Origin of the sequence: Rhodoferax sp. (assembly GCF_034519335.1) — a bacterium.
GTDB lineage: Bacteria > Pseudomonadota > Gammaproteobacteria > Burkholderiales > Burkholderiaceae_C > Allorhodoferax.
Genome location: NZ_JAXHOL010000018.1, coordinates 1 through 56,169, shown reverse-complemented (window position 1 = coordinate 56,169; position 56,169 = coordinate 1). Strand labels below are relative to the sequence as shown.

45 protein-coding genes, 1 tRNA gene and 8 pseudogenes (1 of these 54 only partly in view) are annotated in these 56,169 nt (G+C 62.2%); 33 read left to right on the top strand and 21 right to left on the bottom strand.

Annotation, left to right across the window (positions count from 1 at the left end; translation table 11 throughout):
* A protein-coding gene (locus tag U5O12_RS07680) for an SMP-30/gluconolactonase/LRE family protein (RefSeq protein WP_322578061.1) crosses the window boundary here: on the bottom strand, positions 1–855 show its 5' portion. 48 nt of this gene lie to the left of the window's left edge; 855 of the gene's 903 nt are visible here — the first part of the coding sequence; it begins with the start codon at positions 853–855; the stop codon falls past the left edge of the window.
* Between the two features lie 7 nt (positions 856–862).
* Complete coding sequence (locus tag U5O12_RS07675; RefSeq protein WP_322578060.1) at positions 863–1,690, bottom strand: NAD(P)-dependent oxidoreductase; 828 nt, start codon at positions 1,688–1,690, stop codon at positions 863–865.
* 84 nt (positions 1,691–1,774) lie between these two features.
* Here U5O12_RS07675 and U5O12_RS07670 point away from each other — a divergent pair, with 84 nt between their 5' ends.
* The 3 genes from U5O12_RS07670 (at position 1,775) to gudD (ending at position 5,709) form a co-directional block, all read left to right on the top strand.
* On the top strand, positions 1,775–2,578 hold the full coding sequence (locus tag U5O12_RS07670) for a FadR/GntR family transcriptional regulator (RefSeq protein ID WP_322578059.1): 804 nt from the start codon (positions 1,775–1,777) through the stop codon (positions 2,576–2,578).
* An 87-nt stretch (positions 2,579–2,665) separates the two neighbouring features.
* On the top strand, positions 2,666–4,261 hold the full coding sequence (locus tag U5O12_RS07665) for a methyl-accepting chemotaxis protein (RefSeq protein WP_322578058.1): 1,596 nt from the start codon (positions 2,666–2,668) through the stop codon (positions 4,259–4,261).
* A gap of 101 nt (positions 4,262–4,362) precedes the next feature.
* Positions 4,363–5,709 (top strand): glucarate dehydratase, encoded by a 1,347-nt coding sequence (gene gudD / locus U5O12_RS07660; RefSeq protein ID WP_322578057.1) that lies wholly within the window; start codon positions 4,363–4,365, stop codon positions 5,707–5,709.
* A gap of 115 nt (positions 5,710–5,824) precedes the next feature.
* On the opposite strand, the gene U5O12_RS07655 is transcribed toward gudD, so the two are convergent.
* On the bottom strand, positions 5,825–7,276 hold the full coding sequence (locus tag U5O12_RS07655; protein WP_322578056.1) for an 8-oxoguanine deaminase: 1,452 nt from the start codon (positions 7,274–7,276) through the stop codon (positions 5,825–5,827).
* A gap of 62 nt (positions 7,277–7,338) precedes the next feature.
* On the opposite strand from U5O12_RS07655, the gene U5O12_RS07650 reads away from it, so the two are divergent.
* A complete protein-coding gene (locus U5O12_RS07650; RefSeq protein ID WP_322578055.1) occupies positions 7,339–8,685 on the top strand; it encodes a glycerate kinase in 1,347 nt (448 codons plus the stop codon).
* 32 nt (positions 8,686–8,717) lie between these two features.
* Positions 8,718–9,206 (top strand): acyl-CoA thioesterase, encoded by a 489-nt coding sequence (locus tag U5O12_RS07645; protein ID WP_322578054.1) that lies wholly within the window; start codon positions 8,718–8,720, stop codon positions 9,204–9,206.
* Positions 9,207–9,298: 92 nt separating this feature from the next.
* On the opposite strand, the gene U5O12_RS07640 is transcribed toward U5O12_RS07645, so the two are convergent.
* Positions 9,299–9,424, bottom strand: a complete 126-nt coding sequence (locus U5O12_RS07640; RefSeq protein ID WP_416221463.1) for a hypothetical protein — start codon at positions 9,422–9,424, stop codon at positions 9,299–9,301.
* Positions 9,425–9,476: 52 nt separating this feature from the next.
* On the opposite strand from U5O12_RS07640, the gene U5O12_RS07635 reads away from it, so the two are divergent.
* Together U5O12_RS07635 and U5O12_RS07630 are read left to right on the top strand one after the other, a co-directional pair.
* On the top strand, positions 9,477–10,130 hold the full coding sequence (locus U5O12_RS07635; protein ID WP_322578053.1) for a Crp/Fnr family transcriptional regulator: 654 nt from the start codon (positions 9,477–9,479) through the stop codon (positions 10,128–10,130).
* 88 nt (positions 10,131–10,218) lie between these two features.
* Positions 10,219–10,953, top strand: a complete 735-nt coding sequence (locus tag U5O12_RS07630; protein WP_322578052.1) for a flagellar brake protein — start codon at positions 10,219–10,221, stop codon at positions 10,951–10,953.
* A 52-nt stretch (positions 10,954–11,005) separates the two neighbouring features.
* Here the strand turns inward: U5O12_RS07630 and U5O12_RS07625 are convergent, their stop codons facing one another.
* Positions 11,006–11,296, bottom strand: coding sequence for a helix-turn-helix transcriptional regulator (locus U5O12_RS07625; protein ID WP_322578051.1), 291 nt, complete (start codon positions 11,294–11,296; stop codon positions 11,006–11,008).
* Between the two features lie 177 nt (positions 11,297–11,473).
* Between U5O12_RS07625 and U5O12_RS07620 the strand changes: the two genes are divergently transcribed.
* The 9 genes from U5O12_RS07620 (at position 11,474) to U5O12_RS07580 (ending at position 19,370) form a co-directional block, all read left to right on the top strand.
* Entirely contained in the window at positions 11,474–12,808 is a 1,335-nt protein-coding gene (locus tag U5O12_RS07620) for a hypothetical protein (RefSeq protein ID WP_322578050.1), read from the top strand.
* Positions 12,696–13,085 carry a GGDEF domain-containing protein gene (locus U5O12_RS07615; RefSeq protein ID WP_322578087.1) on the top strand — a complete coding sequence of 130 codons (390 nt, stop codon included), beginning with the start codon at positions 12,696–12,698 and terminating at the stop codon, positions 13,083–13,085. The genes U5O12_RS07620 and U5O12_RS07615 overlap by 113 nt, the downstream gene beginning before the upstream one ends.
* A gap of 60 nt (positions 13,086–13,145) precedes the next feature.
* Positions 13,146–14,651: a sensor histidine kinase gene (locus tag U5O12_RS07610; protein ID WP_322578049.1), complete on the top strand. Its 1,506-nt coding sequence runs from the start codon at positions 13,146–13,148 to the stop codon at positions 14,649–14,651.
* Positions 14,648–15,280: a response regulator transcription factor gene (locus tag U5O12_RS07605; RefSeq protein ID WP_322578048.1), complete on the top strand. Its 633-nt coding sequence runs from the start codon at positions 14,648–14,650 to the stop codon at positions 15,278–15,280. Before U5O12_RS07610 ends, U5O12_RS07605 begins: the two co-directional genes overlap by 4 nt.
* Before the next feature lie 116 nt (positions 15,281–15,396).
* Positions 15,397–16,431 carry an IS630 family transposase gene (locus U5O12_RS07600; RefSeq protein ID WP_322578047.1) on the top strand — a complete coding sequence of 345 codons (1,035 nt, stop codon included), beginning with the start codon at positions 15,397–15,399 and terminating at the stop codon, positions 16,429–16,431.
* Between the two features lie 16 nt (positions 16,432–16,447).
* Positions 16,448–17,107 (top strand): DUF4145 domain-containing protein, encoded by a 660-nt coding sequence (locus U5O12_RS07595; protein WP_322578046.1) that lies wholly within the window; start codon positions 16,448–16,450, stop codon positions 17,105–17,107.
* Between the two features lie 139 nt (positions 17,108–17,246).
* Complete coding sequence (locus U5O12_RS07590; RefSeq protein WP_322578045.1) at positions 17,247–17,657, top strand: hypothetical protein; 411 nt, start codon at positions 17,247–17,249, stop codon at positions 17,655–17,657.
* 354 nt (positions 17,658–18,011) lie between these two features.
* Positions 18,012–18,509: a heme-binding protein gene (locus U5O12_RS07585; RefSeq protein WP_322578044.1), complete on the top strand. Its 498-nt coding sequence runs from the start codon at positions 18,012–18,014 to the stop codon at positions 18,507–18,509.
* Between the two features lie 9 nt (positions 18,510–18,518).
* On the top strand, positions 18,519–19,370 hold the full coding sequence (locus U5O12_RS07580) for an ankyrin repeat domain-containing protein (protein ID WP_416221462.1): 852 nt from the start codon (positions 18,519–18,521) through the stop codon (positions 19,368–19,370).
* Here U5O12_RS07580 and xdhB read toward each other — a convergent pair.
* Positions 19,353–21,744: pseudogene (gene xdhB / locus U5O12_RS07575) on the bottom strand (xanthine dehydrogenase molybdopterin binding subunit). The gene U5O12_RS07580 and the pseudogene xdhB sit on opposite strands and share 18 nt — an antisense overlap.
* Positions 21,741–23,223, bottom strand: a pseudogene (gene xdhA, locus U5O12_RS07570) (xanthine dehydrogenase small subunit). The pseudogenes xdhB and xdhA overlap by 4 nt, the downstream one beginning before the upstream one ends.
* A gap of 86 nt (positions 23,224–23,309) precedes the next feature.
* Between xdhA and U5O12_RS07565 the strand changes: the two are divergent.
* From U5O12_RS07565 to U5O12_RS07535, 7 genes and pseudogenes are all read left to right on the top strand, one after another.
* Positions 23,310–24,242 (top strand): LysR family transcriptional regulator, encoded by a 933-nt coding sequence (locus U5O12_RS07565; RefSeq protein WP_322578043.1) that lies wholly within the window; start codon positions 23,310–23,312, stop codon positions 24,240–24,242.
* 42 nt (positions 24,243–24,284) lie between these two features.
* Positions 24,285–25,836 (top strand): annotated as a pseudogene (locus tag U5O12_RS07560) (ABC transporter ATP-binding protein).
* A complete protein-coding gene (locus U5O12_RS07555) occupies positions 25,829–26,920 on the top strand; it encodes an ABC transporter permease (protein WP_322578042.1) in 1,092 nt (363 codons plus the stop codon). Before U5O12_RS07560 ends, U5O12_RS07555 begins: the two are co-directional and overlap by 8 nt.
* On the top strand, positions 26,920–27,840 hold the full coding sequence (locus tag U5O12_RS07550) for an ABC transporter permease (protein ID WP_322578041.1): 921 nt from the start codon (positions 26,920–26,922) through the stop codon (positions 27,838–27,840). The genes U5O12_RS07555 and U5O12_RS07550 overlap by 1 nt, the downstream gene beginning before the upstream one ends.
* 47 nt (positions 27,841–27,887) lie before the next feature.
* Complete coding sequence (locus U5O12_RS07545; RefSeq protein ID WP_322578040.1) at positions 27,888–29,045, top strand: BMP family ABC transporter substrate-binding protein; 1,158 nt, start codon at positions 27,888–27,890, stop codon at positions 29,043–29,045.
* Between the two features lie 87 nt (positions 29,046–29,132).
* Positions 29,133–30,156 (top strand): annotated as a pseudogene (locus tag U5O12_RS07540) (Rieske 2Fe-2S domain-containing protein).
* Positions 30,156–31,204: pseudogene (locus tag U5O12_RS07535) on the top strand (adenosine deaminase). The pseudogenes U5O12_RS07540 and U5O12_RS07535 overlap by 1 nt, the downstream one beginning before the upstream one ends.
* Here the strand turns inward: U5O12_RS07535 and U5O12_RS07530 are convergent.
* Positions 31,201–31,596: a hypothetical protein gene (locus tag U5O12_RS07530; protein ID WP_322578039.1), complete on the bottom strand. Its 396-nt coding sequence runs from the start codon at positions 31,594–31,596 to the stop codon at positions 31,201–31,203. The pseudogene U5O12_RS07535 and the gene U5O12_RS07530 overlap by 4 nt on opposite strands.
* 81 nt (positions 31,597–31,677) lie before the next feature.
* Here U5O12_RS07530 and U5O12_RS07525 point away from each other — a divergent pair, with 81 nt between their 5' ends.
* The gene (locus U5O12_RS07525) at positions 31,678–32,589 is read left to right on the top strand and encodes a LysR family transcriptional regulator (RefSeq protein ID WP_322578038.1); all 912 of its coding nucleotides are present in this window, start codon (positions 31,678–31,680) and stop codon (positions 32,587–32,589) included.
* A 12-nt stretch (positions 32,590–32,601) separates the two neighbouring features.
* On the opposite strand, the gene U5O12_RS07520 is transcribed toward U5O12_RS07525, so the two are convergent.
* Positions 32,602–33,381, bottom strand: a complete 780-nt coding sequence (locus U5O12_RS07520; protein ID WP_322578037.1) for a tetratricopeptide repeat protein — start codon at positions 33,379–33,381, stop codon at positions 32,602–32,604.
* A 123-nt stretch (positions 33,382–33,504) separates the two neighbouring features.
* Between U5O12_RS07520 and U5O12_RS07515 the strand changes: the two genes are divergently transcribed.
* Positions 33,505–34,608: a BMP family ABC transporter substrate-binding protein gene (locus tag U5O12_RS07515; protein ID WP_322578036.1), complete on the top strand. Its 1,104-nt coding sequence runs from the start codon at positions 33,505–33,507 to the stop codon at positions 34,606–34,608.
* A gap of 94 nt (positions 34,609–34,702) precedes the next feature.
* Positions 34,703–36,034, top strand: coding sequence for a guanine deaminase (gene guaD / locus U5O12_RS07510; protein ID WP_322578086.1), 1,332 nt, complete (start codon positions 34,703–34,705; stop codon positions 36,032–36,034).
* 88 nt (positions 36,035–36,122) lie between these two features.
* Here guaD and U5O12_RS07505 read toward each other — a convergent pair whose 3' ends face one another.
* The gene (locus tag U5O12_RS07505; protein WP_322578035.1) at positions 36,123–36,986 is read right to left on the bottom strand and encodes an NAD(P)-dependent oxidoreductase; all 864 of its coding nucleotides are present in this window, start codon (positions 36,984–36,986) and stop codon (positions 36,123–36,125) included.
* 8 nt (positions 36,987–36,994) lie between these two features.
* The gene (locus tag U5O12_RS07500) at positions 36,995–37,576 is read right to left on the bottom strand and encodes a carboxymuconolactone decarboxylase family protein (protein ID WP_322578034.1); all 582 of its coding nucleotides are present in this window, start codon (positions 37,574–37,576) and stop codon (positions 36,995–36,997) included.
* Between the two features lie 146 nt (positions 37,577–37,722).
* Here U5O12_RS07500 and U5O12_RS07495 point away from each other — a divergent pair, with 146 nt between their 5' ends.
* From U5O12_RS07495 to U5O12_RS07480, 4 genes and pseudogenes are all read left to right on the top strand, one after another.
* Positions 37,723–38,661, top strand: a complete 939-nt coding sequence (locus U5O12_RS07495) for a LysR family transcriptional regulator (RefSeq protein ID WP_322578033.1) — start codon at positions 37,723–37,725, stop codon at positions 38,659–38,661.
* A gap of 23 nt (positions 38,662–38,684) precedes the next feature.
* Positions 38,685–39,221: a dCMP deaminase family protein gene (locus U5O12_RS07490; protein ID WP_322578032.1), complete on the top strand. Its 537-nt coding sequence runs from the start codon at positions 38,685–38,687 to the stop codon at positions 39,219–39,221.
* Positions 39,218–40,121 (top strand): annotated as a pseudogene (locus U5O12_RS07485) (neutral zinc metallopeptidase). The gene U5O12_RS07490 and the pseudogene U5O12_RS07485 overlap by 4 nt, the downstream one beginning before the upstream one ends.
* A 241-nt stretch (positions 40,122–40,362) precedes the next feature.
* Positions 40,363–41,865 carry a DEAD/DEAH box helicase gene (locus U5O12_RS07480; RefSeq protein ID WP_322578031.1) on the top strand — a complete coding sequence of 501 codons (1,503 nt, stop codon included), beginning with the start codon at positions 40,363–40,365 and terminating at the stop codon, positions 41,863–41,865.
* Positions 41,866–41,867: 2 nt separating this feature from the next.
* Here the strand turns inward: U5O12_RS07480 and U5O12_RS07475 are convergent, their stop codons facing one another.
* Complete coding sequence (locus tag U5O12_RS07475; protein WP_322578030.1) at positions 41,868–42,734, bottom strand: symmetrical bis(5'-nucleosyl)-tetraphosphatase; 867 nt, start codon at positions 42,732–42,734, stop codon at positions 41,868–41,870.
* A 24-nt stretch (positions 42,735–42,758) separates the two neighbouring features.
* On the opposite strand from U5O12_RS07475, the gene U5O12_RS07470 reads away from it, so the two are divergent.
* Positions 42,759–44,060: a hemolysin family protein gene (locus U5O12_RS07470; protein ID WP_322578029.1), complete on the top strand. Its 1,302-nt coding sequence runs from the start codon at positions 42,759–42,761 to the stop codon at positions 44,058–44,060.
* A gap of 31 nt (positions 44,061–44,091) precedes the next feature.
* Here U5O12_RS07470 and U5O12_RS07465 read toward each other — a convergent pair whose 3' ends face one another.
* The 4 genes from U5O12_RS07465 to U5O12_RS07450 all read right to left on the bottom strand — a co-directional run bounded on the left by U5O12_RS07465 (position 44,092) and on the right by U5O12_RS07450 (position 47,560).
* Positions 44,092–44,862 (bottom strand): YdcF family protein, encoded by a 771-nt coding sequence (locus U5O12_RS07465; RefSeq protein ID WP_322578028.1) that lies wholly within the window; start codon positions 44,860–44,862, stop codon positions 44,092–44,094.
* Between the two features lie 9 nt (positions 44,863–44,871).
* Positions 44,872–45,087: a hypothetical protein gene (locus tag U5O12_RS07460; RefSeq protein ID WP_322578027.1), complete on the bottom strand. Its 216-nt coding sequence runs from the start codon at positions 45,085–45,087 to the stop codon at positions 44,872–44,874.
* A 58-nt stretch (positions 45,088–45,145) separates the two neighbouring features.
* Positions 45,146–45,221, bottom strand: a tRNA-Thr gene (locus U5O12_RS07455).
* A gap of 68 nt (positions 45,222–45,289) precedes the next feature.
* Positions 45,290–47,560: a PAS domain S-box protein gene (locus U5O12_RS07450; protein ID WP_322578026.1), complete on the bottom strand. Its 2,271-nt coding sequence runs from the start codon at positions 47,558–47,560 to the stop codon at positions 45,290–45,292.
* Positions 47,561–47,652: 92 nt separating this feature from the next.
* Here U5O12_RS07450 and U5O12_RS07445 point away from each other — a divergent pair, with 92 nt between their 5' ends.
* Together U5O12_RS07445 and U5O12_RS07440 are read left to right on the top strand one after the other, a co-directional pair.
* A complete protein-coding gene (locus U5O12_RS07445) occupies positions 47,653–48,999 on the top strand; it encodes a sigma 54-interacting transcriptional regulator (protein WP_322578025.1) in 1,347 nt (448 codons plus the stop codon).
* 224 nt (positions 49,000–49,223) lie between these two features.
* Positions 49,224–49,679: a globin family protein gene (locus U5O12_RS07440; RefSeq protein WP_322578024.1), complete on the top strand. Its 456-nt coding sequence runs from the start codon at positions 49,224–49,226 to the stop codon at positions 49,677–49,679.
* 42 nt (positions 49,680–49,721) lie between these two features.
* Here the strand turns inward: U5O12_RS07440 and U5O12_RS07435 are convergent, their stop codons facing one another.
* The 5 genes and pseudogenes from U5O12_RS07435 to U5O12_RS07415 all read right to left on the bottom strand — a co-directional run.
* Entirely contained in the window at positions 49,722–50,750 is a 1,029-nt protein-coding gene (locus U5O12_RS07435) for a class 1 fructose-bisphosphatase (RefSeq protein ID WP_322578023.1), read from the bottom strand.
* A 53-nt stretch (positions 50,751–50,803) separates the two neighbouring features.
* Positions 50,804–53,512 (bottom strand): aminopeptidase N, encoded by a 2,709-nt coding sequence (pepN, locus tag U5O12_RS07430; RefSeq protein ID WP_322578022.1) that lies wholly within the window; start codon positions 53,510–53,512, stop codon positions 50,804–50,806.
* On the bottom strand, positions 53,496–54,146 hold the full coding sequence (locus U5O12_RS07425; protein WP_322578021.1) for an HAD family phosphatase: 651 nt from the start codon (positions 54,144–54,146) through the stop codon (positions 53,496–53,498). The genes pepN and U5O12_RS07425 overlap by 17 nt, the downstream gene beginning before the upstream one ends.
* 586 nt (positions 54,147–54,732) lie before the next feature.
* Positions 54,733–55,828 (bottom strand): annotated as a pseudogene (prfB, locus tag U5O12_RS07420) (peptide chain release factor 2); the annotation flags it as partial.
* Between the two features lie 75 nt (positions 55,829–55,903).
* A pseudogene (locus tag U5O12_RS07415) lies at positions 55,904–56,169 on the bottom strand (hypothetical protein); the annotation flags it as partial.

Genomic DNA, 56,169 nt, shown 5'->3' with positions numbered 1-56,169 from the left:
GCCGGGCTCCAGCACCAGAACGGCACCGTCCAGCGCGGCATCAAAGCCGGGGGCGGGCATAGCGGGCTGGATGGATGTCACAAACAGGTGGCGCAGATCGGGGCCGCCAAAGGCACACATGGCGGGTTTGCTCACGGGTACCGCGATGGACTGCAACAGCGCACCGGCGGGGCTGAAGCGGAGCACCTGGCCGGCATCGTTGCCGCAAATCCAGTAGCAGCCCTCAGAGTCCACAGCCGCACCATCGGGGCGGCCAGGCAGGGGTGTCATGTCGACCCAAGCGGCTTGAGGGCCCCAGGTGCCGGTGGTACCGTCAAATGTGTGCTGCCAGATTTTTTGCACGCTGGGGTGCGAGTCCGACAGGTAGGCGGTCGTGCCATCGGGGCTGAAGGCCATGCCGTTGGGGGTGATGTAGCCCTCCAGCACCGGGCCACGCAGGCCTTGGGTGTCCAGGCAGTAAATTCCGCCGGCCGCATTGCCTAGGCCCATGTCGCGCACCATGGTGCCGGCCCACAGGCGGCCCTGGGCGTCACAGCGGCCATCGTTGAAGCGCATGCTGGCGTGCGGGTGGCTGATGGTGGCCAGGCATTTCACCTGGGCCATGGGCGGGTCTTGCAGCGTCACCTCAAAAATGCCACTCTCCATGGCAGCAATTACGGTGCCACGGGTGCTCAGCGCAATGCAGCCCACGCGCTCGGCCAGTGTCCAGCTGTGTTGCGTGCGGCTGGCCCAATCCAGGCGGTGGATGCGCTGGCCTTCAATGTCCACCCAGTAGAGGGCCTGGGCAGCGACCGACCAGACCGGCGATTCGCCGACCCGGTCGCGGGCACTGGAAATGGCAGAAGTGGTGGGCATGGCGGTTTTACTTGCCTGCCTTGTGGGCAGTCATGGGTTCGCCCTGGAACAAGAAACCACCGCCCTGGTAAATCGCGGCGGGGTCGGTGATGTCGGGCTGCGGCGTGCGGGCATAGACGGCTTCGCGGAATGGGTCGGCGCTGTCCTGCGGCACATAACCCACGTGGCGCGCTGCGCTGTTGTCGTACCAGACCACGGCGTTGTCGGACATGCCAAAGATGGCGGTGTGGCCCAGGATGGGGGTGGTCAGGCAGGCGGTCACCAGGCGGTGCAGGTCATCAAAGCTCAACCAGCTGGCGAGCATGCGGCGGTCCCGGGGTTCGGCAAACGAAGAGCCGATCCGCAGGCAGGCGGTCTCAATGCCGTAGCGATCAAAGTACATGCGCGAGAGGTCTTCGCCAAAGGCCTTGCTCACGCCATACAGGCTGTCGGGGCGGGCGGGGTGGTCCAAGGTGATGGTTTCGCTTTGTTTGTAAAAACCGGTCACGTGGTTGGAGCTGGCAAACACTACGCGTTTGACGCCAAACTTGCGTGCGGCCTCATAGAGGTTGTAGACACCCAGAATGTTGGCCTGCAGGATGGGCTCGAAGGCGGCTTCCACGGAGATGCCACCAAAGTGCACGATCGCCTGCACACCCTGCACCATGGCATCCACGGCTGCCGCGTCGGCCAGGTCGGCCAATGCCACTTCTTCGCCATCCCGGGCGGGGCCGAAAGCGTTGCGGTCGGAGAGGCGCAGCACCTCACAATTGGCCTTGAGCCGGTCACGCATGGCAGTTCCCAAGCCGCCTGCGGCACCGGTCATCAACAAAGTGTGGTGTACTTTGATCGTCATGAGATGTATGCTGTCTTTTTAGTTGTATGTTGTCTGATGTGTTAAATTGTCAGCAGTCACTCCCATCGAGTCAAGGGCTTTTTCATGGACCTAGTACAAACCCCTACGGGCGTCCTTTCTCCTTCCGTTGCGGGATCGGATGCGAACGTGGCACGTCCCAAGCGCTCGCGAGGATTGGTTCAAGAGGTCGTAGACAGTTTGTCTGGCAGCATTCGCAACGGAGCCATCAAACCGGGTGAGAAGTTGCCGACCGAGTCAGAAATCATGGCGCGGTATGAAGTAAGTCGCACCGTGGTGCGCGAGGCTATTTCCAATCTCCAAGCCAGCCAGTTGGTCGAGACGCGACATGGCGTCGGCACTTTCGCATTGGAGGCTCGGGCGCAAGGTACTTTTCAGGTCGGCGCGGTGGACCTGGCACTCATTTCCGATGTGATTGCCTTGTTGGAATTGCGTACCAGTTTGGAGACGGAGGCCGCAGGGCTTGCGGCCCTTCGCCGGACTGATGCGCATTTGCACAGCATGCGCAGTTTGCTCGATGCCTTCGGGGCTGCGGTCTCTGCCGATTCAGACGCAGTGCCATCTGACTTCCAGTTCCATTTGGAAATTGCAAACGCAACGGGCAATCGCCATTTTGCGGACCTCATGGCATATTTGGGCTCCATGGTCATTCCTCGCGCGCGCATCAATACGGCCAATGCTGCTCCAGAGGGGCGTCAGGGCTACTTGGTCCGGGTCCAGATCGAGCATGAAAGCATTTACATGGCGATTTCCAATCAGGATGCGGAGGCGGCCCGGGCCGCTATGCGTACCCACCTAACCAACAGCTTGAATCGCTTACGCATGGCGCAGGCGGGTCAGGTGCCCGTGGTCTTGCAAAATAACAACTGACCATCGGGTGAGCGGGTAGTATTCGACAGTCCGAGAACTGCCTTTGTGCCACTTGGGCAACCAAGTGTGAATATCGAGGAGACAAATATGAAAAATATCGCAGGATTTGGTATCGCATGGCGCCTCACTTTGGGTTTTGGTGGTGTGCTGGCGCTAGTTGTTCTGATTGCGCTGCTGTCATTATTTCGCATGGGTGCCCTGACCTCGGCGCTGGAGGAAATCACGGTGCGTAGTGCAACTCGCACCACAACTATCAACGAAATGCGTAGTGCTGCCACCAGTCATATCCAGGCGATTGGGGAATTTGGTAGTACGGATTTGGCGGCTATGGAGCCACTGCTGGATCGGGTCGTGGCGCATTTGGATACGTTTGATGCTACCTTGGGGCGCTTGCAGGTTTCGCTTTCTGAGGACCCCTCTGTAGCGGACTTGATCAAAGCTTCTGCGTCGGCCTCCAACGACGTGAGGCAGCTCATTGTTTTGAGCGAAAAGCTCTCAGAGGGACGTGGAAAACCGGCGCAGGCGTACAGCCTGCGTTTGGAGTATGCGAAAGACAAAGCAGTCTGGGCTGCCAAACACCAGGCGTGGAGCAAGTCGGTGGATGCACTTTCAGGGTGGCAAACCCGTAAAAATGAAGAGCTGTCGGCTGATGCGGTAGCCCAAGCTTCGACCGCCCGCAATGCCATTTGGGGCGGTATGGGCGTTGCACTTTTGGTAGGCGCTGCGGTGGCGTTGTGGGTTATTCGAGATATTTCTGGATCTATTGGAGTCGCTGTCTCTGCGACGCAACGCATGGCCAGACACGATTTGTCCCTGCCGATTGTGACCAATCGGCAGGATGAGGTGGGTGGTTTGCTGCTGGCCCTGGAATCCATGCGGCAGAACTTGTTCCAGTTGGCCCTGGGGGTTCGAGGTGCCTCTGAAGACATCGGCAATGCAAGTACCGAAATCGCGCAGGGCAGCCAGAACCTGAGTGACCGTGCGGAGGACACTGCGGCGGCTGTCCAGAACACGTTGGAGGCCATTGGGCATCTTGGGGCCTCTGTGAATGAAACCAGTGAGTCGGCACGTTCCGCACAAGCCCTTTCTGGCGAGGCGTGTACCGTCGCGGAGCGCAGCGGCGAGGTGATGGCCCAGGTGGTGACCACCATGAATGAAATCGACGATGCCTCCCGCAAGATCGCCGACATCACAGCCATCATTGACGGAATCGCGTTCCAAACCAACATCCTGGCCCTGAACGCCGCAGTCGAGGCTGCGCGGGCGGGTGAGCAGGGGCGCGGCTTTGCCGTGGTGGCCAGCGAGGTGCGTGCCTTGGCGGGCCGAAGTGCAGAGGCCGCCAAAGAAATCAAGGTGCTGATTGGCGCGTCCCTGGAGAAGGTGAGCTCCGGCTCGGTCCAAGTCAATCGTGCGGGCGGAACTGCCATCGAAGTGACGGGGTCAGTGAAGCAAGTCTCCAGCATGATCTCTGGCATTGCGTCGGAGGCTGTGCTGCAGGTGGAGCGTATTGCACAGGCCAATCAGTTTGTCAGTCAATTGGACATGGTCGCCCAACAAAATGCGGCCTTGTCGGAGCAGTCGGCCGCCGCCGCAGCAGGGTTGAGGCAGCGCGCCGCGCAGCTGACGGCGCTGGTGCAACAGTTCGACCTGGGCGAGGCGGAGTTACTCGCCCTGAGCCGCTAGGCGCCTTGCGGCGGTATGCGTGATAACCCTTATCCGAGGCTGCAATGGTTGTTGTATGATGTCTTACAACTTGCGATTTAAAATCTAAAAGCTAGAGCCCTATGGAACCCCTCAATTCCCCCGTCCGCGCGCCCACCATCACCGCCCTGCGTGTCATCCCCGTCGCGGGCCATGACGGCATGTTGATGAACCTGAGCGGCGCCCATGCGCCGTTTTTTACGCGCAACATCGTCATCCTGACCGACAGCAGCGGCAACACCGGCGTGGGCGAAGTGCCCGGCGGCGAGAAGATCCGCCAGACGCTGGAAGACGCCGCCGCCCTGGTTGTAGGCCAATCCATCGGTAACTACAACGCCATCCTCAACCGCATGCGCGAAGCCTTTGCCGCGCGTGACAGCGGCGGCCGTGGCCTGCAGACATTCGATTTGCGCATCGCCATCCACGCCGTCACCGCCGTGGAAAGCGCCTTGCTCGATTTGCTGGGCAAGTTTTTGGGCGTGCCCGTGGCAGCGCTCTTGGGCGATGGCCAGCAACGTAGCAGCGTGGCCGTTCTGGGCTACCTGTTTTATGTGGGTGACCGCAACGCCACCGACTTGCCCTATCTCAGCGAGCCCGACCAGGCCGATGACTGGAAGCGCCTGCGCCACGAAAAAGCCATGGACGCCGAGGGTGTGGTGCGCCTGGCCGAGGCCGCCTTTGCGCGTTATGGATTTCAAGATTTCAAGCTCAAGGGCGGTGTGCTGCGCGGCGAGGAAGAAGTGGAAGCGATTCGTGCGCTGCACGCACGCTTCCCGCAGGCCCGTATCACGCTGGACCCGAACAGCGGCTGGCTGCTCAAAGACGCTATTCGCCTGACCCGCGACCTACATGGCGTGATGGCCTATGCCGAAGACCCCTGCGGTGCCGAAGGCGTGTTCTCGGGCCGCGAGGTGGTGGCCGAATTCCGCCGCGCCACCGGCCTGCCCACCGCCACCAACATGATCGCCACCGACTGGCGCGAGCTGGCGCATTCGCTGGCGCTGCAGTCGGTGGATATTCCGCTTGCCGACCCGCACTTCTGGACCATGCAGGGCTCCGTGCGCGTGGCGCAGGTGTGTGAGACCTGGGGCTTGACCTGGGGTTCGCATTCCAACAACCACTTTGATGTGTCGCTGGCCATGTTCACCCATGTGGCGGCCGCAGCGCCCGGCAAGGTCACCGCCATTGACACCCACTGGATCTGGCAAGACGGCCAGCGCCTGACCAAGGCCCCGCTGCAAATTGTCGGCGGGCAAATTGCTGTGCCCACTACGCCCGGACTCGGCGTGGAGCTGGACATGGTGGAAGTGGAGAAAGCCCACCAGTTGTACCTGCTGCACGGCTTGGGTGCACGCAACGACGCTATGGCCATGCAGTACCTGATTCCGGGCTGGAGCTTCAACCCCAAGAGCCCCGCCCTGGTGCGCTGACCGCAACGAGGCTCCTGCCGTGGAGTTTCAAGTCAAATATGCCTCTAGCCCCCGTGGATATTGCGCAAGCAGCTCCTGTTTTAGGAGCGATTGCGGCGCAAATGCTGCCGTAAAGTTAGCGCGCACCCTCGGCCAGCTGCAGTGCCAGTCGGTTGTGGCGCTCCATCAGCGGGCCAAGGTCCACCGTCTCCAGATGCCCTTCGCGTACCACCACCCGGCCATTCACCACGGTGTAGTCGGCCTGCGGGCTGGCGCACAGCAGCAGGCTGCCCACGGGGTCGTGCACCGCGCCGCCGGCAAAGCCCAGCGTGTCCAGGTCCCACAGCACCAGGTCGGCGCACATGCCCACGGCCAGGTGGCCCACATCGCTGCGGCCCAGCACCTGCGCGCCGCCGCGTGTGGCCACGCTGAGCGCATCGCGCACCGTCATCTCGGCCGGGCCCAGGTCGCAGCCAAAGAAGGTGCGGCGCTCGCCGCTTGCCAACACACGTTCTTCGGGCGGCTGCATGGCGCGGCCCACGCGCGCCAGCAGCAGCGCCTGGCGCGCCTCGTTGAGCATGTGCGCGGCGTCGTTGCTGGCGCTGCCGTCCACGCCCAGGCCCACGGGCACCCCGGCGTTGAGCATCTTGCGCACGGGCGCAATGCCGCTGGCCAGCCGCATATTGCTGCAGGGGCAGTGCGCCACGCCGGTGCGGCTGGCGGCAAACAGGCTGATGCCCTCGTCATCCAGCTTCACGCAGTGGGCGTGCCACACATCGTGGCCCAGCCAGCCCAGGTCTTGCGCGTACTGCGTGGGCGTGCAGCCAAACTTCTCGCGGCTGTAGGCCAGGTCGTGGTCGTTCTCGGCCAGATGGGTGTGCAGGCGCGCGCCGTAGGTTCGTGCCAGCAAAGCCGATTCACGCATCAGGTCGCGGCTTACGCTGAAAGGCGAGCAGGGCGCCACGGCCACATTGAGCATGGAGCCAAACGACGCGTCGTGGTACTGCTCGATCAGGCGTTGTGTGTCCTTCAAAATGAAGTCTTCGCGTTCCACCACGCGGTCGGGCGGCAAGCCGCCTTGGCTTTGGCCCACACTCATGCTGCCGCGCGTGGCCACAAAACGCATGCCAATCTCGGCTGCTGCGCCAATGCTGTCGTCCAGCCGCACGCCATTGGGGTAGATGTAGAGATGGTCGCTGCTGGTGGTGCAGCCGCTGAGCAGCAATTCGGCCATGGCAATCTGCGTGCTCACCTGCACCATCTCGGGCGTAAGTCCGGCCCAGATGGGGTAGAGCCCGCGCAGCCAGCCAAACAGCTCGGCGTTCTGCACCTCGGGTATCGCCCGCGTGAGCGACTGGTACATATGGTGGTGCGTGTTCACCAAGCCCGGCGTCACCAGGTGGTGGCAGGCGTCGATCACCTCGTCGGCCTGCAGCGCATGCGGTGGCAGGTCGGCCGTGGCGCCTATGAAGGCAATGCGGTTGCCTTCGATGTAGATAGACGCATCGCGCAGCTCGGTGGATTGCGTTGGGTCGGTGTGGTCGAACGTCGCGATAGCGCGCGCGTTGTGGATCAGCAGGGTACGCATGGAATACTCTTTCTATCAATAACGCCAACCAATTTTGCCTGAAGCACAATGGAAAAAAAGCTATGACCCATCCGACCTACGCCAGCCTCGCGCCGCGCGACGTGCTGACCCAACTCTACTGGGCCGCCGTGCACCAGGCACTGCCCAACCACACGCTGCACGCCTATCTGCCCGAAGTGCCCAAGGGCCGCACGCTGGTGCTGGGCGCTGGCAAAGCCGGCGGCGCCATGGCCCACGCGCTGGATGCCCTGTGGCCGCAGGACGCGCCCATGACCGGGCTGGTGGTCACGCGTTATGACCACACGCCACCACGCCCAGCGGATGCATTGCCCACCCGCATTGAGGTGGTGGAAGCGGCGCACCCGGTGCCGGATGCGGCTGGGCTGGCTGCGGCGCAGCGCATCCTCGCGCTGACCAAAGGGCTGACCCAAGACGATTTGGTGATCTGCCTGATCTCGGGCGGAGGCTCCTCCTTGCTCACGCTGCCTGCGCCGGGTATTAGTCTGGAAGACAAGCAGCGTATCAACAAGCTCTTGCTAGAGAGTGGCGCGAGTATTCAAGAGATGAACTGCGTGCGCAAACACCTGTCCGCCATCAAGGGTGGCCGCCTGGCTGCGGCCTGTGCGCCGGCCCGGGTGGTAACGCTGTTGATCAGCGATGTGCCGGGTGACGACCCCAGTGTGATTGCCAGCGGCCCGACCGTGCCAGACCCCACCACCTGTGCTGATGCGCTATCAATACTGAAGCGACTCGCGCAATCTACACAAGGGCTAGAGGCCGATTTCATCTATAAATTGCTAGAGAACGGTGCATTGGAGACGCCCAAGCCGAACGACCCGGTATTTGCCCACAACGAGGTGCACATGATCGCCACGCCCCAGCAGTCGCTAGAGGCTGCGGCTGGCGCGGCCCGCGCCATGGGGCTCATGGCGTACATCCTCAGTGACGAGATGGAAGGCGAATCACGCGAGGTGGGCAAGGTGCACGCCGCGCTGGCCCGCGCCGTGGCGCACCGCGCGCACTCGGAGTTTCAGCCGTTTGCCAAACCCTGCGTGATCCTGAGCGGTGGCGAAACCACCGTCACCATCCGCCCGCGCCGCGAAGGTGCGATCAAAGGCCGGGGCGGCCGTGCGGGCGAGTTCTGCATGGGCCTGGCCCAAGCGCTGCAAGGCCAGGCCGGCGTGTGGGCGCTGGCCGCCGACACCGATGGCATCGACGGCGTGGAAGACAACGCCGGCGCCTTGGTCACGCCTGACACTCTGGCACGCGCCAGCGCAGCGGGCGTTTCGTTGGCCGATTGCCTGGACCGCAATGACGCAGTGGGTTTCTTTGATCCGCTGGGCGACTTGTTCACCACCGGCCCCACGCACACCAACGTGAACGACTTCCGCGCGATATTGGTGCTGTAATTCGCCAGCTCCACTTTCGCTTTCCAATCGCTATGAACCTCCCCACCCACCAACTCAGCATGACCGTGCTGATGTCGCCCGACATGGCCAACTTCTCCGGCAAGGTGCACGGCGGCGCAATTTTGAAACTGCTCGACCAAGTGGCCTATGCTTGCGCCAGCCGCTATGCCTCGCGCTACGTGGTCACGCTCAGCGTGGACCGGGTGCTGTTTCTGCAGGCCATTCAGGTGGGGGAGCTGGTGACTTTTCTGGCCAGCGTGAACTTTGCTGGCAAGTCGTCGATGGAAATAGGCATCAAGGTGATTGCGGAAAACATCCGCACGCAAGAAGTCCGGCACGTGAACAGTTGCTTCTTCACCATGGTGGCGGTGGACGACCACGGCAAGGCCGTTGCCGTGCCGCCGCTGCAGCCCGAGACTGAAGATGAAAAGCGCCGCTTTGAAGCAGCCCAGCTGCGCAAGCAATTGCGCCAAGAGCTGGAGCACAAATTTCGGCAAACGCGCCAAGGCGCGACCACCTAAGTCGCGGCTTACCAAACAGGGCGGATGCGTTGCTGGCGGGGCCCAGCTCGGCCGTTGCAGCCAGCAAGGCTGGTGCCAAGGCGTGCATGCGCTCACTGTTGCGATTTGGCGACCCAAGTCAGCCGGTCTTCGTCGACGATCGACAGGCGCACCAGTTCGCCCGAGGTATTGGCCAGTCGCTCCATTTCGGCGAAGCTATCGCCTCGGTGGCTGCACAAAGTTTGATATTGCTCAAGGTCGGTCGGCGCGTGGGGCGGCACAGTCCGCCCTATGGAGTCAGCCTTCCTTCCCTTTGTTAGCGCCCAGTTGGATAGCAGTCCGGTGCTGCGCGTGGCTGCAGGCACCGTGCTGTGGCGACGTGGAACGTACCAGCACGAGGTGAGTTATTTACAAACCGGGCGTGTGGCATTCGGGCTGCTGGAGTCCAATCCGGCCCAACTCCCCGCGTTGGAGCACTATTTGGGCATGCAGGCCGAACCGGGTTGGATGGACGCTGCGTCTGCGGTGTTGAGTCTGGTCGCAGCCACGGATGCGCTAGCGGAAACCGACGTTCTGTTGCGTACGGTGCCACTGCCCCAGTTTGTGAATGCTTTGGCCCAGGCCGATCCCGCGTTTACCCAAGTGCTCAGAGACGTGGCGCAGACCAGTCGCCAACAAACTGAGTGGGCTGTGAGCCGTCTGGCCAAAGATGCCGAGGCGCGTTGCGCCGAGTGGCTATTGCGCCGCGCTGCGCCCTCCAGTATGGGCGGAGCAACGGTACAACTTGCGCAGCGCAAACGCACCATTGCCGCCGAGTTGGGCATGGCGCCCGAAACGCTCTCGCGCGTGCTTCGCCAGTTGCGCGAACGCAAGCTGATTAGCGGCACTGGTCGCAATGTGCAGTTGGTCGATACACGGGGGCTTGGGGCTCTGGCCAACGGCTGAGCGCACCGTGCATTCATAGTCCTCTGGATTGGCGCAAACTGGCTTGCGCATACGGTAGTATCAGTTGGCTATAACCCTCCTGTAGACCATGCGCACTGCCGAACTAGAGCCCCCCAAAGCGGACGAAGACTCCGGACCCCGCACCAGCTTCCCATTCGATGCGATGAACCTCAAAGTGGGGGACCGCCTTCAAATCCAGCCTCCGGCCAGCTTGTCAACAGAGCGCTGCAATGTGCGGGTGATTGGCTTCGTGCCGCAACAATCGTTGCTGCTCACCGCGCCGCTGAATGCCAATGGCGCGCGCCTGGAACTCATCGAACGTGACCAACTGGTGGTGCGCGTCTTCGCTAGCCAAAATGCATTTGCCTTTGCCTGCGATGTGCTGCGGGCCGCCAAGTTGCCATACCCTTACCTGCACGTGTCGTTTCCACCCGAGGTGCAAGGTACCGTGGTGCGCAAGGCGCCCCGGGTGAAAACCAAAATCATTGCCCAGATACAGTCCGAGCGGCCGGGCGTTACGGCCGTGCCGGCGGTGATCTCCAACCTGAGCGCCAATGGGGCCTTGCTGGACGGGCGCCGCAACATCGCGGATGTGGGCGATACGGTGCAGATGAAATTTCAGATCAAGCTCCACAACGTGGACATTCCACTGTCGTTGCGGGCCGTGGTCCGCGCGGTGTTTGGTGAGGAAACTGCTGTGGCGGGCGCGGTTCCCTTGGCCCACTTTGGCTTGGAGTTTTCCGAGCTGCAACCGCAGGACCAAATGGTGCTGCAAAGCATGGTCTACCAGCAAATGATTGAACGCCCCCAGTCCTTGGTCTAACCCTCGGCGCCCAGCGCCACTTAAACCACCACGGGCGCTGCGCCTTGCAGCGTTAAGTCCGAGGTGTCAGCGCGTAGTCTGGATGCTGGCCGGTGAGCAGCAAAAACATCGCGAACACTGGGCCTTGCATGCAGCGCGTGTCGGTGGGGCTTTCCAGCGCCTGCCAAGTTCTGGACTGCAGGCCACCGCGGCTGCCGGTTTGCAAGGAATAGCCCAGTAGCTCGGCGGCCTGGGCTTGGTTCAGGCCGGCCGCTAGGCGCGCCGCTTTGAGCGTGTCGCCGGTGGGCGAAGGCATATCCACTGCGATGGGGGTGCTGGGGAGGGACAGAGGGGCTTGCGTCATGCCGCAGACTGTAACGCGTACCACCTGCTTTTTGACTCGCCGCAATGGGCCCGGCTCGCGTATAGTGGGCCGCAGCCTTGGTGCCAGCGCCCTCAAACACGGGGGCGGTCTGCCAGGGCGGGGAGTGCAAACTGACCCGAAATTCCATTCCTTCACGCAGCGCAGTCCATGGCCGCCGTGTCTGATCTCCCAGCCCCGGTGTGGGCCCCGCTGCGGCGCGGGCGGCTGTTTGCCGTAGTTTGGGTGTACGTGGGCGTAGTAGTGGGTTTGTTTTTTCTCACCTGTTTCAGCGTCTTTTTTTTTTTGCTCTCCGCTGTGCGGGCCTATGTTGGGGGCGAGGGGCTGTGGTCCAAGGGCCAAAAAGACGCGCTCTACGCCCTGACCCGCTACACGCTATACACCCATGAGGCCGACTACACCGCCTACCAGCGCGCCTTGGCCGTCAACGACGGTGACAAGCAGGCCCGTACCGAACTGGAAAAACCCGATCCCGATTTCGCGCTGGTCGAAGCTGGCTTTCTGCAGGGCCGCAACCACCCGGACGATGTAGCCGGTATGGTGTTTTTGTTTCGCTGGTTTCGGTCACTGCCTGAGATCAACCGGGCCATCACGATTTGGACTGAGGCCGATCTTCATATCGAAAAAATGGTTCAGGTGGGCGACCAGATTCGTGCGGCGGCACAGGCGGGCCCGATTGCCAGCGCGCAAGCCGCGCAGTTTTTGCAGCAGCTGCAAACGGTCAATGAAGCACTCACCCCATTGGAAGATGACTTTTCTTACACCTTGGGCGTGGCGGCCCGCAAGTACACCCAGCTGATATTGCTCACCATGCTGGTGGCGGTATTGCTCATGCTGTCACTGGCCTATCTGTTTTCACGCCGCTTGCTGCTGCGGTTCGAGATGGCCCAGCAGTTGCTGAGTGCCAGTGAAGCCCAGCTGCAAAGTGTGCTGCAGCTGGCGCCCTTGCCCATCGTGATCGTGCGCCAGTCCGACGAGCAGGTGCAGTATGTGAATGATCACGGGCGCCAGCAGTTCCAGTTGGGCGACTTAACTTTGTCTGCGATCCGCCCACGGGACTTCTATGTCAACAGTGCAGACCGGGATCTGCTGGTGGCCGCATTGCAAACTACAGACCGCGTGACCGATCTGGAACTGCAGCTCAAGGACGGTCATGGCAAGCCGTTCTGGGGTTTGTGTTCATCCCAACGCATTCGCTACGAAGGCCATGACTGTGTGTTGACGGCGCTGCTCAACGTGGACGAACGCAAGCGCGCCCATGATGAGCTGCAGTACCGCGCCTACCACGACGCGCTCACCGGCCTGCCGAACCGGGCCATGTTTATGGACGCCTTCAAGCGCAGCCTGGCATCGCCTGGAACGCAGCGGTGGCTCCGGCTCGCTGCTGTTTGTCGATCTGGACCGCTTCAAGGCGGTGAACGACGGCATGGGCCACGACATCGGCGACTTGCTGCTGCAACAGGTGGCCCAGCGCATTGCCTCGTGTGTGCGTGAGGGCGACTTGGTGGCCCGCTTGGGTGGGGACGAGTTTGTCGTGCTGGTGGAAGGGCCAGACGACAGCCACCGCATGGCGGACAAGGTGTTGGCAGTGCTGCGCCCGGATTACGTGCTCGGTGCGCACGTGGTGAGCGTGACTGCCAGCATCGGCGTGAGCCGCTACCCGCAAGACGGCAGCGAACTCAGCGAACTACTCAGCGCGGCCGACTCCGCCATGTACCGAGCCAAGACCGCAGGGCGGGATGGCGTGCAGTTTTACGCTCGCCCACAATAAGCAGGTTCGGTCTTTTTCGAGCTTGCCGGCCATCCTGTGCCAAAATTTTCCATGCGCACCATGCCACTCCCCACGTCCCTGACCCGATTGTCTCAACGGCCGGGGCGTTCCGTTTGGGCCATCATGTGGTTGCTGGGCCTGTTGACTGGCGGGGCCGGGTTGCTGGTGCAGTCCATGGACCGCAGCCAGGCCAACTTTGAAACCGATGCCCGCATCGCCCACCGCATCTTGTCGCAGCGCGCGCTGCAGCACGAAGCCGTGCTGGCCACGCTCAGCCTCATGCAGCCCGCGCTGGACAGCCGCCTGCCCGCCATCTACCCTCAGTTCTTGAACATGTGGCGGCGTATGCCCGGGCAGGCCTGGCCTGCAAACGCAGCACTGGCCACCGTACTGAACGCAGCCGAAGGCCAGAAGGGCGCCCCCCAACTGGCGAGCACAGATTTCGCGGCAGGCCGTTTCTGGATTGCCATGGCACCGGCCAGCGGCGCGCCGGATGCTGCGGCGTATGCGCTGGAGGTTTCGCTACCGCTCATGGTGCCCTGGGCCGACTGGCCCTTTGGCGATGGGCCCGAGTCGGCGGCTGCCAAGCACACCCAGGTCTGGCTGGAGCATGGCAATGCACGTTGGCAGATTCACGCGGGCGATGACACCGCACTGCGCCGCTTTGTGTTCCGCAAACACTTGGCCGCCACCAGCCAGCCCTTTGACATGGTGGCCGAGCGCAGCTACGGCCTGGCCGACCTGCCCTGGGGCGCGTGGCTGGCCTGGCTGCTGGGCTGGAGCCTGGCGCTAGCCGCGCTGGCCAGTGCGCTGCGCCAGCGCCGTGCGCGCCAGCGCGCCGAAGAGCTGCTGCGCCTGGGCCAAGTCTCGCGCCTCAACGCGCTGGGCGAGTTGGCCGCTGGCTTGGCCCACGAGCTGAACCAACCACTGACCGCCGTGCTGGCAAGCACCCAAGCCACCACCCGCCTGCTGGCCGAAGACCCGCCCGATCTGGAGCAGGCGCGCAGCGCCATGGGCAGCACCGTGGTGCAAGCCCGCCGCGCGGCCGAGGTGGTGGCCCGCCTGCGCCGCGCCATCGAGCGGCCCAACACCAGCACCGCCGTGCCGCTGGACCTGGGCCAGGCCGCCAGCGACGTGCTGCAACTGCTGGAGCCCGAATGCCACAAGCGCCAGGTGGCCGTGCAACTGCAAGCGCCCGCAGGCTTGCTGGCGCTGGGCGACCCCGTGGCGCTGGAGCAAATCCTGCACAACCTTGTTACCAATGCGCTGCATGCGCTGGAGCAAGTGCAAGGCCGCCCGCGCAGCCTGCTGCTGCAGGTGGAGCCCGCCGCTGCCGGCCGCCTGCGCCTGGTGGTGCAAGACAACGGCCCCGGCGTGCCCCCGGCTGTGGCCGAGCGTTTGTTTGAACCCTTTGTGAGCGCGCGCCCCGGCGGCCTGGGGCTGGGCCTGAGCCTGTGCGAAACCCTGGCCCAGGCCATGGGCGGCCACATCCGCCACGAGCCCGCACAGCCCGGCACCCGCTTTGTGCTGGAGCTGCCCGCCGCCCCCGCAGGAGCCAGCGCATGAGTACGCCCGATTCCCTCTCCCCATTGATCCACCTCGTGGACGACGACGAAGCCGTGCGCGACGCGCTGGGCTTGTTGATCAGCACCGTGGGCCTGCGCGTGGCACCCTGGGCCAACCCCGAGCGATTTCTGGCCGAGTTCGACCGCGCCAGCCTGGGCGCCGTGGTGCTGGACATGCGTATGCCCGGCCTGTCGGGCCTGGCCGTGCTGGAGCAACTGCAGACCGCAGGTGTAGACCACCCCGTCATCATGCTCACCGGCCACGGCACGGTAGACCTGTGCCGCCGCGCCTTCAAGGCCGGTGCGGCCGAGTTTCTGGAAAAACCGGTGGACGACGAGCTGCTGCTCGACACCCTGCAGCAAGCCGTGCGCCGCCACGTCAAATCCCGCCAACGCCACGCCGCCGACCAGGCGGCCCGCCAACGCTACGCGGGCCTCACCGAGCGTGAGCGCGAAGTGCTGGGCCTGATCGTCGAAGGCCTCACCAACAAGGAAATCGGCCGCGCCATGGCCGTATCACCCCGCACGGTGGAGACGCACCGCGCCAACCTGTTCGAGAAACTGGAAGCGCCATCGCTGGCGCATTTGATTCGGCACTATGCGGCGTTGGTGGAGGAGGGGGATGCTTGATAACGGGATGCAGATTTTCGGGGATTTTTACAAATTGCATGGGGCATTTACTCACCAGTCAGTAATTAAGCGTACAAATTATTGAACTCTTCCATCCAAACTCTATCCTATTTGGCATGAAACGAGATGGACGTAAATTGGCTCACAACACGCTGGAAGAAATGCGGGTTCTTGCGGTGCAACGGATGAGCGAAGGTGAGCACCCTGGCGAGGTTGCTGCGTCACTGGGGATGCATCGCTCGTGGGGCTACAAGTGCCGGGCAATGGCCAAGGGGCGCGGCAATGGGCTGCGGGCTCTGCGCTCCACAAAGGGAACGGGGCGTCCACGCAAACTCACGTTGGAACAAGAGCGTCAGGTCTTTCGCTGGGTCAACGGCAAGCGCCCCGACCAGTACGGATTTGACTTTGGATTGTGGACCCGTCAAATCGTAAAAGAACTGCTACTGGAGCGCTTTGACGTATCGCTCTCGTTGGCCAGTATTGGGGCGCTACTGGCCCGTTTAGGGTTGACGGCACAAAAGCCCTTGGAGCGCGCCTACCAGCGCGACCCCGAAGCGGTAGCCCGCTGGAAGAACGAAACATTCCCAGCCATTGCCATTGAAGCCCAAGGCAGTGGGGCCGAAATCCTGTTCTGGGATGAGTCGGGTTTTCGTGCGGACGCCGTGCATGGTAAGACCTGGGCACCGCGTGGACAGACCCCGGTGGTTGAACGCCCGGGACAACGCCAGGGAGTCAGTGCGGCATCTGCCGTCAGTTCTTCTGGAGCCTTCTGGTTTGCCACCTACAAAGGCGGTTTGACGGGCGAGTTGTTCGTCGAGTTGCTCAAAAAACTGATGTGCCGGCGCAAAAAGCCAGTGCGCCTGGTAGTTGATGGACTGCCCGCACACAAGTCTGCTTGCGTCAAACAATACGTGGCAAGCACCAACGGGAAATTGACGCTTCACTTCTTGCCCGGATATGCACCGGACCTCAATCCAGATGAATTGGTCTGGAGCCACGCCAAGCGCACAGGGGTGGCACGCTCACCATTGAAGGCGGGTGAGAATTTACAATGTCGAGTGGATGCGCAGCTGCAAAGTATTGCCGATGACCCAGCCTTGGTGAGGGCATTTTTTCGCCATCCATCAGTCTCCTATATTACTGACTGGTGAGTAAAGGGAGTGGTTCATGACTCAACTATTTCAAAAACGTTTCACCGAGCTTGCGGAGCAACTCGCGCTGGTCGAAGCGACAAAAAGCAAAAAGCACAGCGAGTTTTCTGGCAGCTACGAAACTGTGGACGATGAGCTCTTGCTCAATTGGTGCGCAAAAGCTCGCAACCTTCTTTCTGGTGCTTGCGGCAAAGAGTCAGAGCATTTTCTGGCTTTCGTTGAAGAGGAGAAGCCGAAGGCCTACCTCCACAATGACTACACGACAAAACGAGTTAAGGCGGTATTTCTAGCAGCCAAGGAAGATTTTGAAGGTGGGTACCTAGCATCGGTTCGCCAACTCGTACAGGCCGAGTTGTTTAGTAGCGAACTTGAGCAGGCGAAAGAGCTGCAGACTTCTGGCTTCTATATGGCTGCTGCTGTTGTGGCAGGCGTAGTCCTGGAGACAACGCTCAGGGACTTGTGCAGTCAAATGGGGCTTCCAATTGCAAAGCTGGACAAAATGAACGCAGACCTCGCTAAAGCTGGCAGGTATAACCTTCTTGTTCAAAAGCGGATTACCGCTCTTGCGGGTCTACGAAATAGTGCAGCACATGGCAATGCAAGCGAGTTCACCAAAGATGATGTTTCCTCGATGATTAGTGAGGTAGAACGTTTCGTCGCAGATGTGTTGTCATAATTGTTAATGTCTAACCAAGTCAACCAACAGATGTTCGAGGTGGGCTGCGCTGCTTTAATAGGACTTTCTGCCTAGGCCAATTAACTTGCGCCGGAATGCGCCAGTCAATCCAAACGATAGACCTCAAATGCGGTATTTGTTGAAACTGAAATTGATTCTCAATGCGCTGCTGGGACTATCCCCTCAAGCTACGCCGGCAGACGATTCGCACTATGTCTGCGTTATTAAAAAAAAGCAGCACTATTGCGCTGACGACCCGACGTTGATAGATGGGCCAAACGACACATTGCCGGGTATGCCTGGAACTCAGTTCACCGTAAACCGGAGAACAGGCGAGATCGCTGGCTCTAAGAGTCCTTTTGGCACCTTCTCAAAGCCGACTTTTATGGAAACAGCCAGCAGCGACAAGATCTACTTTGTCTACTATGCGGAGCCTATTGACGGTATCGTCCCAGTTCTGCACGTCAACATTTTTCCGAACGTTTCGACCTCCACGAAGCCATTGACAGTTCTGCTCGGTCGATTTGTTTTTGAGGGTGAATGCGAATGATCAAATGGTCTAACCTCGCATTCGTACGGGGCGGTTTCGCCACCCCACGACTTCAACGCTGTGACTCAATCCTTCCGCAGGCTTGTCGACCTCTTTTCATTTTTAGTCAAGCCAGTCTTTGTAGCATTTCAGCTCCGTTGAATGTCCGCTGGCGGGCATGGGTGTCGATGCGCAAGAGGCTGACCTCGGGTCGCGCCTCGTTTTCTGGATGGCCTAGCTTGGTCACCTCCTCTCCGTATTTCTACGGACCCCCACACGTAAGCCTACGAATACCCCGCAGCGCCGCCTTTTTCTACAGTTCTCCCAACGGCAAACAACTGTCTGCCGTAACCCTAAACCCTCTAGGAGAACCGTATGAACAAGTCCCTGTCTGCCCTCGCCATTGCTTCCATCACCCTGCTGGCCGCCACCGGCGCACAAGCCGAGGCTGTGCGCACCGAGCGCAATATGTCGCTGGAGCTGGCCAACCGCATTGCCACCGCCGCCGTGGCCGCATGCCAGGACAAGGGCTATGCCGTGACCACCACCGTGGTGGACCGCGCGGGCACCGTGCGCGCCGTGCAGCGCGCCGACAATGCCGGCCCCCACACCGTGGACGCCAGCCGTGCCAAGGCCTACACCTCGGCCTCCGCCAAGAACACCACGCTGGCCATGATGGAAAACGCGCAGAAGAACCCTGCCGCCGCCACGCTGGTCTACCTGCCCGGCATGTTGCTGGTGGGTGGCGGTGTGCCGGTGAAGGTGGGCAATGAGGTGATTGGTGCCGTGGGCATTGGCGGCGCGCCCGGCGGCCACCTGGACGAGCAGTGCGCTGTGGCGGCCATTGCCACCGTGGCTGACCTGCTGAAGTAAGGAGCTGCCATGCGCCTGCGTCTTACCTCCATTGCTATTGCGTGGGCTGCGCTGGGGCTGGCCCCTGCCCAAGCCCAGATTGCGCCCAACGCCGCGCAGGCGGCGCAGTACACCGGCCTGCTGGGCGCTGCCCACCGTGGCGACCTGGCCAAGCTGCGCACGCTGCTAGCCGCCAAGCCCAATCTGGAAGTGCGTGACGCGCAGCAGCGCACGCCGCTGCATGTGGCCACCTATGCCAGCCAGCGCGAAGCGATTCGCCTGCTGGCGGCCGCCGGTGCGGACCTGAACGCCATGGAATACCAGCAGTACGACCCGGTGACGATTGCGGCGGTGGCCAATGACGAAGAGACGCTGGCCCTGCTGCTGCAGCTGGGCGCCAGTGCCAAGAACACCACCAGCCCGTATGAAGGCACCGCACTCATTGCCGCCGCCCACCTGGGCCATGCGGGTGTGGTGCGCCAGCTCATTGCGGCCGGGGCGCCGCTGGACCATGTGAACAACCTGCACTGGACGGCGCTGATCGAGGCCGTGGTGCTGGGCGATGGCGGCGCGCGCCACACCGATGTGGTGCGCCAGCTGCTGGCGGCCGGGGCCAACCCCAAGCTGACCGACCGCAGCGGCCACACCGCGCTGCAGCTGGCCCAGGCCCGGGGCTACCAGGCCATGGTGCAGCTGCTGCAGGCTAGGGCTTCAAAGCCTTTTTTTCAAACGCGGGGCTCCCCCCCGGGGGCCAGCCCCCCCCGTCCCCCCCCCCCCTCCGCTCCCCCCCCCCCCCCCGAGCTTAGCTCTCGCCGGGGGTGGGGAATGTCAATGGGATGGGGGGGGGTGGGGCGGTGTCTGGCGTCATGCCCCGGACTGTAACGCGCGCAGCACGTTTTCGGCCGTGGCCGGTGCCGTCAGGCGCACCAGTTTGCCGTCGCCGCGCGCTTGGCCCACGGCATCGCGCAGCGCCTCGTACACGCTGATGGCCAGCATGAACGGGGGCTCGCCCACCGCCTTGCTGCCAAACACGTTGTCCTCGCGGTTGGGCTCGGGCCACAGGTCCACCTTGAAGTGCTCGGGGATGTCGCCCGCGGTGGGAATCTTGTAGGTGCTGGGCGCGTGCGTGGCCAGGTAGCCCTTGTCGTTCCACACCAGCTGCTCGGTGGTGAGCCAGCCCATGCCTTGCACAAAGCCGCCTTCAATCTGCCCCACGTCAATGGCCGGGTTGATGCTGCGGCCCACGTCGTGCAGGATGTCCACTTTGAGCACCTTGCTCTCGCCGGTCAGCGTGTCAATCACCACCTCGGTGCAGGCCGCGCCGTAGGCAAAGTAGTAGAAGGGGCGGCCGCTGAGCGTGGTCTTGTCGTAGTGGATTTTGGGCGTGCGGTAGAAGCCGTCGCTCCAGAGCTGGATGCGGTTGGCGTAGGCCAGCTTCACCACCTCGTCAAAGCTGCGCGTGGCCACGGGTGAGAACACCTCGCCGCCCTTGAACTTGATGGCACCGGCGCCGCAGCCGTCCAGCCCGCACACAAACGCGGCCAGGTTGTCGCGCACATGGCGCGCGGCAAACTGGGCGGCGCGGCCGTTCAGGTCGGTGCCGGCGCTGGCGGCGGTGGCCGATGCGTTGGGCACCTTGCTGGTGTCGCTGGCGGTGCACAGCACGCGCGCAAACGGAATGCCCAGCTCGTCCGCCACGATCTGCGCCACCTTGGTGTGCAGGCCCTGGCCCATCTCGGTGCCGCCGTGGTTCACCTGCACGCTGCCATCGGTGTAGACATGCACCAGCGCGCCGGCCTGGTTGAACAGCGTGGCGGTGAAGCTGATGCCGAACTTGACCGGCGTGAGCGCAATGCCGCGCTTGAGCACGGGGCTGCTCGCATTCCATGCCGAAATGGCCTCTACGCGCCGCCGATACTGCGCGGACAGCTCCAGTTTTGATAGCAGTGGCTGGAGGATGTTGTCCTCCACCTTCATCTGGTAGTGGGTGGTGTCGCGCCGTACTGGGTTATGAGGGTCGGTGCCCGCAACGGCCTCGTCGCTGTAGAGGTTGCGCAGGCGCACGTCCAGCGGGTCCAGCTTCAGGGCGCGGGCAATGTCGCCCATGATGGCCTCGATCAGGATCACGCCCTGCGGGCCGCCAAAGCCGCGAAACGCGGTGTGGCTTTGCGTGTTCGTCTTGCAGCGGTAGGAGGTGATGTCCACGTCCTGCAGGTAGTAGGCGTTGTCGCTGTGGAAGATGGCGCGGTCGGCCACGGGGCCGGACAGATCGGCGCTGAAGCCGCAGTTGGCGGCCATCTGCAGCTGCAGTGCGGTCAGGCGGCCGGTGTCGTCAAAGCCCACGGTGTATTCGTAGGCAAAGGGGTGGCGCTTGCCGGTGACCATGAAGTCGTCGTCGCGGTCCATGCGCAGCTTGACGGCCTGTTTGGTTTTGGTGGCCGCCACGGCGGCCCACACGGCCAGGTGGCCGGCCTGCGTTTCCTTGCCGCCAAAGCCGCCGCCCATGCGCCGGCACTCCACCTTCACCGCGTGGTTGTCGATGCCCAGGGCGTGGCTCACCCAGTGCTGCACCTCGCCCGGGTGCTGGGTGCTGCTGTAGATCCACCACTGGTTTTGCTCCAGCGGCATGGCGTAGGCAATCTGCCCTTCGAGGTAAAAGTGCTCCTGGCCGCCCACCTCCAGCGTGCCGTGCAGGGAATACTGCGACTTTGGCGAGTGCGGTGGCTGCATCACCCCGGCGCACCGTTACCGGCGGCAGCACAAAGCTCTTGGCCTCCAGCGCCTGCTGCACGGTCAGCACGGCGGGCAGGGCTTCGATGTTCAGCTTCACCTTGCGTGCCGCGTGGCGTGCCTGCATGGCCGTCTTGGCCACCACCACGCCCACCACCTGGCCGACAAACTGCACGGTGTCCATGGCAAACACGGGCTCGTCACCCGCAAAGGCGGCCAGCATGGGGTCGCCGGGAATGTCTTCGCTCAGCACCACGCTCACCACGCCGGGCATGGCGAGTGCGGCGCTGCTGTCCACACCCAGCAGCTTGCCGTGCGCCACGTTGGACAGGATGGGCGCCGCATGCAGCGTGCCGCGCACCTCGGGCAGGTCGTCGATGTAGTGCACGGCGCCGGCCACCTGGGCGACGGCGCTTTCGTGGAACTGGTTGACCCCGGCGGCCGGGCCGCGCGGCGTAGGCGCAGCCTCCAGCACAGTGGGCGACAGGCTGGGCTGGGCGGAAGCGGTGAGGGGCGCGGCGCTCATGCGGTTTCTCCTTCCAGCGCAAAGCTCTCAAGGTTGATGGCATGCAGGCCCTGGCTCTCCAGCCAGTAGCGCTGCAGCAGGTTGCCCAGCACCTCGGTGCGGTAGGCGCTGCTGGCGCGCATGTCGCTGATGGGCGAAAACTCGGCACGCAGCGTGGCCATCGCGGCCATCACGGTGTCGGCCGTCCAGGGCTGGCCGGTCAGCGCAGCTTGCGTCTTGACGGCACGCACGGGTGTGGCGGCTACACCGCCTACGCCAATGCTGGCATGCTGCACCACGCCGTCTGCGATATGCAGGTTCAGCGCCAGGCAGACGGCGGAGATGTCGTCTTCGAATCGCTTGGAAATTTTGTAGACACGCGAGCGTTCAACCGGCAGGCACCGCCTTGGGCACCTTGATCCAGGCCAGCACTTCGTCCTTGGCCATCACGTTTTGGCGGTAGCCGGTGTACAGGTCTTCCAGGCGCAGCTCGCGGTGGACGATCTTGCCTTTGCGCAGGGCCATCAGCACCACGTTGGCCCCCAGCGCAATCAAGAGCGGCATGGAGTCGCCAATCGGCGAGCCGTTGGCCACGTTGCCGCCCAGCGTGCCGGCGTTGCGCACCGGCAGGCCGGCAAAGCGGCTGGCAAAGGCGCCCAGCTGCGGCCGGTCGGCCACCAGGGCGGCAAAGGCGTCGGTCAGCGTCACCGCGGCGCCAATGGCGATGTGGTGCGGGTAGTCTTCCACGCGCTTCAGCTCGGCCACCTGGGTCACGTCCAGCACCTGCGCAAAGTCCATGTGCATCTTGTTGACCCACAGGCCCACGTCGGTACAGCCGGCCACGATTTGCGCCTGCGGGTACTTGGCGCGGGCGGCCAGCAGCGCAGGCAGCGTGGAGGGCGATTTATAAGCCAAATCGGCCTCTAGCCCCCGTGGTTGCTGCGCGAGCAGCTTCAGTTTTGATAGCGTTTTGGCCTCGTCCACCGGCACGGCGGGCAGGCCCAGCATGGTTTGGGCGGCGTCCAGAATCGGGCGGTAGCCGGTGCAGCGGCACAGGTTGCCGCTGAGCGCGTGCTGGGCGTCGGCGCGGGTGATGGGCTGGCCCGCGTGGGCGTGCTGCTGGTACAGGCCAAACAGGCTCATCACAAAACCGGGGGTGCAGAAGCCGCACTGGCTGCCGTGGCACTGCACCATGGCTTCTTGTGCGGGGTGCAGGCAGCCGTCGTCGCTGCCAATGTCTTCCACGGTCCACAGCGCTTTGCCGTCCAGGCTGTGCGCCATCTTGATACAGCTGTTGACCGCCTTGGTGTGCAGCTGGCCGTTGACCTCTTCGCCCACCACCACGGTGCAGGCGCCGCAGTCGCCTTCGTTGCAGCCCTCCTTGGTGCCGGTGCAGTGCAGGTCTTCGCGCAGCACCTCCAGCAGGGTGCGGGTGGGGGGTACATCGGCCAGGGTGACGATCTCGCCGCGGCGTACGAATCTCAAAACTTGGGTTGTCATGGAATGGGTTCCTCGTGCGGGAGGGTAAGTCGGGAGGGGCAGGGCTCCCATACGCATTAGCATATGGCACCAATTTACACGCCTGTATGAGAGACCAATCCCTTTTCGACAAGATAGACCTTCATCTGATCAGGGTCCTTCATACCGTGTTAACCGAGCGCAGCGTTTCCAAAGCCGCCATCCGTCTGGGCATGCACCAGCCGGCGGTGAGCGCGTCGCTCAAACGCCTGCGGGATTTTGCCGGGGACCCACTTTTGGTGCGCTCCGGCTCGGGCATGGTGCCTACCGATACGGCGCTGCGCATGTTGGAGCCCAGTGCCAGCATATTGCGTGCCGCCGAGATGCTGTTCTCGGACGCCCGCGGGTTTGAGCCCGCCACCGCGCGCAACACCTTCCGCCTGGCCGCCAGCGACTACCTGGACCCGCTGTTTCTGCCCCGGCTGGTGGCGCAGATCAAGTCGCATGCGCCGCTGGCCGAGATTGAGATTCACCCCCTGTCGGGCGCCAGCGACTACCGCACCCTGCTGGCCCAGGGCGATATTGACGTGGTGATTGGCAACTGGCCGCAGCCGCCCGACGACCTGCACCTGGGCCGCCTGTTTGGCGACGAGGTGGTGTGTCTGGTGTCCAAAAAGCACCCGGCGGTGCGACGCGGCTGGGACCAGGCCTCGTGGCTGGAGGCCGAGCATATTGCTCCTGGCGCCACCCACCCGGGCGCCAAGGGCGTGATTGACGACCACCTGAGCGGCTTGGGCCTGCAGCGCCATATCGTGGCGCGCTGCCCGCATTTCGGGCTGATTCCGGGCATGGTGGCATCAACCTTGCTGGTGCTCACCACCGGCAGGCAGTACTGCGAACGGTTTGTGGACACACTGCCGGTCAAAATACTGCCTTGCCCCGTGGAGTTCCCCCGCATGATGTACTACCAGCTCTGGCATGCCCGTACGCACACTAGCGCGTCCAACAAGTGGCTGCGCGAGCGCATCAAGTCGGTGGCTGCCGAACTCCGAAAAGAATAAGAGACACGCACCCATGGCCCCACCTGTACCAAATTCCCCGCACTGCCGCCGTTGCCGCGCCTGCAGCTCACCGGTATCACCAAGGCCTACCCCGGCGTGATCGCCAACAGCGATGTCTCGCTGACTGTGCTGCCCGGCCAGACCCATGCGGTGCTGGGCGAAAACGGCGCCGGCAAGTCCACCTTGATGAAGATCATTTACGGCTCCATCAAGCCCGATGCCGGCCAGGTGCTGTTCAACGGCAAGCCGGTCAACATCCGCAACCCCAAAGAGGCGCGCGCGCTGGGCATCAGCATGGTGTTCCAGCACTTCAACCTGTTTGACACCATCACCGTGGCCGAAAACGTGTGGCTGGGCCTGGACAAGGCGCAAAGCCTGGAGCAGGTGACCGCCAGCATCACCGCCAAGGCGGCCGAATACGGCCTGGACATTGACCCCAGCCGACCGGTGCACACGCTGAGCGTGGGCGAGATGCAGCGGGTGGAAATCATCCGCGCGCTGCTGACTAGCCCGCAACTGCTGATCCTGGACGAGCCCACCTCGGTGCTGACGCCGCAGGCGGTGGAAAAGCTGTTTGTGGTGCTGAAAAAGCTGGCCTCGCAGGGCTGCAGCATTTTGTACATCAGCGCACAAATTGCACGAGATCCGCGAGCTGTGCAATGCCTGCACCGTGCTGCGCGGCGGCAAGGTCACCGGCGTGTGCAACCCGGCCGAAGAGTCCAACGCATCCCTCTCGCGCCTGATGATTGGCGCCGAGCCGCCGCAGCTGGAACACCGCCCGCAGCAAGCAGGCTCGCCAGTGCTCACGGTCAGCCAGCTGAGCCTGGCCCGCGAGGACCAGTTCGGGGTGGACCTGGACGGCATCTCGCTCACCGTGCACGGTGGCGAGGTGGTGGGCATTGCCGGTGTGTCGGGCAATGGCCAGAAGGAATTGTTGTACGCCTTGTCGGGCGAAGACTGCCGTGCGGCCAAGGGCAGCGTGCGCATGGGCCAGGCCGATGTGTCGGCCCTGCACCCGGGCGGGCGCCGCAAGCTGGGTCTGCACTTTGTGCCCGAGGAACGCCTGGGCCGGGGCGCCGTGCCCACACTGAGCCTGGCGCACAACCTGCTGCTCACACGCACCGAGTCCATCACCGCGCCCAAGTTTGCCGGTGGCTGGATCAAGGTGCGCCAGCTGGAGGCCCACGCCGCCCGCATCATCAGCGCCTTCAACGTGAAGGCCAATGGCCCCACGGCGGCGGCGCGTTCGCTGTCGGGCGGCAACCTGCAGAAGTTCATTGTCGGCCGCGAGATTGACGCGGCGCCCAAGCTGTTCATCGTGTCCCAGCCCACCTGGGGTGTGGACGTCGGGGCGGCCGCGCAAATCCGTGGTGCCATCCTGGCGCTGCGCGACGCGGGCTGCGCCGTGCTGGTGGTGAGCGAAGAGCTGGACGAATTGTTTGAGGTGAGTGACCGCCTGCACGTGATTGCGCGCGGCAAGTTGTCGCCCTCGGTGCCGGTGGGCGAGGCCACGGTGGAAAAGATTGGAGAGTGGATGAGTGGTTTGTGGGAGGGCGCAACGCCCGCCGCGCGTGCGGAGGTGGCCCATGGCTAAGTCGGGTTTGAAACTGGAGGCCCGGCCTCAGCCCTCCAAGGCCTGGAGCTATGGCTCGCCCCTGCTGGCGTTGGTGGTGACCGTCATCATCGGCGTCATTCTGTTTGCGGCGCTGGGCAAAGACCCGGTGCGCGGCCTGCTGGTGTTCTTTTGGGAGCCTATCAAGAGCGGGTATGCGCTGGGCGAGTTGGTGGTCAAGGCCACGCCGCTGTTGGTGATTGCGCTGGGCCTGGCGGTGTGTTTCCGCTCCAACGTGTGGAACATTGGTGCCGAAGGGCAGTACATCATTGGTGCTATTGCGGCCAGCGGTGTGGCCCTGCTGGCCGAGAAGACCACTGGCGGCTGGATTGTGGTGCCTGTGGTGCTGGCGGGGATTGCCGGCGGCATGGTGTGGGCGGGGCTCACCGCGTTTTTGCGCGACAAGTTCAACGCCAATGAAATTTTGGTCAGCCTGATGCTGGTCTACGTGGCGGTGCAGGTGCTGGGCTATCTGGTCTATGGCCCCTGGAAAGACCCGCTGGGCTACAACTTCCCGCAGACCAAAACTTTTGAAGCAGCCACCCGCATTCCGCGTCTGTTTGATGGCTCGCGCATGAGCATTGGCGTGCTGTTCGCGCTGGTGGGGGTGGCGGGCGTGTGGATCTTTTTGTTCCGCACCCGTGCGGGCTTTGCCCAGCAGGTGGGTGGCTTGGCACCTGCTGCGTCCCGGTATGCCGGTTTTTCGTCACGCCGCGCTTTGTGGACGGCGCTGCTGGTGTCCGGCGGCATGGCCGGCCTGGCCGGTGCGCTGGAGGTAGCCGGCCCCATTGGCCAGCTCACGCCCTATGTGCCTGCGGGCTACGGGTTTGCGGCCATCATCGTGGCCTACGTGGGGCGCCTGCACCCGGTGGGCATGGTGTTCTCGGCCCTGCTGATGAGCATGTTCTACATCGGTGGCGAGCTGGCGCAGTCGCGCCTTGGCCTGCCCAAGTCGCTCACCGGCGTGTTCCAGGGCCTGCTGCTGTTTAGCCTGTTGGCCTGCGACACCTTGGTGAACTACCGCCTCAAGTGGGTCAAGTCCGCCGCTGCGGGAGGTAAAAAATAATGGATTCCTACGCTCTGCTCATTGCAGCCACCCTGAACGCGGGCACCGTGCTGGCCATTGCCTCGCTGGGCCTTTTGATCAACGAGAAAGCCGGCATCGTGAACCTGGGCGCCGAGGGCATGATGCTCTGCGCCGCCATCGCCGGCTTTGCCGCCGTGGTGCACACCGGCAGCGACATGGCCGGCTTTGCCGCCGGTATGGCCGCTGGCGCCGTGATGGCCGCCATCTTTGGCGTACTGGTGATCTGGCTCAACACCAACCAGTACGCCACCGGTCTGGCGCTCAGTTTGTTTGGTGGCGGCTTTTCGGCTTTTGCGGGTATTTCGTACGTGCAGGAAAAAATGCCCGACCGCCCCAGCTTTGCCATTCCCGGGCTGGCTGACATTCCTTTTGTGGGCCCCGCCCTGTTCCGCCACCACCCCATGGTCTACCTGACCGTGCTGTTTGCGCTGGCGTTGATCTGGTTTTTGTACCGCACGCGCGCCGGCCTGATTCTGCGCAGTGTGGGTGAAAGTCCCGAGTCGGCCCACGCCTTGGGCTACCCGGTGCGCGGCATCCGCTTGGCTGCCGTGGTGGTGGGCGGGGCGCTGTGCGGGCTGGCAGGTGCCTACATTTCCATCATCTACACCCCGCTGTGGGTGGAGGGCATGGTGGCCGGCAAGGGCTGGATCGCGCTGGCGCTGACGACCTTTGCCACCTGGCGCCCGGCGCGGGTCTTGCTTGGGGCCTACCTGTTTGGTGGCGTGACCATGTTGCAGTTCCACCTGCAGGGTATTGGGGTGGAGGTGCCCAGCCAGTTCTTGACCATGCTGCCCTATGTGGCAACCATCGTGGTGCTGGCGCTGATCTCTCGCAATCCCCGCTGGATTCGGATTAATATGCCGGCTTCCATTGGCAAGCCGTTCTATCCGGGTTCCTGACTGTTTCGATCGTTTCGGTTTTCTCTCGTTTTTTTAAAGGAAGTGACATGACAGATTTGCAAAAACGTTCACTGCTCAAAATCGCGGCCCTGACCGCGGTGGCGAGCGCAGCCCTGGTGGGTTGCGGCAAGAAGGAAGAGCCGGCTCCTGCGCCAGCGCCTGCACCCGCAGCGTCTGCCCCTGCACCCAAGCCAGAGCCCCTGAAAATCGCATTCGCCTACGTCGGCCCGGTGGGTGACGGCGGCTGGACCTTCGCCCACGACAACGGTCGCAAGGCGCTGGAAAAAGAATTCGGTGACAAGATCGTCACGTCCTTCGTGGAAAACGTGCCTGAGTCGGCTGACGCTGAGCGCGTGATCCGCGAAATGGCCAGCAGCGGCAACAAGCTGGTGTTCGGCACCACCTTTGGTTACATGGAGCCCATGCTCAAGTTGGCGCCTGAATTCAAGGACGTGAAATTCGAGCACGCGACCGGCTACAAACAAGCCGACAACATGCGCACCTACGACAGCCGCACCTACGAAGGCGCGTACATGGCGGGTGTGATTGCCGGCAAGATGACCAAGACCAACACACTGGGCGTGGTGGCTTCCATCCCAATTCCTGAAGTGATCCGCAACATCAACAGCTTCACCCTGGGCGCCCAAAGCAGCAACCCCAAGGTCAAGACCAAAGTGGTGTGGGTGAACGGCTGGTTCGATCCCCCAAAAGAAACCGAAGCCGCAACGTCCCTGATCAACGGTGGCGCTGACGTTCTGTTCCAAAACACCGACTCTCCGGCTGTCTTGAAGACAGCAGAAGCCAAGGGCAAGCGCGCCTTCGGTTGGGATTCCGACATGACCGCCTATGGCCCCAAGGCCCACCTGGCTTCTGCCGTGATCAACTGGGGTCCTTACTACATCAAGGCCACCAAGGACGCACTGGAAGGCACTTGGACGGGTAACAGCGCCGTGTGGTGGGGTGTGAAGGAAGGCGCGATTGACATCGTGTCTGTGGCCGAAGACGTGCCTGCCGAAACCAAAGCCAAGGTGGAAGAAGTGAAGAAGGGCTTGGCGGAAGGTACCTTCGCCATCTGGAAGGGCCCCCTGAAAGACAACACCGGCAAGGACATCTTGAAAGAAGGCGAAACCGCTGACGACAAGTTCCTGTCGGGCGTGAACTTCTACGTCAAGGGCGTGGAAGGCAAGGTTCCTGGCGCCAAGTAACTGGCGGTGGAGTGAACGAAGGGCCGCCCACGAGCGGCCCTTTGTTTGATGCGTTGGCAAAGTTTTTTTAGCAAGGGCTCAGGACAGATGCAAGACAACGTTAAAGCCAATACGCCGGACACAGCCGCAGTGGAGTTTGGGCTGTGGCACCCCGTGGCATTGCGCGCGCGACGTGGCAGCTGCGCCCCTGGGCGTGCATCTGCTGGACCAGGCCGTGGTGCTGTGGCGCGACAGCGCGCACCAGATCCACGCCTGGGCCGACCAGTGCCCGCACCGCGGTGCCCAGCTCTCGCTGGGTCGGGTGTGTGGCGACCGGCTGGAGTGCCCCTACCACGGCTGGCAGTTCGATGGCAGTGGCCAATGCGTGCATGTGCCGGCCCTGCCCAGCTTTGTGCCGCCGCCTACCCACACCGCGCGCCGTTACGCCGCCTGCGAGCGGTATGGCCTGGTCTGGGTCAGTCTGCAGGCCAATGCCGATACGGCTTTGATTCCCGTATTCGCCGCAGAGACCGACGCGCAACTGCGCACGGTTAACTGTGGCCCCTACGATGTGGCGACCAGTGCTCCGCGCATCATCGAGAATTTTCTGGACATGGCCCACTTTGGCTTTGTCCACGACGGCTGGCTGGGCATGCGTGAAGCCACCGCCATTGACGACTACACGGTGGAGAGCACGCCCAACGGTTTGCGCGCCACCCAGTGCAAGGCCTGGCAACCGCAGAGCAATGTGCATTCCACCGCTCCTGCGCAGGTGGAGTACACCTACGAGGTGCTGGCGCCCTACACCGCGGTGCTGACCAAAGTGCCTGACGCTGCCAGCGTGGCGCTACAAGGCTTTCGTGAATCGATTGGGTTGTTTATCTGCCCGATGACCCCCGAGAGCAGCCGTGTCTGGTTCCGCCTGGCCATGGCGGACTTTGAGTCGCCAGACACCAAGCTGCAGGATTTTCAGCACACCATCTTCATGCAGGACAAGCCGGTGCTGGAGTCCCAACGGCCGCAGCGTCTGCCGCTGGATGTGCGCGCCGAAGTGCACACGGCGGCGGACAAGGCGTCGTCGGCCTACCGCCGCTTTTTGAAACAACAGAACATTACTTTCGGAGTCTGCTGATGACCAACTACCCCACCGTGAAACCCGTGGCCGCAGACCGCATGCCAGCCCTGTTGCGTGCCATGCCCAAGGCCGAGCTGCACATGCACATTGAAGGCTCGCTGGAGCCCGAGTTGATGTTCGCGCTGGCCAAGCGCAATGGCGTGCCGCTGCGCTTTCCCAGTGAGCAGGCGCTGCGCGATGCCTATGTGTTCAACAACCTGCAGGAGTTTTTGGACATCTACCACGAGGGCACCATGGTGCTCAAGACCGAGCAGGACTTCTACGACATGACCTGCGCCTACCTGGCGCGCGCGCAGGCCGACAACGTGTTGCACACCGAGATTTTCTTTGACACCCAAACGCACACCGGCCACGGCCTGAGTGCGGATGTCGTCATCAACGGCCTGTACCGGGCCTGCGCCGATGCGCCGGCCAAGTTCGGCATGACGGCCTCGTTGATCCTGTGTTTCTTGCGCCACCTGAGCGAGGAAGAGGCCTTTGAATGCTTGGAGCAGGCGCTGCCGCTGCGCGACAAGATTGTGGGCATTGGCCTGGCATCCAGCGAAGTGGGGCACCCGCCGGAGAAATTTGCGAAGGTCTACGCCCGCGCCAAACAGCTGGGCTTCCGCCTGGTGGCCCATGCTGGCGAAGAAGCGCCCCCGGCCTACATCTGGAGCGCGCTGGATGTGCTCAAGGTGGAGCGCATTGACCACGGCGTGCAGGCCATCCACGATGCTGCGCTGATGCAGCGCTTGGCCACGACCGCATTCCGCTGACCGTCTGTCCGCTGTCCAACCTCAAGCTGCGCGTATTCCCCACGCTGGCCGAACACAACTTGGGCCGCATGCTGGACGCCGGCATCATGGCCACCGTCAACTCGGACGACCCGGCTTACTTCGGTGGCTACCTCAACGAGAACTTCACCCAGACCTTTGCTGCGCTGGGCTTGGGCGCGCAGCAGGCTTACCTCTTGGCGCGCAATAGTTTTGAGGCGAGCTTTATCGACGCTACGTTGCGCAACCAGTACCTGCACCGCTTGGACGAGGCGTTCGAAACCTTTGTCTAGCTTCTTGCCTCGCCTTGGGGCCTGACGAGGTACGCGGCGTATACCAAGGCCCACAGGCCGTCTAGCAAGACCGCGATGCCCACTTGCTGCGGCAAAAACAAGCGGCCGTGGCTCAAAACCAAAGCCACGAAAACCAGCTTGCTGCTGCCCGCGACTGCTAAGACCAGGGGCCGGAGCTCAGGGCGTTGGGCGGCGTACAGTAGCATGGCCCCGACCAGCCCAATCAGCGCACCCCAGCTGCGCACCACCACATCGGCCACCGGGCCCTCCAGGCCGTTACCAAAATAGTGGACCAGCGCCGCTTGTGGCGCCAGCGCCGCGAACACCATGCTGCAGGTGAGCAGGCCAGAGACCTGCATGATTCTTCCGATATGACGTTCTACCCAGTTCATGGCACTGCTCCTAAGATGCTGCGACTGTATTGCGTCCATTTTTTCTTGTATAGATGGTATTTCGCATAACATTTGTTCCCTATGAGAAAGAATGCATTGGGGCCGAATCTGCAATCCCTCCAGGTGTTCCGCCGGGTGGTGGAGTTGCGGTCGTTCCAGGCTGCGGCTCAAAGCATGGGTTTGAGTGGTGGCACCGTGAGCAAGCTGGTGGCCCAGTTGGAAGCCGACGTGGGCGTGCGCCTGTTGCACCGCACGACCCGCAGCATGGCCGTCACCGAAGCGGGACAGGGCCTGTACCAAACCGCAGTGCGCATCCAAGACGAACTGGCCAACGGTCTGGACCTGGCGCGCCAAGCCCAGAGCGCCGTAGAGGGTGTGCTGCGCGTGGCTGTGCCTACCTCGTTTGCCTTGATGTGGATGTCCTCGCGCATGCCGCGCTTCATGGACCTGCACCCGCAAATCACCTTGGATTTGTCCTTGAACGACAGTTTTGTGGACTTGGTGGCCCAGGGCTTTGATGCGGCCGTGCGCATCACCCAGCAGTTGCCAGACTCCGGCTTGGTGGCGCGCCCACTGGGCACCGTGTCGCGTGTGGCCGTGGCCGCACCCCATTACCTTGCCGTAGCGCCGCCGCTAGACACACCAGACGATGTGGCTTTCCATGCGTGCCTGCTCTATACCCAGACGCCGCAGCCCTTTGAGTGGCCCGCCACTGTGCCTGGGCGCTCCCCCGTGGCGGTCACGGGGCATTACCGGGTTAACAACAGCGTCATGCTGCGCGACGCACTGGTGGCGGGGCAAGGCGTGGCGTTGACGCCGCGTTTTGTGGTGGACGACTTGCTGCGCAGGGGGGCGTTGGTGGAGGTACTGGCGGACCACCGACTAACGGACCTTACGGCTTTCGGGGTCGTGCCCCAGCCCCGTTACCTGCCGCGCAAGGTGCGGGCATTCTTTGAGTTTCTGGAGAGCGAGATGGCGGCCTCGCCGCTTTGAGCGCGAAGGCTGTCAGTTCGCCACCACTGGCTGTAGGTTGTTCAGCATTTGCTTCCCCACTGCGCTAAACCCGGCGTGGGGCGACTGCAGCAGCAGTGGGCCGACTTCTGCTTGGTAAGCCGGTGTCGCCGTGAGTGGTACTTTGCGTAACCATTCCAAAGCGTCGTCCAACTGGCCGCGCTGCGCCAGCATGCCGGCGTAATTGAACTGGCCTCGAAAATCACCGCCCCGCGCGCCTTCTTCAAAGCACACAAACGCGGCGTCCAGATCTTGTGCGACGACCAAACCGGTCTCGTAAAAGCGGCCCATCTTGGTTTTGGATTTCACATGGCCTTGGCTCGCTGCTTGGCGGTACCAGTCCAGCGCGGCAGCGCGGTCTTGCGCCACCCCCTTGCCGCTGACCAGTAAGTTGGCCAGGTTGTACATGGCGGCGTCCAAGCCTTGCTTCGCAGCTTGACCGTACCAGTGGGCCGCAGCGGCGGCGTCGGCATCGCAACCCCAGCCGTTTTCCAGGCAGCGCCCTGCCATGTTTTTGCCCATGGGGTGGCCCTGCATCGCAGCCTTGAGAAACCAGGCCAGCGCGTCCGCCGGGTGGCGGTCTAGGCCATGGCCATCGAGCAGCCACTGGCCTAGCGTGGTTTGGGCGTCGGCGTTGCCCAGCCGCGCGCCAATCAGCATCCACTGCGCGGCGGCCGTGGGTTCGCCCTGGACCACGACGTGCCAATCGGCGGGTTTCAGTTGGGCCAGCGCTTCGGCCGAGGCGGGCAGGGGCGGCAGCGGAGAAAAGGTCATGGCAATCAGTGCATCTTAAATAAGAACTATTCTCAATTGTGCCATGGGACTTACAATGTGCGCCCGGCGTTGCCGCCCTGACGGCGCCGGTTTTTCTGTTTCAGGACCATGTAGAGGACTACCATGTACAAAAACCTCGCAGCCACTGCCGTGGCCGCTTGTTATTGCCTTTTTGCGCCCCAGGGCGCCTTTTCCCAAACCAAAGCCGCACCTGTGACTCCGCCTCTCAAGGTGGCCGTGGTCTACGTTGCCCCACTGGGCGACGCCGGCTGGGTGCACCAGCACGAGGCCGCGCGCCAAGCGCTGGTGGCTGCGCTGGGCGTCAAGGTGCAGGCCACCTATGTCGAAAACGTGGCAGAAGGGCCAGATGCCGAGCGCGTGATCCGCGACTTGGCGCGTCAGGGCAACCAACTCATCTTCACGCCCAGTTTTGGCTATATGGAGCCCACGTTGACGGTGGCCCAAGAGTTTCCCAATGTGAAGTTCGAGTCCATCACCGGCTACAAAACCACGTCCAACGTGGCCGCTGCCAATGCGCGCTACTACGAAGGGCGCTACCTCGCGGGTATCGCTGCCGGCCGCATGACGCGCACCAACTTGGCGGGCTACGTGGCGGGCTTCCCCATCCCCGAAGTGCTGCAAGGTATCAACGCGTTCACTCTGGGCATGCGCTCGGTGAACCCCCAAGCGCAGGTGAAGGTGGTGTGGTTGAACGAGTGGTTTAACCCCGGGCGCGAGCGCGATGCGGCCATGACGCTGATGAACCAAAACGCCGATGTGATGGCGTTCCACACCGGTTCTACCGCCGTGATGGTGGCGGCCCAAGAGCGCGGCAAGCTGGCCGTGGCCTACCACTCCGATATGCGCAAAGTTGCGCCCGACGCGCAAATTGTGGCTGTCACCCACCAGTGGGGCGACTACTACACCGCGCGCGCCAAAGCGGTACTCAACGGCAGTTGGACCAGCGGTTCCGTTTGGGGCGGCGTCAAGGCCGGCATGATCCGCGTGGGCGACTTTGGCAGCAAGGTGCCCAAGGCCGTACAGGTTGAAGTGCTGGCGCGCCAGAAGGACATTGCCCAAGGCAAGCTACACCCGTTCTACGCCAAAGACGCGGTGCGGGACAACCAGGGCCGCGAGGTCATTCTGCCCGGCAAGACGTTGAGCGACGCGGACATCCTGGGTATGAACTGGTTGGTGGAGGGGGTGCTGGGCAAAACCCAGCCCTGATCGCGCTGTGAGTCAGGTGCGGCATGGCACGCATATCGCTTATGGGGCTGACCATATAGCCCACCCTGCCGCACCCGTTTAAGCTCCAGCCATGATGAAAGCTTACCGCGCCTCCTTGCTTTGGTTCGCCCCGCCGTCGGACGGCGTGGCGCTGGCCCGTTTTGAACAAGACGGCCTGCTGGTGGTGGGCCCCAATGCGCAAGGGCGCCAAGTGGTGCAAGCGATTGGTCCGTGGCACGACTTGCAGGCGCAGTACGCGCAGGGTCCGGTGGAGCATTTGCCGGGTCGCATCATCGCGCCGGGGTTTATCGACCTGCACATCCACTACCCGCAAACCAACGTCATCGGCTCGCCCGCCTCGGGCTTGCTGCCTTGGTTGGAAAATTACACGTTTCCAGAAGAAAAACGCTTCTCAGCCCCCGAATACAGTGCGCAAGCAGCTACCTTTTTCGTAGCGGAACTGCTGCGCAACGGTGTCACCACGGCGCTCGCCTTTGCCACCTCGCACCCCGAATCGGTGAACGCCTTGTTTGCCGAAGCGCAGGTGCAGCAGATGCGCCTCATCACCGGCTTGTGCCTCATGGACCGCCATGCTCCGGCCGACTTGCTGAACCAGGGGCTGGGCAGCGTGAGCGGCACCGAGCAAAGCCTGCGCGACACCGAAGCGCTGATCCAGCGCTGGCACGGTGTGGACCGCCTGGGCTACGCCATCACCCCGCGCTTTGCGCCCACCAGCACCGAGGCGCAGTTGCGCGGTGCGGGTGACTTGGCCAAACAGTATGGAGACGTATGGATCCAAAGCCATGTGGCCGAGAACAAGGACGAAATCACCTGGGCCCGCGAACTCTTTCCCCAGTCGCGCAGCTACCTCGCCACCTACGACGACTTCGGCTTGATGCGCAACCGGGCCATCTACGCCCATTGCATCCACTTTGACGACGATGACCGCGCGCTGATGCGCGACACCGGCGCCGCAGCGGCCATTAGTCCGACCAGCAACCTGTTCCTGGGCAGCGGCTTTTTTGACTACGAGGGCGCCAACCGCGTGGGCTACCAGTACGGCCTGGCCAGCGATGTAGGCGGCGGCACCAGTTTCAGCCCGTTTCACACCATGCTGGCCGCTTATTACGTGGGCCGCGAGGGGCAAACCAAACCCGGCCTGTCGCTGTCGCCCCAGCACCTGTGGTGGCAACATACCGCCGGCGCAGCGGCGGCCTTGGGGCTGGACGGCGCGAACGGTGGACCTGCGGTAGGCAACCTACTGCCCGGCTGCGAGGCCGACTTTGTGGTGCTCAACCCCCAGGCCACACCGCTCTTGGCCCGCAAGACGGCGCTGGCCTCCAACCTGGACGAATTGCTGTTCAGTCTGATCGTGCTGGGGGATGACCGCTTGATTGAAAAAACGATAGTTTCGCAAGCGATTTAGGGCGCTAGACCGCATGCATATTGCGTGAGTAGCTTCTGTTTTTATAGTGAAGTTCTTGGCGGTGCCGAAGTGCAGCCAAGAAACTTCTTCAGGCAAACACCGCTGCCAGACCACTGACGTTGGCAGCTCCTAGGCCGAGCTGCTGGGCGCGCTGAAATGCCGTTCGTGCAACGCTGGCGCTGGGCAAATCTGCGCCACTGGCACTGGCCGTGTCCAGGAGGTAGCCCAGGTCTTTCTCGATCAGGTCAATCGTGAACAAGGGTGCGGTGTTTTTGGCCGCCATCATTTTTGCGGCCCCAGCAATGGGCGGCGCCACGACAGGGAACTCCCCCAGCAAATTCGCCGCTTGCTCGGGCGCGTAGCCGTTGCGGGTGAGGAAGCCCAGCAATTCGGCCACGCTCTGCAATTGGGCTGCAAACAGCGCGTTGACCGCCAGCTTGAGCACCGCGCCTTGGCCGACCGCGCCCACATGCAGCAGCTTGGCCGCCAAGGTGCTGAGCACCGGGCGCACCTGTTCTAGGGCGTGCTCCGCTCCGCCCACCATGAGGATCAGTTGCGCGGCATCGGCTTGTGGCCGGGAGCCCACGACGGGTGCATCCAAAAGATGGGCACCACGGGAATGCACCGCTTCTGCGAGCTGCCGCACCCATGTCGGCGTGACCGTGGAGCATTCGATGGCAATGGCACCCGCTTGCAACCCGTCCAATGCCCCGGTTTGCGCATCCAACCAAACGCTGCGCGCGGCGGTATCGTCGGTGACCATAGAGATCACCACATCCGCGCCCTGCGCTGCGGCGCGCGCCGTGGCCACCAGCGTGGCATCTTGTTGCTGCAGCGGTGCGGCCTTGGCGGGGTCACGGTTCCACACGGTGACGGGGTAACCCGCCTTGACGAGGTGGGCGGCCATGCGCGCGCCCATTGCCCCTAGTCCCAGAAAAGCGATGGTTTGCATGGCCTGCCTCATGCCGCTTTGGCGCGGTTGCGGGGTGCCACCCAGCCCAGGGTCGGGTCGGCCATGAAGGCTTCCTTCGGCGTCTTGGTCAGGTGGTTGGTGTAGTTGGAGATCGTCTTGGTCGCCGCAATCGTTACCACTTCCAACACCTGGGCATTGTTGAAGCCGGCGGCGATGAAGGCGTCGGTCGTTGCTTCGCCCACCAAGCCGCGTTCGCGCACCACGGTTTCGGCGAAGACGCGCAAGGCCTGCAAGCGGGCGTCGGGGATGGGCGTTCCATTGCGCAGTGCGGCAATGGCGGCTTCGTCCATCTTCACCGCACGCGACAAATAGGTGTGGCCGGCGGTGCAGTACTCGCAGGCGTGTAACACGTTGATGGCCTGATACGCCACCTGCTGCTCGATAGGCGTCAAGGTGGATTGGGAGGCGACCAAACCAAATAGGGTGTCGTAGGCGTTCAGCGCCAGCGGGCTCTCGGCCAGATTGCCGTGCAGCTTGGGCAAAAAGCCCCAGGCTTGGGCGACCTCGGCCAGCTTGGCGCGGGAGGCTGCCGGCGCGTTGTCGAGGGTGTAGGAGGTGAAGGTGGTCATGGTGGGTCTTTCTCAATGTTCCAGCGCCAAAGCCCTGGGTTGGTGGGCAACAACCCGTTGTCGTTGTCCTGGGAATGGACTTTATTGATGACAAATTAATTGATAAAGGCATTGCATTGCACTAATAACGTGCAAATAATGCATGAATGAATGTTGACAACCTGCACTTGTTGCTCACCGTGGCACGACGCGGCAGTTTTGCCGCCGTGGCCAAAGAACGCGACGTGGACCCGTCGTCGGTGTCCCGCGCGATTGCCGATTTGGAAAGCGAGTTGGGCCTGCGACTCTTTCAGCGCAGCACGCGTTCCATGACCCTGACCGAAGCGGGTGAAATCTACCTGGCGCGGTTGGAGCCCCTGCTGGACGAGTTGGAGCATGCGCGCGATGCGGCCGCACAGGTCAGCAGTGCGCCTCGTGGCCTGTTGCGTCTGACCGCATCGGTGACGTTCGGGCAGATGTGCATCGTGCCCTTGCTGGGGGAGTTTCATGCTCGCTACCCAGATTTGAAAGTCGAATGCGCGTTCAGCGATGCGAATGTGGACTTGGTGTCGGAGCGCATGGACTTGGCGATCCGTCTGGCTCCCGCCATCGAAGGCGATGTGGTGGTGGCCAAGCTCATGGACACGCGCTACGGGGTCTATGCCAGCCCGGACTACTTGGCGCACCATGCGCCTCTTTTGCAGCCTACCGACCTGTCCCACCACAAAGTGCTGCTGTTCAATCTGCGGGCATACCGCACACACTGGTTGTTTCGGGATTCGGAGGGCCGCGAGGAACGCGTGGCCATTCAGGGCGATTTGACCCTGGCGCCGGCCAGTGCCTTGCTGACGGCGGCTCTTGCCGGCTTGGGGCCGGCCCTGTTGCCCGACTGGCTGGTGGCCGATGCCGTCGCCAAGGGGCTGTTGGTACCGCTCTTTCCGGGTTATGCCGCAACAGCCACCACCTTTGATACGGCCGCGTGGATCGTCTACCCCAGCCGCAGCTACCTGCCGAACAAGGTGCGGGTCATGGCGGATTTTTTGCGGGAAAAGTTGCGTTGCCAACCACCTTGTGGCGTGCCGCGCTGCAGTTTGGCCCAATGCTAGACTGCCTGCAACCTCCGCACGCTATGAAAAACGACTCTCTGATCCACTGGCATTCCATGTTCATGGGCGTCGCGCTCTTGGCATCCGCGCGCTCCAAAGATGCGCGCAAGCGCAACGGGGCCTGCATCGTCAGCCCGGACAACAAAATTTCAGGCGTGGGCTACAACGGTCTGCCGCGTGGCTGTGACGACAACGACGAACACTACTGGCAGGACGACGACAGCGACCCGCTGAACTCGCGCCACAGCTACATCGTCCACGCCGAGCAAAACGCCATTCTCAATTGCACGACGCTGCCGCTGCATGGTTCCACCATTTATGCGACCCAATACCCTTGCCCCCGTTGCGTGCAGTCCATCATCCAGGTCGGGATCAAGCGCGTGGTCTATCTGGACAAAAAGGCGCACCAAGAACGCATCAACGGAGCGTCCGAGAAGATGCTGGCCGATGCGGGTGTGGAGATTGAAGCGCTGCAGGAACTGCACCCCGATTCGGCCGACTGGTCCACTGAGCTGGCCCAGTTCATAGAAAGCTCGACACAAGGAAAGTCCGCGCCATGAAATGGGAAGGCAACCGCCAGTCGGACAACGTGGAAGACCGCCGCGATGGTGGCGGTGGCGGTTTCAGTGGCGGCGGCCTCGGTGGTTTGCTCGGCGGCCTGCTGGGCAGCAAATTGGGGGCGGGCACGATTGTGGTTGCGCTTTTGGGCGGCTGGGCGTTGGGCATCAACCCGCTCACCATCCTGGGCCTGCTGAGCGGTAAGGGCGCCCCTGTGGCCCATGGTGCAGCAGGGCCCGGCCAAACGCCCACCCGCCGATGACCGCATGGCGACCTTCGTGTCCACCGTGTTGGCTGACACCGAAGATGTGTGGACCGATGTGTTCAAAAAGGGCGGGGCCGACTACCAAAGGCCCAAGCTGGTGCTGTTTCGGGGCGCCACGTCGACCGCCTGCGGCCAGGGACAAAGCGCCATGGGCCCGTTTTACTGCCCGGCCGACCAGAAGGTCTATATTGATCTGGGCTTTTACGAAACCCTGCAAAAGCAGCTAGGCGCGCCCGGTGACTTTGCCCAGGCCTATGTGATTGCCCATGAGGTGGGCCACCACGTGCAAAACCTGCTGGGCATCAGTGCCAAAGTGCAAGAAGCCCGCAGCCGCGTCAGCCAAGCCGAGGGCAACGCCCTGAGCGTGCGCCTGGAGCTGCAGGCGGACTGTTTTGCCGGCGTCTGGGCGCACCATGCCAACAACGCCCGCCAATTGCTAGAGGACGGTGATGTGGCCGAGGCCATGAACGCCGCCGCCAAGATTGGCGACGACGCGCTGCAGCGTGGCAGCGGCCACGCTGTGGTGCCAGAGAGCTTCACCCACGGCACCAGTGCCCAACGTCAGCGCTGGTTTGACAAGGGCCTGCAAGGCGGCAGCGTTAAGGGCTGCGACACCTTCTCCAGCCGCTCGATATAACCCCTGCGCTCCGCCGCTGCGCGGGTCGCCTACCCCCGAGGGGGCTAATTCCCCTTGGGGCGGCCCGGCGGGGAATTCACGGACTTAGGGGATAATCGGGGTTTGCCTTGAGTCTTGGGGCCCCCCGCTATCGGATGGATAGCACACCTTATGGCTATGCCTGACCGATTTGAATACTGAACTGCAATCCCCCGTTTCCGCGCCTGCTGCCACAGCCAACCCACCTGCTGAAGCCGCGCCGATGCGCTATGCCGACTTGGCCTTGGCCGATCCGCTCAAGCGGGCTGTGGCCGAGATGGGCTACGAGCACATGACGCCGATTCAGGCGCAGGCCATCCCCGTGGTGATCACCGGGCAAGATGTGATGGGCGCTGCCCAGACCGGCACCGGTAAAACCGCAGCCTTCTCGCTGCCGCTGCTGCACCGCTTGATGAAGCATGAAAATGCTTCGACCTCTCCTGCCCGCCACCCAGTGCGCGCTTTGGTATTGCTGCCAACGCGTGAGCTGGCTGACCAAGTGGCCCAACAGGTCAAGATGTACGCCAAGTACACCAATATCCGCAGCGCGGTGGTGTTTGGCGGCATGGACATGAAGCCTCAGACGCTGGAGTTGAAAAAAGGCGTTGAAGTGCTGGTGGCCACGCCGGGCCGTCTACTGGATCACATTGAAGCCAAGAACGCAGTGCTCAACCAGGTTGAGTACGTGGTGCTGGACGAAGCCGACCGCATGCTGGACATCGGCTTCTTGCCCGACCTGCAGCGCATCCTGTCTCATTTGCCCAAGCAGCGAATTACGCTGCTGTTCAGCGCAACGTTCTCGCCCGAGATCAAGCGCCTGGCCAATAGTTATTTGCAAAACCCCGTGACGATTGAGGTGGCGCGGTCCAACGCGACCGCATCCACAGTGGAGCAGCATTTCTACAGTGTGAATGAAGACAACAAGCGCCATGCGCTGCACCAAATTCTCAAGTCACGCGGTATCAAGCAAGCCTTTGTGTTTGTGAACAGCAAGCTGGGTTGTGCCCGCCTGGCCCGTTCGCTGGAGCGCGAAGGCTTGAAGACGACCGCACTGCACGGTGACAAGAGCCAGGATGAGCGCCTGAAAGCCCTAGAGGCCTTCAAGAAGGGCGAAGTGGACTTGCTGGTGTGTACCGATGTGGCCGCGCGTGGATTGGACATCAAGGATGTGCCGGCGGTGTTCAATTTCGATATTCCATTCAACGCAGAAGACTATGTACACCGCATTGGCCGCACCGGCCGCGCGGGTGCTTCTGGCTTGGCAGTGAGCTTTGTGGGCGGCGGTAACGACGCCCGTTTGGCTGCAGATATTGAGAAGCTAATCAAGGTCAAGATTGAACTGGAAGCGGTGGAGTTTGACGAAGACCAACCGGACATCCGCAAGCAAGGTCGTATCAACGATGGCCGCCGCATGTACCACGAAGATGGCAGCGATGTTGGTGGCGACAACGGCCGCAGCGCTGGGCGCGGCGAAGGCCGGGGCTCGCGCGATGATGCCCACCGTAGCCGTGTGCCGCGCGCGCCGCGCAACGACTACAACCGCCCGGCGCCTACCTCGCGCGATCCGTTTTTTGACAAGCCCTACGAGCCCAATGCTGCTCCGGCGGACCCAGCCTCGGCTCCGAATTGGGAAGCTGCAGCGCGGCCTGCTGGGCGCAGCATTTCGGCCAACATCAAGCCAAAACGCAAAGTCGCTGCGTTGTTCAAACCCGAGTCGACGGTCTGAGTTCAATCGCCCGGGGCTTGCACCTGCGGGCAATGCACCTGCACCAGCTCGGTGGCCAGTGGCGCAGCGCCATTGCAGGGTGCAACCCGCAACGCGCTCAGGCAGCCACCCCAAACGCAGCCGGTGTCCAGTGCCAGCACGTCCTGCCGCGCACCCAAGCCTTGCGGCCCCAGCGTAGACCAGTGGCCAAATGCCACCGTGCAATCCGCAGTGCGCCGCCCTTGTATGTCAAACCAAGGTAGATAACCTACAGGTGCATCTGACGCACCACCGCTATGGGCAAATTCCATGTCCCCGGCGGGTGTGCAAAAGCGCAGGCGCGTTAGCGCATTCACGATCACGCGCAGTCGGTCGACTCCCGCCAATTGGTCGCTCCACGCTGTAGGCGCGTTTCCATACATGGCTTGGAAAAATGCAGGCGCAGCGTCGGAGCGCAGCACCGTTTGCACTTCACCCGCTAATGCGAGCGTCTGGGCGGCAGTCCAGCTGGGCAAAATACCAGCATGCACCATCAGCAGGGTGGTGTCGCCCACCGACTCATGTAGGGCCAGTGGTTGCTGCTGTAGCCAGTGCAGGAGATCATGGCGGTCGGCGGCAGCCAGCAAGGCGTCCAGCGTATCGCGCCGGCCAGTTTTGCGGGCGCCGTGGGCTACCGCCAGTAGGTGCAAATCGTGGTTGCCCAACAGGCAGCGGGCTGAGGTGCCATAACCCATCAGGCGGCGCAGTACGCCGGCCGAGTCTGGTCCCCGGTTGACCAGATCACCCAGCACGTACACGGTATCGCGGCTGGGGGAAAAGGCCAGCGTATCGAGCAGCTGTGCCAGCGCGCCGTCGCAGCCCTGAATATCGCCGATAAGGTACATTGCCATGGTGTCGATTCTCGCCGGGCTTTCATGGATTTTTTGCTGATCATCGTTCTCACTCTGCTCAATGGCGCCTTCGCCATGTCTGAGTTGGCCCTCACCGCCAGTCGCAAGGTGCGCCTGCTGACTCTGGCCGAAGCCGGCGACAAAGGGGCTAAGGCCGCGTTGGCCCTGTTGGATAACCCCACCCAGTTTCTGTCTTCGGTACAGGTCGGTATCACCTCCATCGGCATGCTTAACGGTATCGTGGGCGAAGCTGCTTTCAGTGGCAAGCTGGCCGCGTGGCTTCAAACCACCGCGGCCTTATCGACGGGAGCGGCTGAAATCAGCGCCACGGCCATCGTGGTTACCTGTATCACCTTTATCACTATCCTGTTTGGTGAATTGGTGCCCAAGCGCATTGGCCAGCTTTACCCGGAATCGGTGGCCCGCGTGGTGGCGTTGCCGATGACCTGGGTCGCCAAAATTGCCAAACCCTTTGTAGCGCTCCTGTCTATGTGTACCCACGGCATGCTCAAGCTGTTGCGCATTGATGTCACCGACAACCGTGGCGTGACTGAGGCCGAAATATCTGCCAGTCTGGAAGAAGGGGTGGACGCCGGCATCATTGAAGAACACGAGCACCAGATGGTGCGCAATGTGTTCCATTTGGACGACCGGCACCTGATCTCGATGATGCTGCCGCGCACCGATATCGCTTGGATGGAGGCGAACAACAGCGTTGCCGAATGTTTGCAACTGGCCAGCGCGGAAGCGCTGCACGGCGGCCATTCTTGGTACCCGGTATGCCGGGATTCGTTGGACAACGTGGTTGGCATCGTCAGTGTGGCGCGCCTGTTGTCATTGGGCGTAGGGTTTTCCGGTACGGTGGAATCGGTGGTGGAGCCTGCAGTGTTCGTGCCCGAAACCCTAAGCGGTATGGAGCTGATCGAACAATTCAGGATCAAGTCCGCGCGCATGGTTTTTGTTGTGGACGAGTATGGCGAGGTGCAGGGTTTGATCACGCCCCACGACTTGTTGGAAGCGATTACCGGTGAGTTGCAACCCGATGCACAGACCCAAGCGTGGGCCGTGTTGCAGCAGGATGGCAGCTGGATGTTGGACGGGATGATGCCGTTGGGCGAGCTGCGATCCAGACTGGATATTGACGACGCTTTGCCCGGCGAGGATCGCGGACGGTTCAATACTTTGACAGGTTTTTTGATGGCTGAATCGGGTCATTTGCCCCGGGTGGGTGAACAAGTCGTGTGTGCCCACTGGGCCTTTGAAGTCTTGGCCTTGGAAGGGCGACGGGCTGCCAAGGTGCGCGCGCGTCGCACGCTGAACGACTAGGCCAGAGGGGAGTCGGTGGTCGACGGGGGTGTCACAGCCTCCCGGCCAGGCGGTAGGCCATCAGGCCTAGCAATTCGTGCAGCGCGGCTTCCCAATTCACCGCACCACTGGCCAAATTGAAGTCTAGCCAATCGCTGGTTTGGCTGGTATGAAAGTCCACAGGGTAGGCGGTCACATTCCAGCCCGCCTTGACGAAGGTACCCATGGAGCGTGGCATGTGCGCGGCAGACGTTACCAAGAGCCACCGCTTGCGTTTGTCCACCCCAGGCAACTGGGCTGACAGGGCCGCGTTTTCATAGGTATTGCGTGAGGCCGACTCGTATTGCACCTGGCCGGAGCTCCATCCCACACTCTCGTAGAAGACGCGTGCGCGGTCCGCTTCGCTCGGGCCGCTGCCCCTTAGTGCGCCTTCACCGCCTGTATACAGAACGCGTAATTGGGGGTTGTGTCGCAGCATGGCCAGTGGCGCCGTGATGCGCTCTGCCGCCCCATTGAACAGAGGTTGCGCATGGGCTTGCTGTACCCGGCCCGATTCGGTAGCTCCCCCGAGCACCACCACCCCTACGTAGTCACTCAAATCTGCTTGTGGTGTGAATTCGGCGTATTGTCCTTCGAGCTGGCGGATCACCCATTCCGATGGAGCCATCCAGCCCAAGAGCAACATCAAAGCCCATGCCGCCCAGATGGCACGCCGTCCGGCGCGTGGCCAGCGGATCTGCACGAGCAGACCAATCAACAACAGCATAGCAACCCATAGGAGTGGCTGGGTCAGCGGCGCAAGGACTTTGGATACGAAAAACATGGTGGGGGTCTATTTGCCGTCGTCTGGCATGGGGCGTGACTGCTGTAGCGCGCCTTCCAGAGATTTTTTGAATTGGTCTTGCACTTGCTGGCTTTGCTGCTGCGGTGTGGTCGCGGGGTTGGCCGTAGGCAGTGCGCTGCTCTGCGCGCTCAATTGCTTTTTGGCTAGGACGCCAACGATGGCCAAGACGATCAACAAACTCACAATGCCAAAAAGGGCGCGCATGGGTCAGACTCCTTGAACTAAAAAGCCCCTGGCCGTGACGGTCAGGGGCTTCTAAGCATGGTGCCGGAGAGATGAATCGAACACCCGACCTTCTCATTACGAATGAGCTGCTCTACCGACTGAGCTACACCGGCTGGTAAGGGCAAAATTATAGCCAGTGTGCACCTGCGCTTTTCGGGATGAAGGTCAGCGGGCCCCGCATTTACAGGCGCACCGTAAAGCTGCTCCCCTTGCCTACGGTACTGGTCACGCTGATGGAGCCGCCGTGCAGATCCACAGAGTTCTTCACAATGGCCAGGCCTAGGCCAGTGCCGGGAATGCTGCCCACATTGCTGGCGCGGTGGAAGGACGCAAACAGGTGTGGAATCTCTTCGGCGGGTATGCCAATGCCCTGGTCTGACACTTCCAGCACACGCGCTGTACCGTCTAGCGCAATGCGAAAGCGCACCTCACCGCCCTGTGGCGAGTACTTGACAGCGTTAGACAGCAGGTTGCCAAAGATGTGGCGCAATAGCTTTTCGTCGTACAGTCCCATGGCCGGTTGCGGGGCAAAGTCGGTTACCACGGTGCTGGTGGTGTCGGGATGCTGGGTAACAGCCTCTTCCACCAGTGTTTTGCAAAGCGCCAGCAGGTCCAATTCGCGCGGCTGGAACTCCAGCATGTGCGCGTCGGCCTTGCCGAGCATCAGCACGCGGTCCAGCATGCGGGTCATGCGGTGAACGCCGTTTTCGATGGTCTGTATGACCTCGACCTTCTCTTCGATAGATAGGCGCTCGCCGTAGTACTTGATGAGCTCTGCCGACGAGAGGATTGCCGCCAGTGGGGTGCGAAACTCGTGGCTGGTCATAGAGACAAAGCGCGATCGCAGCTCGTTCAGTTCCTTTTGCTGCTCTAGCGCTGCTCGGGTGCTTTGCTCTGCCTTGATGCGTTCGGTAATGTCTAGCAGCGTCCAGATAATGCCGGAGTCGGGGTCGGTGCCGCGCACGCAGCGACCTGCCATTTGCACCCACAGCACCTCACCATTGCGGCGCTTAAGTGGGCGTTCACCTTCGCAACTGCCGGTCGCCAGCATGGCGGTACGCTGTGTCTCGCCCCAGCGCTCCCAAGCGTCCTGGTCGAGGTGGACCATCATGGTGGACTGGCCTATTAACTCTTCGCGCGTGTAACCCAGCATTTCGGCAAACTTGTCGTTCACCCACTGGTGCTTGCGGTTGACCGATAACACGATGCCCACCAGCGCACTTTGCAAAATGGCTTCGCGTTCCGACGACGTGCGTTGTAGTACCTCGGCCGCGTTCTTGCGCTCGGTCACATCCGAGAAAAACGTGAGCGTGCCAGGCGCACCGTCCCACGGCACGACCGTCACGCCAATATCGATCCAGCGCACCACATTGTCGGGCAGCAGCAGACGTATCTCGTAGCGGTTCGGCACATCTTCGCCAGCCAAGCGGCGTTTGCGACGGTCGTCGACCAGCGGCTGGTCGTCGGGGTGAATGCGGTGCATATAGCCCTGCGCCAACATGTCTTCACGCGACATTTGGACTAACTCAGCGGCGCGGTAGTTGGCAAATACGAACCGGCCGTCTTGCACTACCAGCATGCCTTCGCCCGAGTGTTCGATTACCGCGCGGTAGCGTTCCTGGGACTGGTACAGCGCCAGCGTCATGCCTTTGCGCTCGGTGATATCGGTAAAAAAGATGATGGTGGCCGGAGTGCCGTTCCACGGCACGACCGAGACGCCCAGCTCTAGCCAGCGAACGCTACCGTCGTCAAAAAGCAGGCGTATTTCGTAGCGGGTGGGAACGTCTTCCCCGGCCAAGCGGCGGCGCCTGCGGTCTTGGATAAGTTCGTGGTCGTCGGGGTGCACGCGGTGCAGAAATCCCACTTTCAGTATGTCCTCGGGCGACATGCCGGAGAGTTCGGCCGCGCGGCGGTTGGCGTACACCAGGTGGTCGCCTTGCAGTACCACCATGCCCGAGTCCACATGATCTATTACTGCGCGGTAGCGTTCCTCGGACCGGTGCAGCGCCTCCAGAATCTGTTTGCTCTGCGTTATCTCAGAGAAAAAGGTGAGTGTGGCCATGCCGCCTTCCCAGAGCAGCGGCTTGGGGCGGATGCTGAGCCAGCGCACCACGCCGTCACTGCCGATATGGCGTGCCTCGTAGTGCGGAGCGACCTCTTGCTGGTGGGCCAAGCGATCGCGCAGGCTGTACACCGCCGGGCGGTCTTCGGGGTGAATCCACTGCACGGGGTCAGACCCGATCATCTCTTCATTGGGAATACGCAAAATCTCGCTGGCTTGCCGGCTGGCGAATACGATCTGGTTGTTCTTGGCAACAAACATGCCTTCGCCCAAATGCTCCACCACCGAGCGGTAACGCTCTTCCGACAGGCGCAAGGACTCTTGCGCACGTTGTCGCTCATCGTCGTCTGCTGCGCTCGCGGCGTCCGGGTCTTGGCGGTTGGGGCTCATCCCGCGATTGTCTTCGCAACGGGGTCCGCGCGGCATGGCAAGATGCGCGAGGTTTTGTCTGTTACAACTGCTTTGAATACTGTGAGAGATTTATGGCGCGCATTCTTGTGGTGGACGATGACGCAGATTTGTTGAAGACCTTGTCAATGCGCCTTCGGTTTGAAGGCCATACGGTGACTTCTGCCGACGGCGGGCCTGCAGCCCTGTCTACGCTGGACTTGGAAGTCCCTCATATGGTCATTACCGACCTGAGCATGCCCGATATGGACGGTCTACAGCTGTTTGAGGCGATACATCGACGCTTTCCGCTGATGCCTGTGGTCATTCTTACGGCTAATGGCACCATTCCTGATGCGGTACGTGCGCTGCAAAAAGGGGTGTTTGGCTACATCACCAAACCGTTTGAGGGCGTGGCGTTGATGCGCGAGGTAGACCGCGCATTGGCTATTTCCAGCGCGCTGGGGGCCGACATGCCAGGCGAAGGTCCGGGCGAAAGCTGGCGCGAAGCCATCATCACCCGCAGCCCGCGCATGGAGAAGCTGTTGGCCGAGGCTCGCCGGATGGCGCAAAGCGATGCGTCGCTGCTCATCCATGGCGAAAGTGGCACCGGCAAAGAGCTGCTGGCCCGCGCGGTACACGCCTCCAGCAATCGCAGTCAGGAGGCCTTTGTGGCGGTGAACTGTGGCGCCATCCCGGAGAACCTAGTGGAATCGGAGTTGTTTGGCCACGTGAAAGGCGCCTTCACCGGTGCGGTGCGCGACAGCGCTGGTTTGTTCAGCAGCGCCCACCGGGGCACGATCTTTCTGGACGAGATTGCTGACCTCCCGCTGGCCATGCAGGTCAAGCTGCTGCGCGTACTGCAGGAGCGCGAAGTGCGTCCGGTAGGGGCCAGCAAGTCGCACAAGGTCGACGTACGGGTGATTTCTGCGTCCCACAGCAAACTCGAAGACGAAGTGACTGCAGGCACATTCCGTGAAGACCTGTTTTACCGCCTCAACGTGGTCAGCCTCACGCTGCCGCCGCTGGCCGAACGGCGCGAAGACATTCCGCTCTTAGCCAACTATTTCATGCAGAGTCTGGCGCTGCGTTATGCCAAGCCGGTGAACACCTTTGGTCCTGGCGGGTTGGAGCAATTGAGCGCGGCGCCGTGGCCGGGCAATGTGCGGCAACTGCAAAACGTGGTGGAGAAGTGCGTGGTGATGAGTACTGGGTCGGTCATACCGGCCACGCTGGTGCAAAGTGCCATTAGCACCCAGGGCCCCGAGTTGCTGTCGCTGGACGAGGCACGCAAGGAGTTTGAGCGCGACTACCTCACCAGCCTACTGAAGATCACCAATGGCAATGTGGCCCAGTCCGCCAAGATGGCCCAACGCAACCGCACCGACTTCTACGCCCTGTTGGCCCGTCACCAGCTGGAACCTTCGCACTTCAAAGCCTGATTGTGGCGCGCGTTGGGGTAGGGGAAACTGTCGGGAACTGCCGACACGCTAAGTGGTTGATTTTCAAAGACTTTTTTCTAGGGGTTTGAGGCGTGTCGGGAATGGCCGACAGGGTTGCGAACTTGAGAATCGCTAAGTTGTTGATTTCATTGAAGAAAAGTTTTGGCACGCTTCTTGGGAATAGGGAGGGGAATAGACAACCCTCAAACCAGGAATACAAGCCCATGAACTCCGATCAAATCAACCTCGTCCAACAGTCGTTTGAAGAGGTGCAACCCATCGCCCCGGTGGTAGCGCAGTTGTTTTACTACCGTCTTTTCCTTCTCGACCCGTCTCTCAAACCCATGTTCAAGGGCGATATGGGGAACCAAGGGCGCATGCTGATGTCCATGATGGGCTCAGCGGTCAAAGGTTTGAGTGATTTGGATGGCCTGGCCCCGGTGCTGCGTTCATTGGGCGCACGCCACGAGGGTTATGGGGTGCGTGAAGAGCACTATGTGACCGTGGGCACGGCGCTGTTGTGGTCGCTGAATGCAGGCTTGGGCGAGAAGTTCACGCCTGAAGTACGTGAGGCCTGGACGGTGGCCTATGGCCTGGTGGCTGATGTCATGCAATTTGGCGCACTAGAAGCGCAACGCATCCAGCGCCACCAGAGCGAAGAGGTCGCTGTAGCTTGGTAGGATACATCGACCTAGCTTGGAGGTGCGCCCGCCGAGCCTAGGTTAGGCCTCGCGCTCGTAGTAGCTGGTCATGTGGGCTACTTCGTTTCTGGAACCCAACACTACGCTGACGCGCTGGTGCAACTGGGTCGGCTGAATGTCCAGGATGCGTTCGGTGCCGGTCGATGCCGCGCCTCCCGCCTGCTCCACCAGCCAGCCCATGGGGTTAGCCTCGTACATCAGGCGCAGCTTGCCGGGCTTACCGGGTTCGCGTTGGTCCCAGGGGTACATGAACACGCCGCCACGGGTCAGGATTCGGTGCACATCGGCCACCATGCTGGCAATCCAGCGCATGTTGAAGTTTTTGCCGCGCGGGCCGTCGGCACCTTCCAAGCATTCGGCAATGTAGCGCTTCACCGGCGGTGCCCAGTGGCGCATATTGCTCATGTTGATGGCGAATTCTTGGGTGTCAGGTGGGATCTGCACGTTCTCCTGCGTCAAGATGAAGGAGCCCTGTTCTCGGTCGAGCGTGAACATCGCCACACCGTCGCCCACCGTCAGTACTAGGGTTGTTTGCGGGCCGTAGATGCAATAGCCTGCCGCGACTTGCTGGTGGCCCGCTTGCAGAAAATCTTGCTCGCTCACGGCCGCACCTTCGGGCTTGAGCAGCACGCTAAAAATGGTGCCGATGCTGACGTTGACGTCGATGTTGCTGGAGCCGTCCAGCGGGTCAAACATCAACAAGTATTCGCCTTGGGGATAGCGGTTGGGCACCACGTAAATCCCCTCCATTTCCTCACTGGCCATGGCCGCCAAGTGGCCGCCCCATTCGTTGGCTTCAATCAACACTTCGTTGGCAATGATGTCCAGCTTTTTCTGGATTTCACCCTGCACGTTCTCACTGTCGGCCGCACCCAGTACGCCGCCCAGCGCGCCCTTGGTGACCGCCAAGCTGATGCTCTTGCAGGCCCGTGCGACGACTTCCAACAGCAGACGAAGCTGGGGCGGAATGGCGCCAGGCGCATCGGCGACGTCTTGGCGGCCGCGCTGCTTTTCGATGAGGTAGCGGGTGAGCGAAATTTTGGGCGACATGGGAAGGACTCGAAGCGGTGGGTGAAATAGGGTGAGGACTGTGGTTGCGTGGCTTAGTCCGCCAGCGCACGGTCAACGACTTCGCGCACGTCGTTACTCAAATCGGCTTTGGCGGCGACGCGCTGCAGCGCAGCTTGGGCAGCGCTGCGGTAGGGCTCGGCCAGCTTCTTCCAGCGGTCTAGTGCGCGGGCTAGGCGGGCGGCCACCTGGGGGTTGATGCCGTCCAGCTCGATCACGCGGTCGGCCCAGAATACATAGCCGGCTGCGTCCGTGCGGTGAAAGCCCCCCGGGTTGGCGCTGCAGTAGCTGAAGATGACGCTGCGCGCGCGGTTGGGGTTGCGCAGGTTGAAGTCCGGGTGGGCCATAAGTTGGCGCACGGCGGGCAGCACCTGGCCACCGCGGTCGCTCGTGCCGGCCTGCAGGGCAAACCATTTGTCCAGTACCAGCGCTTCGTCTTTGAACAGCGCGTGGAAGCGGGCGAGGGCTGGCGCCGCCAGCGCGTGGCCGCTGCTTACCAGAGCCTGCAAGGCGTTGAAGCGGTCGGTCATGTTGCTGGCGTCTTTGAAGCGCTGCAGCGTTTTGCCGGGCCAGATGTCATCGCCCGTTTGCGTGGCGGCTAGGCACAGGAAATTGAGCGCCATGCCCGCCAATGCGCGGCGGCCGCTGGACACGGGGTCGGGTTGGTAGGCCCCAGTGTGCTCGTGCGCAGAGAAGGCCCATTCCCAATCGGCTTGCAGCGCAGTGGCCAGTTGCAAGCGCATGGCCTCGCGCACGGCGTGGATGCGCTGCGGGTCGACCACGTCCAACTGCTCAGCGATGTAGGTCTCGCTGGGCAGGGCCAGTACCAGTTCCTTGAACGCGGCGTCCAGCGTGGGGTGGCGCAGGACGGCGCGCATGGCGTCGATATAGGCATCATTTAGGGGCGTAGCCCGCGTGGGGTCTTCGGAGGTAGCTATGCAATTAATAGCGCTGCGCAGCGCCAAGCGCTGGCCGGCTTCCCAGCGGTTGAAGGGGTCGGGGTCGTTGGCCAGCAGCGTCAGCAGTTGGGCGTCGGTGTAGTCAAAGTCCAGCACCACGGGCGCGGAGAAGCCGCGCAGGATGGAGGGCACGGGCTCTTCCTGGATGTGGGTGAAGGTGATGCTGGCGTGCTCTTGGGCAATGACCAACAGGTAGTTGAGCGAGGCCTCGCCCGGGCCGTGTTGCGCATGCAGAGATAGCGCCTGACCGCTGCTGCTGCCGACCAAGCCCAACAGGATTGGGATCACATACGGTTGTTTAGCGGGCTGGCCGCTGGTGGGTGCGCAGCTTTGGCTGAAGTGCAGGGTGTAGGTCTGCGCCGCTGCGTCGTACTCGCCACGGGCTGCCACGCGCGGTGTGCCGGCCTGGCTGTACCAGCGCTTGAACTGGGGCAGCAAGTTGGCCAGCGCGGAGTCCGGATTGGCGTCGGCAATGCTTTGGGCGAAGTCGTCGCAGGTGACGGCCTGGCCGTCAAAGCGCTCGAAGTACAGCGTCATGCCTTTGGCAAAACCGGCGCGCGAGGTCAGGGTCTGCATCATGCGCACCACCTCGGCCCCTTTTTCGTAGATGGTGACGGTGTAGAAGTTGTTGATCTCGATGTAGCTGTCGGGCCGCACCGGGTGGGCCATGGGGCCTGCGTCTTCGGGGAACTGGGCGGTGCGCAGCACGCGCACGTCTTCAATGCGTTTGACGGCGCGGGCCGAGGGCTCGGCGCACAGGTCCTGGCTGAATTCCTGATCGCGGAAGACGGTCAGGCCTTCCTTCAGGCTCAGCTGGAACCAGTCGCGGCAGGTGATGCGGTTGCCGGTCCAGTTGTGGAAATACTCGTGGCCCACCACGCTTTCGATGTTGGCGTAGTCCACATCGGTAGCAGTGGCCTGGTTCGCCAATACATACTTGGTGTTGAAGATGTTCAGACCCTTGTTCTCCATGGCGCCCATGTTGAAGTCGCTGGTGGCGACGATCATGAAACGTTCTAAATCGAGGGACAAACCAAAGCGAGCTTCGTCCCACGCCACGCTGGCCATCAGGGAGTTCATGGCGTGCTCGGTCTTGTCCAGATCACCGGGGCGCACAAACACCTGCAACAGATGGTCCTTGCCTGCGCGGCTGGTGATGCGCTGCTCGCGTGCCACCAACAAGCCAGCAACCAGGGCGAAAAGGTAGGAAGGTTTCTTGTGCGGGTCCACCCACTTGGCAAAGTGGCGGCCGTCGTCCAGCGCACCGCTGTCCACCAGGTTGCCGTTGCTCAGCAACACGGGGTACTTGGCCTTGTCCGCACGCAGGGTCACGGTGTACATGGCCATGACATCCGGGCGGTCCAAGAAGTAGGTGATGCGGCGAAAGCCCTCGGCCTCGCACTGCGTGAAGAACGAATCATTGCTCACATACAAGCCCATGAGCTTGGTGTTCTTGACCGGCGCGCAAGTGGTGAAGATTTCCAGCGCAAAGGGCTCTGTGCCTTCAGGCAGGTTTTCCAGCACCAGCTGGTCGCCGTCCATCTTGAAGCTGGTGCCCTGTCCGTTCACCAGCACGCGGGCCAGGTTCAGCTCTTCACCGTCCAGGCGCAGGGGCTGGGCCGCCACGTCGGGGTTGCGACGCAGCGTCATCTTGTTGAGCACACGGGTCTTGGCCGGGTCGAGGTCAAAACTCAAATCGACCGTGTCGATCCAGTAGGCGGGGGCGGTGTAGTCACCGCGGTGGATGGCGGCTGCTGGGCCCGAGCCCTCACGAATTTGCAACATGGTAGGTCTCCAAAAATTGGGATGTGATCAAAGCGCGGTAATCGGGAACTACCGCCAACACATGCGGGCCGGTCAGTTCGTCAGGGTGGTGGCTAGAGGCAATGCCCACCGCGCGCATGCCGGCGCGGCGTGCCGCTTCGATGCCCAGCGGCGCATCTTCGAACACGATACACCGTGCGGGCTCCACGCCCATGCGGCGCGCGACTTCCAAAAAAATGGCGGGCTTGGGCTTGCCGGGCAAGCCTTCGTCACCACCCACCGTGGTGAGTGGGGCGATGGGCATCTGCAGGTGTTGGTAGGCAAAGGCCTGGTTGTGGCGGTCGCCCGCCGTGCCCACGCCCAGTTTGAGTCCGCGCGCGTGGGCCAGGTTGAAGAACTCCTTAAACCCCGCCACCTCAGCAAAGATGGGGGCAAAGATCTCGCGGTAGGCGGCTTCTTTTTCGTGCACATGGGCCATGGCCTCGGCTGCGTCCATATCAGGACGGCCAAACAGATCGCGCATGCACTCCAGACCCGTGCGGCCGGTGGTGCGGCGCATCAGGTCGGCAATGTCCACGTCCAGGCCCTGGCGCTGGGCGAACACGGCCCAGCTCTCCTGGTGCGAAGGCATGGAGTCGATCATGGTGCCGTCCATGTCGAAGATGAAGGGTGCGGTTTTTTTTTTTTTTCCCCCCCCCACTCATTCGTGTGTTCCTGACCCCTGGTAGGCATTTGCTTCCCCAGTTCAGCGGCTTGCGGGGCGGGGAAAATTGCGCCGCGTGTGAAGAGGGGAATGCTACTTACCTTGGGGGGCCCGGGGAATTCCTTTGGGCCCCACTCAAATACCCCTGCACCATAATTCCCCAACCCATTAACTTTCTTCACTCTTCTCCCTCCCTTTTTGATTTTTCTTCCTTCCGTTTTTCCTTTTTTTTTGGGTTTTTTTCCTTTTTCTCCCTCCCCCCCTTCCTTTTGCTCTTCTCCTGTTTTTCGTGGTCTTGTTCTCTTCTTTTTTTCTTCTTTCTTTTTCCCGTCTTCCCTTTCCTTTTGCCCCTTCTTTTTCCTCCTTTTTTTTCCCCCCCCCCCTTCTTGTTTTTTCTTCTCTCTTCTTCTCTTCCTTTTTTCTTCTCCTTTTCCCTCTCCCTGTTCTTTGTTTCTTCTCTTTTTCCTTCTCTCCTTCTTTTTCTCCCTTTTTTTTTTTTCTTTTTCCTCTCCCTCTTTTTTTTTCTTTTTTTTTTTTTTTTTTTCAACGAAGCCTGGATGAACACATCCAAGTCCCCGTCCAGCACCTTTTGCGTGGCCGAGACTTCGACGTTGGTGCGCAGGTCTTTGATACGGCTGTTGTCCAGCACGTAAGAGCGAATCTGGTGGCCCCAGCCCACATCGGTCTTGGAGTCTTCCAGCTTTTGTTGCGCTTCTTGTTGCTTGCGCAACTCAAAGTCGTACAGGCGGCTGCGCAGGCGCTTCCACGCCACATCGCGGTTGCCGTGCTGGCTGCGGCCGTCTTGGCACTGCACCACGATGCCGGTGGGAATGTGCGTCAGGCGCACGGCCGAGTCGGTTTTGTTAATGTGCTGACCGCCCGCGCCGGATGCGCGGAAGGTGTCGGTTCGCACATCGCTGGGGTTGATCTCGATCTCGATCGAATCGTCAATCTCGGGATACACAAACACCGAAGCAAACGAGGTGTGGCGGCCGCCCGATGAGTCGAATGGGCTCTTGCGCACCAAGCGGTGCACGCCGGTTTCGGTACGCAGGTGGCCAAAGGCGTATTCGCCTTCGATCTTGATGGTGGCGCCCTTGATGCCGGCTGTGTCGCCGTCGGTGATGTCTTCCACCGTGGCCGTAAAGCCCTTGCGCTCCGCGTATTTCAGGTATTGGCGCAACAACATGCTGGCCCAGTCGCAGGCCTCGGTGCCGCCAGCGCCGGCCTGGATGTCCAAGAAGCAGGGCAGGGGGTCGGCCGGGTTGTTGAACATGCGGCGGAATTCGAGGCCTTCAATGGTCTCGGCCAGCTTGGCGGTTTCGGCTTCGATGGTGAGCAGGCCGGCTTCGTCGCCGTCGTCCTTGCTCATCTCGAACAACTCGGTGTTGTCCGACAGGTTGCCACTCAGCTCATCCAGCGTGACGACCACGCCGTCGAGCATCTTCTTTTCTTTGCCTAATTCTTGTGCGCGCTTGGGGTCGTTCCAGACCGCCGGGTCTTCTAGCGAGGCGTTGACCGTGCGCAGGCGTTCAGCTTTGGCATCGTAGTCAAAGATACCCCCGGAGCTCTTGGGTCCTGTGGCTCAGGTCTTCCAGGGTGGTGCCGATCAGGTTAATGCGCTCTGCTTCAATCATGGTGTTCTCGTTCGGTGGGAAGGGGAAAACCCCGATTTTCTCATGCTCGGCGCAGCGACCGGGCCAGGGGCCTTAACGCCCGAACAATCCCTTGAGCGCCTCGCCCAAGCCGGGGATACCCGGCAGGCCGGGCACGACAGGCAGCAGGCCCTTTTGCTCTGTGCCATCGTCCGGCCTTTCAGCGCCGGAGCCCGGCGTTTCGGGTGCAGGGGCCCGTTTGCGGGCTGCCTTTACGGGCGCTGCGTTATCGTCCAGCGACAGCACGGTGACGGATTTGACCCGCACCCTGGCAGTCCAGTCCGGTGCCCAAGCCACTTTTTTGTCCAGGGGGCGTGGCG

Excerpts from the sequence above, each read along its gene's own strand:
- U5O12_RS07675 (WP_322578060.1), bottom strand. The coding sequence starts at position 1,690 with ATGACGATCAAAGTACACCACACTTTGTTGATGACCGGTGCCGCAGGC.
- U5O12_RS07670 (WP_322578059.1), top strand. The coding sequence starts at position 1,775 with ATGGACCTAGTACAAACCCCTACGGGCGTCCTTTCTCCTTCCGTTGCG.
- U5O12_RS07665 (WP_322578058.1), top strand. The coding sequence starts at position 2,666 with ATGAAAAATATCGCAGGATTTGGTATCGCATGGCGCCTCACTTTGGGT.
- gudD (WP_322578057.1), top strand. The coding sequence starts at position 4,363 with ATGGAACCCCTCAATTCCCCCGTCCGCGCGCCCACCATCACCGCCCTG.
- U5O12_RS07655 (WP_322578056.1), bottom strand. The coding sequence starts at position 7,276 with ATGCGTACCCTGCTGATCCACAACGCGCGCGCTATCGCGACGTTCGAC.
- U5O12_RS07650 (WP_322578055.1), top strand. The coding sequence starts at position 7,339 with ATGACCCATCCGACCTACGCCAGCCTCGCGCCGCGCGACGTGCTGACC.
- U5O12_RS07645 (WP_322578054.1), top strand. The coding sequence starts at position 8,718 with ATGAACCTCCCCACCCACCAACTCAGCATGACCGTGCTGATGTCGCCC.
- U5O12_RS07635 (WP_322578053.1), top strand. The coding sequence starts at position 9,477 with ATGGAGTCAGCCTTCCTTCCCTTTGTTAGCGCCCAGTTGGATAGCAGT.
- U5O12_RS07630 (WP_322578052.1), top strand. The coding sequence starts at position 10,219 with ATGCGCACTGCCGAACTAGAGCCCCCCAAAGCGGACGAAGACTCCGGA.
- U5O12_RS07625 (WP_322578051.1), bottom strand. The coding sequence starts at position 11,296 with ATGACGCAAGCCCCTCTGTCCCTCCCCAGCACCCCCATCGCAGTGGAT.
- U5O12_RS07610 (WP_322578049.1), top strand. The coding sequence starts at position 13,146 with ATGCCACTCCCCACGTCCCTGACCCGATTGTCTCAACGGCCGGGGCGT.
- U5O12_RS07605 (WP_322578048.1), top strand. The coding sequence starts at position 14,648 with ATGAGTACGCCCGATTCCCTCTCCCCATTGATCCACCTCGTGGACGAC.
- U5O12_RS07600 (WP_322578047.1), top strand. The coding sequence starts at position 15,397 with ATGAAACGAGATGGACGTAAATTGGCTCACAACACGCTGGAAGAAATG.
- U5O12_RS07595 (WP_322578046.1), top strand. The coding sequence starts at position 16,448 with ATGACTCAACTATTTCAAAAACGTTTCACCGAGCTTGCGGAGCAACTC.
- U5O12_RS07585 (WP_322578044.1), top strand. The coding sequence starts at position 18,012 with ATGAACAAGTCCCTGTCTGCCCTCGCCATTGCTTCCATCACCCTGCTG.
- U5O12_RS07580 (WP_416221462.1), top strand. The coding sequence starts at position 18,519 with ATGCGCCTGCGTCTTACCTCCATTGCTATTGCGTGGGCTGCGCTGGGG.
- U5O12_RS07565 (WP_322578043.1), top strand. The coding sequence starts at position 23,310 with ATGAGAGACCAATCCCTTTTCGACAAGATAGACCTTCATCTGATCAGG.
- U5O12_RS07555 (WP_322578042.1), top strand. The coding sequence starts at position 25,829 with ATGGCTAAGTCGGGTTTGAAACTGGAGGCCCGGCCTCAGCCCTCCAAG.
- U5O12_RS07550 (WP_322578041.1), top strand. The coding sequence starts at position 26,920 with ATGGATTCCTACGCTCTGCTCATTGCAGCCACCCTGAACGCGGGCACC.
- U5O12_RS07545 (WP_322578040.1), top strand. The coding sequence starts at position 27,888 with ATGACAGATTTGCAAAAACGTTCACTGCTCAAAATCGCGGCCCTGACC.
- U5O12_RS07530 (WP_322578039.1), bottom strand. The coding sequence starts at position 31,596 with ATGAACTGGGTAGAACGTCATATCGGAAGAATCATGCAGGTCTCTGGC.
- U5O12_RS07525 (WP_322578038.1), top strand. The coding sequence starts at position 31,678 with ATGAGAAAGAATGCATTGGGGCCGAATCTGCAATCCCTCCAGGTGTTC.
- U5O12_RS07520 (WP_322578037.1), bottom strand. The coding sequence starts at position 33,381 with ATGACCTTTTCTCCGCTGCCGCCCCTGCCCGCCTCGGCCGAAGCGCTG.
- U5O12_RS07515 (WP_322578036.1), top strand. The coding sequence starts at position 33,505 with ATGTACAAAAACCTCGCAGCCACTGCCGTGGCCGCTTGTTATTGCCTT.
- guaD (WP_322578086.1), top strand. The coding sequence starts at position 34,703 with ATGAAAGCTTACCGCGCCTCCTTGCTTTGGTTCGCCCCGCCGTCGGAC.
- U5O12_RS07505 (WP_322578035.1), bottom strand. The coding sequence starts at position 36,986 with ATGCAAACCATCGCTTTTCTGGGACTAGGGGCAATGGGCGCGCGCATG.
- U5O12_RS07500 (WP_322578034.1), bottom strand. The coding sequence starts at position 37,576 with ATGACCACCTTCACCTCCTACACCCTCGACAACGCGCCGGCAGCCTCC.
- U5O12_RS07495 (WP_322578033.1), top strand. The coding sequence starts at position 37,723 with ATGAATGTTGACAACCTGCACTTGTTGCTCACCGTGGCACGACGCGGC.
- U5O12_RS07490 (WP_322578032.1), top strand. The coding sequence starts at position 38,685 with ATGAAAAACGACTCTCTGATCCACTGGCATTCCATGTTCATGGGCGTC.
- U5O12_RS07480 (WP_322578031.1), top strand. The coding sequence starts at position 40,363 with ATGCGCTATGCCGACTTGGCCTTGGCCGATCCGCTCAAGCGGGCTGTG.
- U5O12_RS07475 (WP_322578030.1), bottom strand. The coding sequence starts at position 42,734 with ATGGCAATGTACCTTATCGGCGATATTCAGGGCTGCGACGGCGCGCTG.
- U5O12_RS07470 (WP_322578029.1), top strand. The coding sequence starts at position 42,759 with ATGGATTTTTTGCTGATCATCGTTCTCACTCTGCTCAATGGCGCCTTC.
- U5O12_RS07465 (WP_322578028.1), bottom strand. The coding sequence starts at position 44,862 with ATGTTTTTCGTATCCAAAGTCCTTGCGCCGCTGACCCAGCCACTCCTA.
- U5O12_RS07460 (WP_322578027.1), bottom strand. The coding sequence starts at position 45,087 with ATGCGCGCCCTTTTTGGCATTGTGAGTTTGTTGATCGTCTTGGCCATC.
- U5O12_RS07450 (WP_322578026.1), bottom strand. The coding sequence starts at position 47,560 with ATGAGCCCCAACCGCCAAGACCCGGACGCCGCGAGCGCAGCAGACGAC.
- U5O12_RS07445 (WP_322578025.1), top strand. The coding sequence starts at position 47,653 with ATGGCGCGCATTCTTGTGGTGGACGATGACGCAGATTTGTTGAAGACC.
- U5O12_RS07440 (WP_322578024.1), top strand. The coding sequence starts at position 49,224 with ATGAACTCCGATCAAATCAACCTCGTCCAACAGTCGTTTGAAGAGGTG.
- U5O12_RS07435 (WP_322578023.1), bottom strand. The coding sequence starts at position 50,750 with ATGTCGCCCAAAATTTCGCTCACCCGCTACCTCATCGAAAAGCAGCGC.
- pepN (WP_322578022.1), bottom strand. The coding sequence starts at position 53,512 with ATGTTGCAAATTCGTGAGGGCTCGGGCCCAGCAGCCGCCATCCACCGC.
- U5O12_RS07425 (WP_322578021.1), bottom strand. The coding sequence starts at position 54,146 with ATGGACGGCACCATGATCGACTCCATGCCTTCGCACCAGGAGAGCTGG.